The organism is Janthinobacterium sp. HH102 (genome assembly GCF_001758625.2).
GTDB lineage: Bacteria > Pseudomonadota > Gammaproteobacteria > Burkholderiales > Burkholderiaceae_D > Janthinobacterium.
Map to the genome: position 1 here is coordinate 5593205 of NZ_CP062062.1, position 57455 is coordinate 5650659.

The following is a 57455-nucleotide window of genomic DNA, read 5'->3' on the forward strand; positions in this document are numbered from 1 at the left end:
GTGGAGAACTTGTAGCCGCGGCGGTACTCGAACTTGTCAACGGCCTTCATCAGGCCGATATTGCCTTCCTGGATCAGGTCGAGGAATTGCAGGCCCCGGTTCGTGTATTTCTTGGCGATCGAAATGACCAGGCGCAAGTTGGCCTCCGTCATTTCGCGCTTGGCCTTGCGCGCCTTCATTTCACCGGCCGCCATCTGGCGGTTGATATTGCGCAAGTCCGGCAGCGGCAGTACGACACGCGCCTGCAGGTCGATCAGGCGCTGCTGCAATTCCTTGACGGTCGGAATGTTGCGGCCCAGGATGGCGCTGTACGCGTGTCCTGCGTTGACTTCGCCATCGACCCAGTCGAGGTTGGTTTCATTGCCCGGGAAGACCTTGATGAAGTGGGCGCGCGGCATGCCGCAGCGGTTCACGGCCACGTCGAGGATCTGTTTCTCGATATGGCGCACTTCGTCGACCTGGCCGCGCAGGGTGTCGCACAGCTTTTCCACCACCTTGGCCGTGAAGCGGATGCCCAGCAACTCTTGCGAAATGGCTTCCTGCGCCTTGGCGTAGGGCTTGGAGTTGTAGCCTTCCTTTTCGAAGGCGCGGCGCATCTTGTCGAATTGCTGAGAAATGACGGCAAATTTTTCCAGCGCCGTGCGTTTCAGGGTTTCCAGCTGTTCGGCCGAGAAGCCGGCGGCGCCCGAAGCGCTCGCTTCTTCCTCTTCTTCCTCTTCCTCTTCTTCCGCTTCGCCTTCTTCCTCGTCTTCTTCGACGGGAGCGGACACGACAGGGGCGGCGGCGACCGGTTCGTTTTCATCGACGAGGCCGTCGACGATTTCATCGATCTTGATCTCTTCGTTGGCGATGCGGTCGGCGGCGGCGATGATTTCGGCGATCGTCACGGGACAGGCGGAAATTGCCTGGATCATGTCTTTCAAGCCATCTTCGATGCGCTTGGCAATCTCGATCTCGCCTTCGCGCGTCAGCAGCTCGACCGAACCCATTTCGCGCATGTACATGCGCACGGGGTCGGTGGTGCGGCCAAAGTCGGAATCGACGGTCGACAAGGCGGCCTCGGCCGCCGCTTCCGCCTCGTCGTCGCTGGTGACGACGGCAACGTTATCAGACAGCAACAACGTTTCCGCATCGGGCGCGTGCTCGTAGACGGCGATGCCCATGTCATTGAAGGTACCGATGATGCCTTCGATGGCTTCCGGATCGACGATGTTTTCGGGCAAGTGATCGTTGATTTCCGCATACGTCAGGAAACCGCGTTCCTTGCCGAACTTGATCAGGGTCTTGAGTTTCTGGCGCCGGCGCTCGAGTTCTTCTTCGCTCGCTTCCGTGTCGGACGAGAACGCGTCCTTCAGCAGCGCGCGCTCTTTCGCCTTGCGGTCCTTGGCCTTGGCCTTGTCGACGGCCTTCAGTTCGGCCCGCTCGACGGCGTTCAGGGCGGCGACTTCATCATTTTCTGGCTGGAATTCTTTTGGCTTGCGGCCGCGGCGGCCTGGCACTTTTACCGACGGCAAGACATAACCGGACGTATCGATGGCCGCCAGGGTAGCGGCGTCGGTGGTCTGGCTGACCACGGGCGCGCTGGTCACGCGCGCTTCTGGCCGGTCGAGCGCCTTTTCGGCTTTCGTGGTAACTTTAGTGGGCTTTACAGCCGCTTTGGATTCGGGTTTCTTGATTGGCACAGGCGCTTTCGATTACACAACGACTTGCTTTACGGTGGATTAGGATAAAGTTTGCTGCCAGTTCCCTGTCTACCTGCGGGAACCACCATCTTCGAACCTGCCGACTACGCAAATTCGACACTGTTACGTTACTTACACCTCATCGGCCACGATCCGCGGGAAGCGCAGCAATTCCTGTCCACCGGCTGTTGCCAGCCGTCTCGGCAAAAATTCCTGCATCGACCGCGTTGGGAGCGAGAGCCTGGCGCGGCTTGCCAGCGTCTGCGAGCCTTGCCCGCAACGCCGAAAGCGCCAGTTGGCCCTGGCTGCCGACACGATCCACCGCGCCGATCAAGAGCCTAACTTACTGAAAACAAATACTATTTACGAAACAGAACTAGCTTGCCAAAGCACACAATACTTAGCATTTAATTATAGCACGCGAAAAATGTTTTTCCAGTGCGCGACATACCCTCATGGCAAGGTTAGCGATTCACCAACTCGGCATCGCGTTCGCGTTCCAGCTCGCCTTGCTCCTGCATGATTTCGCGGTAGCGTACACCAATTTTCTCGGATGGCAAACCCGACGCAAACAATTGCTGCAATTCAGCCTTCAAGGCATTCAATTTGATCTCGCGGATGGTGCTCACCAGCCACGACAATTCGCTGTCGTAATCGGATTCCGTGCCGGCCGCGATCTCGCCGATGATCTCGTCGTATTCGCTGCCCAGCTCCTTCAATTGCTGCGCCAAGGCGGCGAAACTGCCGTGCTCGCCCAGCGCCTGGCCCACGGCCACCAGCTGCCCCAGGCTGTGCGCCGCATCCGGCCCCAGGTGCTGGAAGGCGGTCAGGGCCGCCTCGTCGATGCGCAGGGTCAAGGGCGGATGCGCCACCAGCATGCGCATGATCTTCAATTCAAGACCCACGGGCACGGGACGGCCCGATTTCGGCGGCGCGCGGTGCGCCACGGCAACGGGTTTCGCCAGCTCGAACAGGGCTTCGATCTCGGCCGGCGTGGACTGCGTCAGCTGCGCCAGGCCGCGCACGATCTGCAGGCGCAGCGACGACGGCGCCATCAATTGCAGCAGGGGCTTGGCGTCGAACTGCACGCGGGCGCGCCCTTCCGGTTCCGACAAATCATGCTCGCCCGACACTTCTTTCAGCAAGAACTGCGACAGCGGCATCGCTTCATGCACCTGCTGCTCAAAACCTTCGGCGCCGAATTCGCGGATATAGCTGTCCGGATCGTGTTCCGACGGCAAGAACAGGAATTTGATCGTTTTATTGTCCGTCACGTGGGCCAGGCTCGCTTCGAGCGCGCGGCGGGCGGCGCGGCGGCCGGCCTTGTCGCCGTCGAAGCTGAAAATCACGTTATCGGTCTGGCGCAGCAGTTTCTGCACGTGGGTGGGCGTACACGCCGTACCCAGGGTAGCCACTGCCTGCGGGAAACCCATCTGCGCCAGCGCCACCACGTCCATATACCCCTCCGTCACCAGCACATAGCCGGCGTCGCGGATGGCCTGGCGCGCCTCGAACAGCCCATATAGTTCGAAACCCTTGGAAAACAAGGGGGTTTCCGGGGAATTCAGATATTTCGGCTCGCCATGGTCGAGCACGCGGCCGCCAAAGGCGATGACCTGGCCCTTGGTATTGCGGATCGGGAACATGATGCGCTCGCGGAAACGGTCGTAGCGTTTGCGGTTGTTGCCCTCTTCATCGACCTTGTCGATCACGAGACCGGCCTCGGCCAGGGCTACCACGTCGTAATCGGGGAAGACGGAACGCAGGTTATCCCAACCGCCGGGCGCGAAACCCATGCCGAAGCGAGCGGCCACTTCGCCCGTCAAGCCCCGGTTTTTGAGGTAGGCGATGGCTTCCGGCGCGTGGCGCAATTGCCCGCGGTAATAATCGCACGCCTGCGTCATGGCGTCGGACAGGGCCAGGCTTTGCGCCTGGATCTGCGCGCGCTGGGCCGGCGGGATCTTGTCGTCCGCTTCCGGCACGACCATGCCCACGTTTTGCGCCAGGTCTTTGACGGCATCGACAAAGCCCATGCCCGAATACTCGATCAGGAAACCGATCGAGGTGCCATGCGCGCCGCAGCCGAAGCAGTGGTAGAACTGCTTGGTGGGGCTGACGGTAAAGCTGGGCGACTTTTCACTGTGGAACGGGCACAAGCCCATGAAATTGGCGCCGCCTTTTTTCAGCTGCACATAGCGGCCCACGACATCGACGATATCGACGCGGTTGAGCAAATCGGAAATGAAGGATTGAGGTATCACTGGCTAGGGCGGGTCTTGTTATAGGTCAGACTATACTACCGCACGTGGCATGAGGTTGAGCCAGGTCAACGTGTGGGCTGTTTAACAGGCTGCCAGCGCGACGGCTGGCAGCCCTTGCTACTATTGTTGCTTACGCGGCCGGCGTCAAGGCTTTCTTGACCAGCGCGGAGACCACGGTCATGTCGGCGCGGCCGGCCAGCTTCGGCTTGACGATGGCCATGACCTTGCCCATGTCTTGCGGACCGGCGGCGCCCGAGGCGGCCACGGCGGCAGCCACTTCGGCCGCCACTTCTTCATCCGACAGACCGGCAGGCATGTAGCCGATCAGGTGCACCAGCTCGGCTTTTTCGATGTCGGCCAGGTCGGCACGGCCACCGGCTTCGAACTGGGTGATCGAATCCTTGCGCTGCTTGATCATTTTTTCCACGATGGCCGTCACGTGGGCATCCGTCAATTCGATGCGCTCGTCGACTTCCTTGCGCTTGATTTCCGCCAGCAACAGGCGAATCGTGCCCAGCTTGCCCGTTTCCTTGGCGCGCATGGCGTTTTTCATGTCTTCGGTAATTTGTTCTTTCAAGCTCATGGCAATCCTCGTTGGTCAGTATGGGAACGGTGCTCGTGCGCGGCCAGAAACAAGTACGGGCCACAAAAGCGAAAACCCGCTGCGGCGAACCGGAGCGGGTATGCGACTCATCTGAAGTATCACTCCAGGCGAATCAAAACAAAACCCGTGGCGAACAATGCGCCGAACTACCCGGGTTGGTTCTGACTGAACAGTCTTAGAATAATTTTTTCGGCAGTTGTTGGCTGCGGATGCGTTTGTAATGACGCTTGACAGCAGCTGCCAGCTTGCGCTTGCGCTCAGCTGTTGGCTTTTCGTAGAATTCGCGAGCGCGCAATTCGGTCAGCAGACCCGTTTTTTCGATGGTGCGTTTGAAGCGACGCATTGCGACTTCGAACGGCTCGTTTTCTTTAAGGCGAATAGTGGTCATGTAAAATTCAAACCGTTGAGGTGGTGTATAGGAAGAGATAGATAGTAGCAGCTTTTATTCGGAAAGGGAAGCCCCTCCCCCACTTGCGTGCGGCATGCAGCCTGCGGTCGCTGCCGGAATGTGGCGTAAACCACGCACCGGGATCGGCGCACCGGGCGCCAAAACCCCATATTACAGAGTAGCTTACTGCAAGGCAATACCTGCCGCCACTCCGGAAGCCCAGGCCCACTGGAAGTTGTAGCCGCCCAGCCAGCCCGTCACGTCGACCGACTCGCCGATGAAATACAGGCCCGGCACCTTATTGGCCATCATGGTCTGCTGCGACAGTTCGCGCGTGTCGATGCCGCCGCGGGTCACTTCCGCCTTGCGGTAGCCTTCGGAACCGTTCGGCACGATGGACCAGGCATTGATGGCCTGCCCCAGCTTGCGCAACTGCGCGTCGGGCATGTCGGCGATGCGCGCGTCCGGCGCCAGGCCGTTCGTGGCCAGCAGGCAGTCGGCCAGGCGCTGCGGCAGCCATTGGGCGACGATATTGCCCAACTGCTTCTTCAGGGTCCCCTTGCCTTCGATCAAGGTTTGCGCGACGTCCACTTCCGGCAGCAGGTTGATGACGATGGGCTCGCCCGGCAGCCAGTAGCTGGAAATCTGCAAAATCGCCGGACCGGACAGGCCGCGATGCGTGAACAGCAAATCTTCGCGAAAACGCGCGCCCGTGGCCTTGCGGCCCTTCAGGCTGCCCGTTTCCACATCCACTTCCAGCGCGATGCCGGACAGTTCCGCGAACGGCGCCCAGCTGACCGGGTCGAATGTCAGCGGCACCAGGGCCGGACGCGGCTCGACCATCGCCAGACCGAATTGTTTGGCGATGCGGTAGGCAAAGTCGGTGGCGCCGATCTTCGGAATCGACAGGCCGCCCGTGGCGATAACGATGCTGGCCGTCTCGATGTCGCCGCTGTCCGTCTGCAGCACGAAGCCGCCGTCCGCTTGCTGAACAACATTGTCGATCTTGCACAGCATGCGCCAGTGCACGCCGCCAGCGGCGCACTCGTCCTTGAGCATGTCGATGATCTGTTCGGCCGATTCATTGCAGAATTGCTGGCCCTTGTGCTTTTCGTGGTAACCGATCCGGTATTTTTTCACCAGCGCGAGGAAATCCTGCGGCGTGTAGCGCGACAGCGCGCTCTTGCAGAAATGCGGGTTTTCCGAAAGGAAATTTTGCGGGGTGGCGTTAATATTGGTGAAGTTGCAACGCCCGCCACCCGAGATGCGGATCTTTTCGGCAAGCTTGGCCGCGTGATCGATCAACACCACGCGCTTGCCTTGCTGGGCGGCAACAGCCGCACACATCATGCCGGCCGCGCCCGCGCCGATCACTGCCACATCAAATTGTTTTGCCATAAGAATTCCGGTCACCGCTGATTACAAAGACGCCATTGTAAACTGCGGCGGCGCGGCTAGCGCGGCCGTGCTGCAATCTGCCGCGATGTCGTCAAGCATTGCTCCACCTGCCCGGCGATCGACGGCGGCACGGGCACCTCGCCGCGCAGCACGGCCGCGATCCAGGCCGCCGTGGTGGCCGCGTCGCGCTCGGCCGGCAAATGCGGCAATTCTTCGACCAGCAGCTGCTTTTCCACCAATACCGTGCGTTCGCCGTCGTGGAACCAGTCGATCTGCTGCGCCTTGTTGGCGTTGGCCACCGTTTCGCCTTCCGTGCCGCGCATCAGAAAGGCGTCGCCGCGCGCGGGATCAGAAGCAGTCAGGAAATATTCACCGAGCATTTCCAGATATTCGGGATGCGTGTACGACACCAGGCGCAGGGCGGGGCCGGCGAACGGCTGCATGATTTTCACCAGCGTGTGCGTGGAATTGCGCACGCCCAGCACGCGCCGCAGCGACAGCATGTGCGCCAGGCGCGGCGCCAGCGCCTCGATCGGCAGGAAGGCCGCTTCGCCGCGCGCCATGGCGGCCTCGGCTTGCGCATGGTCCGGCGAGGCGGGCACACCCAGCGCGGCCAGCACCTCGGCCGTCGTGATGCGGCCCGGGTCGCTGGTGACGCCATGCACGAGCACGGGTGCGCCCGCGCGCGCCAGCAGCAGCGCCAGCAAGGCCGTCAGGTTCGCCATCTTGCGCGCGCCGTTGTAGCTGGGAATGATGATGGGCGCGAACTCGCCGGCCGGCGCGGCCAGCGGGACGAACGAGGCTTCGGCAGCGTCGAGGAAGCCGGCGATCTCGTCCACGGACTCGCCCTTGATGCGCATCGACAACAAAATGCCGCCCAGTTCCAGGTCCGACACGCGGCCCTCGAGCATGGCGCGGTACAGGGCGCGAGCATCGTCGCGCGTCATGCTGCGCGCGCCGTTCTTGCCGCGTCCTATTTCTTTGATGAAACGTGCTGCAGGGAATGGCTCGCCGGCCACATCGGTATGGGGGATGGAAACAGTCGTCATGGCGCCAGCTTACACGGATTTTTCCCCGTGCAGACGGGCTGAAGGATGCCATAGGCGCCGATGCAACAGTCTTTCCAGCTATTTTTTTGATGAATGTGCTTCGCGCCTGCATCCAAACGCGCCGCCGCTGCGTATAAGACTGCACAGGGGGAACTCATCATGGAACACGCGATCAAACAGGAAACGGCCTTCGTCGGCATCGAAACGGGCAAACTGCTGCTGAAAGCCGTGCTGCGCTCGGGCGGCGATGTGCTGTGCAAGGTGCTGGAAAACGACATGGCCGGCTACCGCTGGCTGCGCAGCTGGCTGCAAAGGAACGACGTGCCCGTCATGGGCTTGCGCGTCTGCATGCGCCTCGACGCCCCGTACAGCGAGACGCCAGCACGCATGCTGGCCGACATGGGCATGCTGGTCTGCGATGCCCAGCCCGCGCAGCTGGCAGACTATCTGCGCGGCCAAGGCTTGCCCGAGGACGCGGCGCACGGCGCCGTGGTGCTGGCCAATTACTGCGAGGACAAACGCCCCGCTGGCTGGACGCCGCCCTCGCCCGCCTACGTGGAACTGCGCTTGTGGCTGCGCCGCCTGCACGCCATCGCAGGCGTGCGCAAGCAGGAGTCGGCGCGCCTCGACGCCCATCTGCAGGCTGGCCAGCATGCGCTGCACGCCCTGTTGTGCCAGCAAATCGCTTGTCTGGACGCACAGATACGCCAGCATGAAACGGCCATCCTCGCGCACGTGCGGCGCCATCCCGGCCTGCCCCGGCCGCCCGAGCTGCCCGGCAACTACCAGCGCATCGCCCGCTACAGCGTTGGCGCCAGCGTGACCGGCGGCCATTGAGCGTCCGGGAGCATGGGGCCGGCGGCGTGCCGGCCCTGCCATAAAAACAACTCATGCATTCCCGTTTTGGCCCCATCCCCGCCGCCAGGCCGCATTTCCGCTACACTATTGCCTCTTAAAGAACGCAATAGCGAAAGCCGAGCCAGAATCATGAATACGCCAGACATCGAAAATATCAACGTCACCTCTTTCGCGCCCATGCCGACACCGGCCGAACTGCACGCCAAGCTGCCCTTGTCGGAAAGCGCCTTCGACACCGTCAGCCGCGGCCGCGAAGCGCTGCGCAACATCATCGACCGCAAGGACCAGCGCCTGTTCGTCGTCGTCGGTCCGTGCTCGATCCACGACCCCGTCGCCGGCCTCGATTACGCGCGCCGCCTGAAAGCGCTGCAAGAGGAAGTCAAGGATACGATGCTGCTGGTGATGCGCGTGTATTTCGAGAAACCGCGTACCACCACGGGCTGGAAGGGCTATATCAACGACCCGTACATGGACGATTCGTTCAAGGTCAACGAAGGCATGGAAAAGGCGCGCCAGTTCCTGCTCGACGTGTGCGAACTGGGCCTGCCCACCGCCACCGAAGCGCTGGACCCGATCTCGCCGCAATACCTGGGCGACTTGATCGCCTGGACGGCCATCGGCGCGCGCACGACCGAATCGCAGACGCACCGCGAAATGTCGTCGGGCCTGTCGACACCGGTCGGCTTCAAGAACGGCACCGATGGCGACATCAGCATCGCGGTGAACGCGATCCTGTCGTCGGCGCACCCGCACTCCTTCCTGGGCATTAACGCCGAAGGCAACGTCGCCATCGTGCGCACGCGCGGCAACGCGTATGGCCACGTGGTGCTGCGCGGCGGCGACGGCCGCCCGAACTACGATTCGGTCTCGATCGCCATCGCCGAACAGGCGCTGGCCAAGGCCAAGCTGCCGGCCAACCTGGTGGTCGACTGCTCGCACGCGAACAGCTATAAAAAGCCGGAGCTGCAGCCGCTGGTGATGGGCGACGTGGTCAACCAGATCCGCCAGGGCAACCGCTCGCTGGTGGGCGTGATGATCGAATCGAACATCGTCGGCGGCAACCAGAAGATCCCGCAAGACCTGTCGCAACTGACCTACGGCTGCTCCGTCACGGACGGCTGCATCGACTGGGACACGACGGCCACCATGCTGCGCGATGCGCATGCGCACCTACTCAATCGCCCTGCGTAAAATATACCGCCAACGATGTTGTCGGATTACGGCCCTGTGGGCCTAATCCGACCTACCCGGCCGGCCGCGTCAATACGTAGGTCGGCTTAGCGCGTAGCGCGTAAGCCGACACATCACTGCAGACAAAGAACGGCGCCCTGTGCGCCGTTCTTGCTTTTCCCTTCATCACGCCATCTGCACATGCGGCAGCACGGCGAACGATCCCGCCAGCGCCTGCTCCGCCTTGCTGGCCGGGATATTGAGCTCATTGATGTCCAGGTAGACGCGCCCGTCGAGGATGCGCACGGCGTACATGCGCGCCATGCCCTGCACGGGCGCCACCAGGCGGCCCGAATCGAGCTCGATGATCCAGCCGTTCTTCGGCCCCATCAGGTTTTTCTCCATCAGCACCCCCTGCGCCAGCGGGCCCCCCAGGCACGGCACCGTGTCGAGCAGCGCGTAGACCGTATCGTCCACCGCGCGAAACAGCGCCACGCCGGGCAAATCCTGCCACGCCAGCCCCCGCTGCACCATGCGCGCGCCCGCCAGCGGCATGTCCTTCAGGCGGCAAATCATTTTCCATTGTTCCGGCATCGCAAGCTCCCTTGAAAAAGGCACACGCCTGTCTAAGCAAGAGCGGTGCCAGTGCCGTTCCAGGCGCAAAGCAGCCGGAATCGCGGGCAAAACCGGCCCGCGGCGCACTGCGCAAGTGCACACTGCCGCCGAAATGGTGCGCCGGCCGCACGGTGGACTGCCCGGCTTTCCTTTACAATGGCGGATTACTCCTCCCTATTCAGTACCTTCATGATTGTTCTTGGCGTCGAATCCTCCTGTGACGAAACCGGCCTGGCCTTGTACGACACGCAACGCGGCCTGCTGTCGCACGCCCTCTATTCGCAAGTCGCCATGCACGAGCAGTACGGCGGCGTGGTGCCGGAACTGGCGTCGCGCGACCATATCCGCCGCGCCATCCCGCTGCTCGAAGAGACCCTGACGAAGGCCGGCATCGGCCTGTCCGAAATCGATGCCATCGCCTACACGCAGGGTCCGGGACTGGCCGGCGCGCTGCTGGTGGGATCGTCCGTCGCCTGCAGCCTGGGCCTGGCCATCAACAGGCCGGTGCTGGGCATCCACCACCTGGAAGGCCATTTGCTGTCGCCGCTGCTGGCGTCCGAGCCGCCGGAATTCCCCTTCATCGCCCTGCTGGTGTCGGGCGGCCACACGCAGCTGATGCGCGTCGATGGCGTGGGTCAGTACACGATGCTGGGCGAAACCCTCGATGATGCGGCCGGCGAGGCGTTCGACAAGTCGGCCAAGCTGCTGGGACTCGGTTACCCGGGCGGCCCCGCCATTTCGCGCCTGGCCGAATTCGGCGACCCGCTGGCATATAAACTGCCGCGCCCCATGCTGCACTCGAAGGATTTCAACTTCAGCTTTTCCGGCCTGAAGACGGCCGTGCTGACGGTGGTGAAAAACCATGAAGAAAAAGTCATCGCCAATATCTGCGAACAGGACAAGGCGAACATCGCACGGGGCTTCGTCGACGCCATCGTCGACGTGCTGACGGCCAAGTGCGTATCGGCCCTCAAGCACACGGGCTTGAAGCGCCTGGTGATCGCCGGCGGCGTGGGTGCCAACGCGCAGCTGCGCGCCTCGCTCAATGCGGCCGCCGCCAAGAAGCGTTTTAAAGTGTATTACCCGGAGCTGGAATTCTGTACGGACAACGGCGCCATGATCGCCTTTGCCGGCGCCATGCGCCTGCAGATCAACCCCGACGCCGCCAAGCACGATTACTCGTTCAACGTGCGCCCGCGCTGGCCGCTCGACGAAATCCGCGAAGTCTGATCACGCCAGCAGGAAATTGCGCGCGCCCGCCAGGGCCGCGCCCTCTTCCACCGTTTCATCCTTCAAGTCCACGCCCGACAACTGCCGGCTGAACGCCTGCGACAGCAAATAGTGCAGCCGGTACGCGGCTGGCGCATACGCCAGCCCCTCGGGGCGCACGTTCGAGATGCAGTTGCGGCGCTCGTCCAGCAAACCTGCCTTGGGCGCCCACGTCAGGTACAGGCCCAGGCTGTCCGGGGAACTCAAGCCAGGCCGCTCGCCGATCAGCACCAGCACGGCCCGCGCTTTTATCAATTCCCCTACCTCGTCGCCGACGGCCACCCGCCCCTGCGCCACAATGTGCACGGGCGACAGCGTCCACGCTTCCAGCGCCAGCCGTTCGCGCAAAGCGGCCAGGAACGGCGCCGCGTGGCGCTGCACGGCCAGCGCCGACAGGCCATCGGCCGCCGCCAGCGCCAGGTCCACTCCCGTCGTACCAGCGGCCAGGCGCGCCCGTGAAGCATCGTCGAGCCGGCGCCCCAGGTCGGGGCGTTGCAGATAGTCGGCACGCGTGGCGGCGGCGCTGTGCAGATGCACGCTGGCTTGCCCCTGCGCGGCCAGGGTGCTTGCCAGGGCTTCGCCATCGAGCGCCAGGTGCACGGCGTCGCGCGCCTGCGCGTGGGCCAGCTGAAACGCCAGTTGCGCGCGGGTCGGCACGCTCACGCCGCGGCGCCCCAGCGCGATGCGCGCCGCCGTATGCGCGCGCAGCGCCTGCCACAGATGGTTTTCGTCCATGCATATCCCCTAGGCATCCAGGCGCAGCAGGGCTGCCTGGAAGGCCGGCGCCAGCGCCGTGTTCAGATTTCCCTGCGCATCCGTGATCTGCATGCGCGCCAGCCAGGCCGCGAATTCGGGCGCGGGACGCAGGCCCAGCACGCGACGCGCATACAGGGCGTCGTGGAACGAGGTGCTCTGGTAGCCGAGCATGATGTCGTCCGCGCCCGGCACGCCCATGATGAAATTGCAGCCGGCCACACCCAGCATGGTCAGCAAGGCGTCCATGTCGTCCTGGTCCGCTTCCGCGTGGTTGGTGTAGCACACGTCGCAGCCCATGGGCAAGCCCAGCAGCTTGGCGCAGAAATGGTCTTCCAGCCCCGCGCGCATGATCTGCTTGCCGTCGTACAGGTATTCGGGGCCGATGAAGCCCACCACGGAATTGACCAGCAGCGGCCGATACGCGCGCGCCACCGCATACGCGCGCGCTTCGCACGTCTGCTGGTCCATGCCGTGATGGGCGCCGGCCGACAGGGCGCTGCCCTGCCCCGTCTCGAAATACATGACGTTGCTGCCCACCGTGCCGCGCCCCAGCGACAGGGCCGCCGCCTGCCCCTCGGCCAGCAGCGCCAGGTCGATGCCGAAGCTGCGGTTGGCCGCCTGCGTGCCCGCCACCGACTGGAACACCAGGTCAACGGGCGCGCCGCGGCGTATCGCTTCGAGCGTATTGGTGATGTGCGTGAGCACGCACGACTGCGTGGGAATCTGATATTGAGCTATGACGGCGTCGAGCAGCTGCAGCAGCGAGACCACCTGCGCCACATTGTCGGTGGCGGGATTGATGCCGATCACGGCGTCGCCGCTGCCCAGCAGCAGGCCGTCGAGCATCGACGCGGCAATCCCCGTGGCGTCGTCCGTCGGATGATTCGGCTGCAAGCGCGTGGACAGGCGCCCTTCCAGGCCCAGGGTATTGCGGAAAGCCGTGACGACACGGCACTTGCGGGCCACCAGCACCAGGTCCTGCAGGCGCATGATTTTTGACACGGCGGCCGCCATTTCCGGCGTGATGCCGGCGGCCACCCGGACCAGCGTGGCCGTGTCCGTCGCATCGTCGAGCAGCCAGTCGCGAAAGTCGCCCACGCACAGGTGGGCAATCGGCGCAAACGCGGCGCGTTGGTGGGTATCGATGATCAGGCGCGTGACTTCATCGTCTTCGTACGGCACCAGCGCCTCATTGAGAAAGGCCGACAGCGGCACCTCGGCCAGCGCCAGCTGCGCCGCCACCCGCTCGCGCGCGCTGGCGGCCGCCACGCCGGCCAGCACGTCGCCCGAACGGGGCGGCGTGGCCTTGGCCAGCAGCTCCTTCAGGCTGGCAAACTGGTAAACATGGCTGTCTATCGTATGGCTGAAGCGGGGCATGGACTTCTCCTGTGGGGTCAGACCCGCCGGGTCTGACCCCGGAGCATGCCTATTCTACGCCCGGAGCAACGCGATACCACCCCATGTCACAAACTGCGCAGCGCGCCTTCCAGCTGCGGATAGCGGAAGCTGAATCCGTCGGCCAGCAGGCGGCGCGGGGCGACCCGCTGACCTTCCACCAGCAAGTCGGCCTGCTCGCCCAGCAAGGCGCGCATGACGAAGGCCGGCGTGGGCACGATGCTGGGGCGGTGCAGCACGGCGCCCGCCACCTGGGCAAAGCGGCGCTGCTCGATCGCTTCCGGCGCGCAGAAGTTATACGCGCCGCTCACCGCGCCCTGTTCGCTGCGGCGCGCCACATGGGCGATGGCGCGGATGACGTCGCGCACGTGCACCCACGTGACCCACTGCTTGCCGCTGCCCAGCGGGCCCCCCACGCCGAAACGGACCGGCAGCAGCATCTGCGGCAGCGAACCCTGGTGGCCGAAGACGAGGCCAAAGCGCATGCAGCCCACCTGCACGCCATAGCGCTCCGCCTGGCGCGCGGCCGCTTCCCATTCCTGGCACAGCTGCGACATGAAGATGGCTTGCGGCGCGCTGTCCTCCGTCAATTCCGTCGCGTCGCCCTGCGGCTGCACGCCGTAGTAGCCGATGGCCGACGCCGACAGCAGTACCCTCGGCTTGTGCTGCGCGCGGGCGATCCACGCCACCAGGTCCTGCGTCAACGCCACGCGGCTGCGGCGCAGGGCCGCCTTGCGCGCCGGCGTCCAGCGCTTGCCGACGATGCGCGCGCCGGCCAGGTTGACCACCATGTCGATGCGCTGCGCATCCGACAATGCGTCCAGCGACCGGATGCAGCGCACCTGGCCGTCGAAGGTCCACGCGGCCTGCTTGGGCTGGCGCGTCAGCACCGTCACCGCATGGCCGTCGGCCAGCAAGGCGCTGACCAGTTGCTGGCCGATGAAACCCGTGGCGCCCGTCACCAGCACGGATTGCGGCGCGGCGGCAAAGCGCAGGCGCTCCTCTTGCTCCGCTGTCTCCTGCACCTTGCGCCGTCCCAGCTGCCACACGGCGTACGCGTCGCGCAGGCCGGACAGGCCCACGCCCACGCCGCACAGGGCGAGGAAGACGCTGAGCCAGCCGTATGGCTGCCATACGAGGGCCGTCGGCAAGGTCGCCCATTCGCTGCTGTTGAGGGCCAGCAGGGCGATGAAGGCGCCCGCGTTGATCGCCAGCACCGTGTGCGTGACCCGCTCCGTGGCGGGCAAGAGGCGGGTCTGGTCTTCGACGACGAAATCCCACAGGGTCAGCACGATTTCCACGCCAAACACGATCACCAGCACCCAGGCCCAGGCGCCATGCCATTCCCAGGCCGCCAGGCCCACGAACAGCAGGCTGTAGATCAGCGCGCGCGTGGCATGGATGGTCAGCTCCAGGCGCGCCGACGCCTTTTGCGGCAGCGCTTCCGTGATTTCATGGTGATAGATGGTGTCGAAGGCGCCCAGGCAGCCTTGCGCCGCCATCAGTTGCAGGGCCAGCAAATGCGTATTCATGGTGTCTCCTTCATTTCCGGTGCGGCGGATTCGCGGAACACGCCGACCTGGGTGAATGTGGTGCCAAACAGGGCGTGGCGGATCTCGATGCGGATGTTGAACTGCTGCGGCGTATCGTTGCGGTGGCACAGATAGGTCTTGCCGGGCGTGAGCACGCCGGGCAGCGGCAGGCGCCAGCCGAAAAGATCCCAAAAATAGCCGTCGCTGGTGAAATGCAGATTGCCATCTTCCACGTGCAGCACCAGCTTCATGCCCAGGCCCATGCCCACGTATTCGAGCACTTCGCCTGTTGCGCTTTCAGCCATGTAAGACGTGAAGCGGATCGGCGCGCGGCCATGCAGGCGGTAGGTGCGCTGCTTGAAGATGAAGGGGCAGCCGGGGCGCGAATAGACTTCGATATCGACGGGGAAGTCGTGGTCGTCATGCGGGATCAGGGCGCCGTCGATGAAGGGGCGCGTGAGCCAGCCCAGCACCTTGCCCAGGCGCGAGCTCGTGAGCTCACTGAGCTCGCCCCGGTAGTACAGGGGCTGGCCCGGCGCGGGATTTTTCTCGAAGCGGCGCCGGATATCCGGGTGCAGGGTGAGCCACCGCTCGCCCATGACCTTCTTGAACAGCTCTCCTTCGGAGGGGCCGCTCATGCTTTTCCCGGCTTGCCAGGCTTATCGTCCGGGCTGAGGAACTTGGCCACCTTGCCGCCCATCGACAGCATGCGCTGCAGGGTCGCCGGCGGCAGGTTCTTGTAGTCGCTGTAGGTGGCGCTGAGCATTTCCAGGAAAGCCAGCACTTCGCCCATGCGCGCCAGCGTCTCAGGCGGTATCGCCGCATCGTGTTCGCCCTCGATCGCGCATTCGCGCAGCACCGTCAGGGTGGGATCGATCTCGCGCCGCTTGCGCTCTTCCATGATGACGCGGAAGATTTCCCACACATCCTGCAGGGCGAGGAAGTGGTCGCGCCGGTCCCCCATCACGTGCGTGATGCGCACCAGGCCCCAGCTTTGCAATTCCTTCAGGCTGTTGCTGACGTTCGAGCGGGCCACGTTCAGGCTGGCCGCGATATCTTCCGCCGTCAGCGGTTCATTGGCCAGGAACAGCAGCGCGTGGATCTGCGCCACCGTGCGGTTGACGCCCCAGCGGGTGCCCATCTCCCCCCAGTGCAGAATATATTTCTGCGTAGTCGGACTCAATTCCATGGCTTTCTCTTATTTCTGTCGTTACAGAAATGTAAGATGAAACAGAAGCCCAGTCAAGCGCGATTCGTCAGGACTGGGCGGGCGGCTGGCCCATGGCGCGCAGAAATTGCTGCTGCGAGGCGTGCAGCTGGCCGTAACCGAGTTCGCGGTACACAAGGCCGTGGCGCGGCGCCAGTTCGGCCAGGATGCGCGCCAGCGCCGGGTAGTGGCGGTGGCTCCAGGTGGGGAACAAATGGTGCGTCAGGTGCAAATTCAATCCGCCGAGCCAGTAACAGAGCCAGCGCAGCGCGCGCGGCTTCGGCGTCCAGTCGCAGGCCGTGTAAAACGTGTGCTGGTACCAGTCGTGCGGCAGGGTGCCGTCCTGCCCCGGCTGGAAGAATTCCACTTCAGCCCAGTGCGTGCCGAGGATCAGCGCCACCAGCGCGCACGAGGCGAGCATCTGGCCCACGAAATACGCGCCCAGTACCACGCCCCAGCCGATGCCGTGCTGCTGCAGCACCCACATGGGCAGGGCCAGCACCAGCGCCACGTGGCCGAGCTTCCAGCCCAGGAACGACAGCCAGCCGCGCCAGCCCTGCAAGCGGCTGTGCGCGGCCACGGGCGTCTTGCCGAAGCGGTCGAGCCAGTCGCCATACCAGTTCAGATACGGCAGCGACAGGGCCGCCACCACGGGCCAATACAGGTATTGATAGCGGTACTGGGGCGACCAGCGTTGGAACGGCGTCTGGCGCAGGAAGGGGTTCGGCTCCGTGTCGAGGTCATAGCCTTCCACGTTCGCATACGTGTGATGGAAATGCACGTGGCGGATGGTCCAGAAATCCGTGTCCACGCCTACGGGCAAGCCCACGATGCGGATCAGGATGCGATTCAGGCGTCCCTGTCGGAAGACGGCGCTGTGGGCCGCGTCGTGCAGGGTATTCATGGCCAGCGCCATGGCCGCGACCAGGCAGGCGACATAGCTGGCGACAAACGGCCAGGTGCTGCCGGCGCTCAAGGCCAGCGCATACAGCCCCGCCGCCAGCGCGGCCAGGAAGACGGTTTTCGCATGCAGGCGCCAGTCGCCGAAGCGGTGCTTTCCCTCGCTGGCGAGGTAGGCGTCGGCGCGCGCGCGCAGTTCGCGGCGGAAGGCGGAATCACGGGCGGGCTGGAAGCGCAGCGGAGGAAGCTGGCTCACGCGCGCGTCCCCGCCGCGGCCGGCCACCACAGGCGGCGCGCGCCGTCGAGGCCATGCGCCAGCAGCGCGGCCAGGAACACCATGCCCCACACGTCGCGCGCCCCATACCAGCCCAGATACAGGGCCGGCATGGCCACGGCGATGAGCACCCAGGCGATGGCGCCCCAGCGGCGCGCATCCGACAGGCCGCCCAGCGCCAAGGTGCCGCCAAAAATCAGCGCGAACAGGATCGCTTGCTGCGCGCCGGCCAGCACCGCTTCGTGGTTGACGTAATAGATCACGAGGCCAAACAGGATCACGCCGCCGATGCCGATGAACAGTTCGGGCACCTCGAAAGTGCCGCGCGACTGCCAGTGGGGAAAGCGCGCGCGCAGCCATTTGAACAGCTTGCCGTTGCTGGCCAGGAGCGGATTATGCGTTTGCGTCATGCCCTTCACGCCATAGCGCATTTCCACGCCCTCGAGTTCGGGCTGGAAGCTGCCGAACAGCCTGTCCCACAGCAGCAGGGTACCGCCGAAATTGCGGTTGATGTAGCGTTTATCGGTGCCGTGGTGCACGCGGTGGTGCGAGGGCGTGACCATGAAGCTATCGAGAATGCCAGACTTGTTCACCAGCGCATTGTGGTTATAGAACTGCACCGTGTAATGCAGGGACGAGACTACAAGGAAGATTTCCAGCGGCACGCCCAGCACGGCCAGGATGGCAATAAACGGGAAATTCGTCAGCGACGAATACCAGGAATTGCGCACGCCCAGCGACAGGTTGAAGTGCTCGCCCTGGTGGTGCACCACGTGCACGGCCCACAGCAAGGGGATCTTATGGTGCAGCCGGTGCATCCAGTAAAAGCACAAATCCCAGGCAAAGAATGCGAACACCCACTGCGCGGCCACGGGCCACTGGTCGACGATGTGCAGATTCACATGGCGCAGCAGCAGGGCGAACGCCGCCACTTCCACGCCGCGGAACACCCACATCAATATGTGGCCGGAATTGAGGTTGAAGATCACGTCCTTCCACGGCACGGGGGTCTTGCGTACCCATTTGAGGATCAGCAATTCGGCCAGCACGAAGGCCAGCATGACAAGGAAAGAGAGGGCAAAGGGGTTCATCATGATGCGGTTTCAGTAGAAATGACGCGGTGAGCCGTCCAGAATACCTGCATTTTCGCCAGCATGCCGCCAGCGATGCCGACCAACAGGCCGGCGGCCAGGTCGATGCTCACGTGCCGGCGCAGCGCGATGATGGCGTAGCAAATGGCCACGCCCAGCACCACGGCCAGCGCGGAGCGGACCAGGTGGCGCTTGTCGCACAGGGCCCACACGCACAACAATGTCAGGGCGCCATGCAGCGAGGGCAGGCAATTTTGCGCGGAATCCGCCGCCTGCAGCATGCGCAGCGCCTGCGTGCTCCAGGCACTGCCCTCGCCCACGGGCGGATACGCGAGCGTCGTCGGATACAGCAGGAAGACCACGCCGCACATGACGGCGGAAAGCGCCATGGCGCGCGCCAGCCAGCGCACCCTCGCCGCATCGGCCGCCAGGTAGGCGTAGGGGATCAGGATGAAAAACGACAGATACAACCAGATGGCAGAGTCGCTGTAGGGAATGGCGCGGTCCAGCGCCGTTTCCGGCAAGAGTATCCCCTGCCCTTGCAGCACATCGCTGGAAAAATACACGAGGCCGACGCTGCCCCAGCCGGCCAGCAAATGCAGCAGGCGGCAGCGTACGGTCATGGAAGAAGGATTCATGCGGTCGCAAGGCGCCGGATGCGGCGCCGTTTCATGGTGGGGTCAAAGGGAGGCAGTTCGCCGCTCGTCGTCCAGGCCAGGCTGTCGACGGCCACGGCCAGGCCGCGCAGCACCGTTGCCAGGTGATCGCGCAGGGCAGCCAGGCCAGCGTCGTCGAGGGCCGCGTGCAGCTGCAAGGCGCTGTCGCCCGATTGCAGCAGGCGGTAGTCGGCGTCCGCCGGCAAGGCTTGCGCGAACGCGCGCGTCAAGACGTCGGCAAACACGGCGACGGCGGCGCCGCCGCGTGCAGACGGAAGCAGCAGCATGTCGTCGCAGCGCCCTTCGATGCCGTCGATGGCGCGCGTGGCGCGGCCGCACGGGCATGGCGTGGCGCGCGCGACCAGGATATCGTCCAGGCGATAGCGCACGATGGGCTGCGTGATGCGCGTGAAATCCGTAATCACGGGCACAAAACGACGCTGTTCCGCATCGAGCCATTGCGGCTCGATGTGCACATATTCCTCGTTCAGGTGCAGCACGCCGTGTTCGCAGCTGCTGGCGAGGAAACCCTCGGTCGCCTGATAGATTTCATGCACGGCGCCGAACGCCTGCACGATCAGCGCGCGGTCCTGCGCTTCCAGCACTTCAGCCACCGAGATGACTTTTTTCGGCGCCAGCACCAGGCTGCCGTCGATGACGCGCAGCGCCAGCTGGCGCAGCACCTGGGCCGGCGCGACGATGACGGACGGTTGATAGCGCGCCAGCTGCGCGCACAGGCTGTCGAACGGTGCGAACAGGTCGTAAAAGGCAAACGTGAGCCACGGCGAGCGCACGGCCGTGTACAGATTGCTGTTCGCGCGCAGGAACAGCGCCACCTTTTCGCCGGAAAACAGGCCGTCGGGCAGCGCCTTGGCCAGCATCACGCCCGCCCATTGGGCCTTTTCGCGGGGGCTGACGGTAAACACGGCGCGCCGCGACGAGGTGCCCGACGACAGGCCCACCGTGATGTCGCCCACCGCGGGCGTAAAGTCGCGGCTATGCTCGGCCGCCATGGCCGCCTCCATCGCCTGCGCCAACGTGATTCCCTCGGTATTCATGGCATCGAAATGCTCGAGCATCAGCGCCTTGTTCATCGTCGGCCACTGCGCCAGCGGCAGATCGCGGAACGGGGCGAAGTAAGCGCTGCGCGCGCACAGCACGTCGATGAAGTGCGCCATCTGCTTGTGCTGGTAGGCGTCGAGCTGCGCGCGGCTTGCGAAACGCAGGCGGCGCGTGCGCCAGTACGACAGCAACAGCCAGAAAATTCGCTTCACGGGCGGCCCGCCACTGGCAAATAATCGTTGGTATCTTCATGCGTGATGCGGATCTGCGCCTGGCCCGACTGGTGCAGCTGGTGCAGGCGCTTCAACGTCTCATAATACGGTGCGCGCTTGTGCTGGATGAGGAACGACAGTTCGGACGGTCCGCGCAGCTGCTGGAAACTTTCCGGCACCCAGGCCGCGTCCGACGCCAGCAGGGTCCAGCCGCCGTCCTGCAGCACGAAGGCGCCCAGGTGGCCGATGGCGTGGCCGGGCAAGTCGACGATGTAGATCTCGCCCGTGCCGCTGACGTCGCGCCCGTGCGTGAATGGCAGCAAGGCCGCCGGCAAGGCCGTCTCGGGCACGCTTTCGACAAACGCCAGGCGGTCAGAGATATCGGGCGGCAGCAGTTCGGGCACGAAGGCCTGGCGCACGGCGGCCACGCCGGACAAGCCGCGCACGGCGTCCCAGCCCGTTTTGGAGGCCATCAGCCGCGCGCCGGGAAAGTCGCGCAGGCCGGCGATATGATCGGCGTGGAAGTGCGACAGCAGCAAGGTGTGGATGTCGCCGGGCGATACGCCATGCGCGCGCAGCTGGCCGTGCAGCGACTCATTCTCGTCGAACGAGATGGGCGTCACCCACGCGTACATGCGGTACACGCCTTTCGACGTGGCGGCGCGGAAATGCTCGGCATACCCCGTGTCCCACAGGTACAGGCCCGCGCGCGTTTCGATCAGGTAGGCGCGCGAAGGGAAGCAGCGGCTGGCCAGCCCGCTGCCTTTCAAGACCATGCACGACGGATGGGTGCAGTGGCCGACGCGAAATGCGGTGATGCTAGCCATTGCGCTCCTTGCCCACCTTGTGCGCCGCCGCTTCCTGGCGCATCCACTGCGCCGTGCGGACGATGCCGTCCTGCAGGCTGACGACGGGACGGTAGCCGAGCACCTTGCGCGCCTTGGCGTTATCGAGCGTCATGTCAAAACTGAGCGCGCCGATGCTGTAGGGCGTCAATGAGGGCTCGCGGCGCGTGAAGCGCGAGGCGAACTGCATCAGGCGCGCCGCCAGCGCCAGCACGCGATAAGGCACGCTGACGATTTCGAACGGCTGCTGCAGATGGTCGCAGAACAGGCTGCGCAAGATGTCGCACAGGCGCGCCGGCTCGCCATTTGTGATGTTGAAGGCGGCGCCCGAAGCGATGGTCTTGTGCACGGTGGCCAGCCACATCGCATGCACGACGTTATCCACATAGGTGACGTCGATGGTGGCCGCGCCGCCATTGGGCAGCGGCAGCTTGCCGCCGCGCTCCTGCAGCACCCGCGCCAGGCGCGGGATCAGCACCTGGTCGTGCGGGCCGAAGATGGCGCGCGGGCGCAGGATCACGCACGTCATGCCGCGGTGGCGGTCGACGCACTCCTGCACCAGTTTTTCCGCCATCGCTTTCGAACGCGCGTACGCGTTGACGAAAGCGTCGGGGCGGAAGGTTTCCGGCACCTCGTAGCGGTTGCGGTAGTCGAAATAGATGGCCGGGGTCGAGATGTGCACGAAGCGCGCCACGTGCAGGCCGGCAGCCGCGCGCAGCAGCTGGGCCGTGGCCGTGACGTTGGCGGCGATAAAGTCGCGCTCCGCGCCCCACGGCGAGGACAGCGCGGCGCAGTGCCAGACGGCGTCCATGCCGCGTACCAGCTCGTCGACCTGGCGCGGCGTCGCTTGCGCCAGGTCGAGCGCCACGAATTGCGCGCCCATGCGTTCGAGCTCGCGGCCCACGGCCGCGTTGCGGCCCGTGGCGCGCACTTCCACGCCCTGCGCCAGCAGGGTGCGCACGGCATTGCGCCCCAAGCCGCCCGTCGCTCCCGTGACCAGTATCCGCCTCATCGCACCACCTTCACAGGTCAAGAATCATGCCGCCGATGGTCAGGCCCGCGGCCGTACCCATCATCAGCAAACGCTGGCCTGCCACTGCCCGCCCCGTCATCACCGCCTCGTGCAGGGCGGTGGGCAGGGACGCGGCCACCTGGTTGCCATGCGTTTCAAAGATCTTGATGATTTTAGCATCGGGAACGTCGAGGATGCGCGCCGCATGCGCGAGGCCCAGCGGGCTGGCCTGGTGCGGCACGACCACGTCGATTTTATCCAGTCCCGCGCCCGATTCCTGCATGAGTTCCGTCAGGAAATCCGGCATCACCTTGACGGCCAGGCGGAACACGGCCTTGCCATCCATGCGGAACAGGTAGTCGCCCGGTTCGCAGCCGTTGCGGGGGTTGCGCTCGGTACCGCCGCCGCGGATTTCGCAGTAGCGCCGCCCTTCCGGATACGTGCCCATCTTGTAGGCGCGGATGCCGGCGCTGCCGTCGCCCCGCTCGACGATGACGGCGGCGGCGCCGTCGCCAAAGATCATCGACGCTTCCGGTTCGCTCCAGTCGACCCCGCGCGAGGCCAGGTCGGACGAGACGATGGCGATGCGGCGGTAGGCGCCGCCGGCCAGCATGGAGGCGGCCACGCGGAAAGCCGCCATGAAACTGAGGCAGCTGGCGTTGACGTCGAAGCTTTGCGTGCCTGGCGGCAAGCCCGCATGTTCGGCCACGAAGCAGGCCGTGTTCGGCAACGCTTGCTCGGGCACGCCGCAGGCGCAGATCAGCAAGTCGATGTCGGCCGGACGCAGGCTGGCATTCTTCAGCGCGTCGACCAGGGCGGCGGCGCCCAGCTGGCTTTGCGATTCATCGGGCGCGGCGACAAAGCGCGACAGCACGCCGCTCTTGCGCAGGGTATAGCCAGCCGGATGACCCAATTTCAGGTCCAGACTGGCGGAAGTCACACTATGCGACGGCAAGGCTTTGCCCGTCGCGATCAGGCGAACTGGAATCATGTTGGCCTTAACAAAGTAAAGTAAATAGGGTTATGAATTAATCACGTGCCAGCGGCGGCAATGCAACCCCGCAGTTCTTGCAGAAATTGGCATCGTCATCGAGCCCTTCTTTCAGACACGTGGGGCAGGTACGCGTGGTGACCAGCTTGGAGCTGCGCTGCACCGTCATTTCGGCACTGATAATGCCGGTAGGCACGGCCAGGATGCCCCAGCCGAGCAGCATCATCAGCGAAGCGATGGTGCGCCCGATGTCGGTGCGCGGCGTGATATCGCCGAAACCGACCGTGGTCATGGTGCTGATGGCCCAATAAATCGACGTGGGAATACTGCTGACACCGTTATCGGGCCCTTCCACGACATACATCACAGTACCCAGCAGAAAGACCACCATCATGACAAAAGACAAGAAAATGAGGATCTTGCGCCGGCTGGCCAGCAAGGCCCGCCCCAGCACCGTGTATTCATGCACATACGAGGTGAGCTTGAGGATACGGAACATGCGCAGCAGCCGCAAAATGCGCACGTCGATCAGCACGTGCGCACCCGGCAGCAGCAAGCCGATATAGGTCGGCACGATGGCCAGCAAGTCGATAATGCCGAAAAAACTCTTGGCGTAGCGCACCGGATGCTGCAGGCACGACAGGCGGGCGAAATATTCGATGGTAAATAAAATGGTAAAAAACCATTCGAGCGCCGTCAGCCAGGTGCCATAGCGCTCGGCCACGGAGGCGACACTGCTGAGCACGACCACCGTCACGCTGATCAGGATGGCGGCGATCAGCAGCAGGTCGAAAGCGCGGCCCGTGCGCGTTTCCGCCTCGAAAATGACGGTGTACACCCGCTCGCGCCAGCCCCGCTCGGGCTTGCCGTATTTCTGTTGCGTTTCCTGCGCCGCCAGTTGCTGCGGCGTCAGGGGTGCCGCGCCGCTCTTCGTCGCGGCTTTCATGTGGGTAGTGTGCTCATATACTATTATTGTATAGATAATTGACAAAGCACGGCGATACGCACGTTTGCACTAAGGCTTGCCCTACGACAATTTTTTCGCCAGCAGCACGGCATTGCGCCGGTCGCGCTCCGCCTGCACGATGTCCGTCGTGCGCGCTTCCGACAGGCCCACCGTGTGCAGCACGGTGGCCGTCAGCTGCAGCGCCGATTCCAGCGCCTCGGGCACGACCAGGGTGGCGCCCGCCTGGATCAGGGCCACCGCATGCGCCTCGTCGCGGGCGCGCGCATACACGGGCAGCAGCGGATATTCGCGGCGGATCGATTTGACGGCATGCAGCACGGAGGCCGCATGGTCCATCGTCAGCACGACGGCGGCGGCGCGGTCGGCATTGACCTTTTGCAGCAGTTCCGCGCGCGACGCATCGCCGAAATACACGGGAAAGCCGCGCGGATGCAGGGTCGTCACCAGCCGCGCATCGTTTTCAATCGCCACATACGCGATATCCTGCTCCGTCAGCACCTTGGCCAGCAACTGCCCCACCCGGCCGAAACCGGCGATGATGACGGTGCTGCCCTGCGGCGGCAGCGCGCCGCGCGCCAGGTCGGCCAGCTGGTGGTGGTGGCGCTGTTCCCACCAGTTGCCGAAGGCGCGCGCCGCCTTGGCCAGCGCCGGCGTGGCGAACAGGCTCAGGCCCACCACCAGCATGACGAACTGCGCCACCTGCGGGCCGATCAGCTTGGTACCGAGCGCATACGCGACGACGATGAAGGCGAATTCGCCGCCCTGCCCCAGCAGCACGCCCGTTTCCACGGCGCGTCCCCAGTGAAAGCCGCCGATGCGGAAAATCACGCTGATGACGAGGGTTTTCAAGGCAAACAGGCTCAGCACGACCAGGGGAATCAGAATGGGCGACTTGAGGATTTCGCGCACGTCGATCTGCATGCCGACAGACATGAAGAACAGGCCCATCAGCAAACCCTTGAAGGGCTCGATCGTCACTTCCACTTCATGGCGAAATTCCGTTTCCGCCAGCAGCAGGCCGGCCAGCAAGGCGCCCAGCGCCATCGACAGGCCCGCCAGATACGTCAGGCCCGCGATACCGAGGGTGCTGAGCAGGGTCAAGGCCATGAACACGTCGGGCTGGCGTTTCTTGACGAAAAACTGGAACAGCGGGCGAATCACGCGGCGTCCCAGCAGATAGATCAGCAGGATGGCACCCGCCGATTTCACGGCGGCAAAGCTGAGCAGGTACGCCAGGTCGTCGCTGCGCCCGCTGGCGAACACGTCGATCAGGATGAACAGCGGCACCACCATCAGATCCTGGAACATCAGAATGGAAAAGCCCGCCTGGCCGGCCGGCGTCTGCAGGGAGCGCTGGTCCGTGAGCAGCTGCATCACCACGGCCGTCGACGACAGCGACAGCACCAGTCCCAGCACGATGGACGCTTCCAGCGACAAGCCGAAGTAATACGCGACGCCGCCGATCAGGCAGGCGCTGACCGCCACCTGCCCCACGCCCGCACCGAACACCCAGCGCCGCAGCGCCCACAGCCGTTCCGTCGACAGTTCCAGGCCGATCATGAACATCAAAAACATCACGCCCAGCTCGGCCAGGCCGCTGACCTGCTCCGCACGCACGAAGGAAAAATACGTCAGCCATGGGAAGTCGCCGGCCCACAGGCCGAAGCCGAACGGGCCGAACAGGGCGCCCACGGCCAGGAAGCCGAGCACCTGGTTGACTTTCAGGCGTTGCAATAGCGGAATAAAAATCCCGGCCAGGGCGAGAAACAGCAGGGTTTCCCGCAGATACGGTAAGGCGTGTTGCTCTTCCAAGATAATCCTAACTCAATGACATCCATGCCGAATTGATAATTGTCGCATGCTGGGCGACAGAGAAGTATGTGCACACATGATATTTTCCCACAAGGCAACAAATCCGCTACGGGCGCGCCGCTTGCGGCGGCGCCAGCATGTCGGCGCGGGGGCGGTCCCAGCCCGGCACATAGGCGGGACATGGCCGGCCGCGGAACTGCTGCAGCTCGACGGTCGTGAAATTGGGCAACATGCCGGGGTTGAAGCGCACGTCCGTCAGCTTGTCCGCATTCAACCGGGGCATGCGGGCAAAGCGGAACCAGGCGTCGACATAGCAATTTTCTTCCTGCAGCGCACGCAAGGCGGCCAAGCTGCCCGCCGCCTGGGCGGAGACGGCGATGCCGGGCGCCAGTTGCCGTCCTTGCTTGCTGTTTTCCGCCAGCCCGGCCGGGCAGGCGGCGGGCGCCAGCGATGCGGGCAGCAGGCTCAGGGTGCCGCGCCGCAGGGTGTACACGTCCGTCTTGCTGTCGAGCGAGACATAGATCCAGCATAGCGGATTGCTGGGAAACGCCGTCATCGCCACGTCCCACACGCGCGTGCCCGGATCGAGCTGCTGCACGGCCGCCTCGATGCGCGTACGGCCGATGGCCGACGCCACGCCCTGCGTGCCAATAAACGTGGCGGCCAGCGCGAAGGCCAGCAGCAGCGGTCCCCGCCCCCGCTCGCCGGCCCGCCCTTGCAGCACGGCCAGCACCGCGCCCAGCGCCAGCAAGACGGCCAGCGCGGCGGGCGCCAGATACGTTTTATAGGTAAAGAAGCACAAGGCCGCCGCCAGCCCCGCCAGCAGCACGCTTTTGACGATGCCGTAGCGCAAGGACATGATCACGGGCACGCCCAGCAACACCCAGAACATGGGTTCGACGATGAAGACCATGTCGCCATACAGCCAGCGGCTGTCGAACGGATAAAACGGGTGCAAGCCATAGGAATTGAGGAAATCCATGCCCATGTGCAAGCAAAATCCCAGCAGCAGACAAGCCGCCAGACCGATGCGGGCGGGCACGCTCTCCTTGAGCAAGCGCCGCGCGCCGGGCCACAACAGCCACAGCAGGGCCAGCAACAGCAGCGCCTGCGGCAAGGCCAGCAGCAAGGTATGCGTGTGGCCACGGTGGTGCAGCATGTAGCCGAACGGACGCGGCAGCAGCCTGGTCAGCACCAGATCCAGGTCGGGCGCGTTGCTGGCAAACCAGGCCGTAAACAGAAACAGCGCACGCCGGGTGCGCTGTGCGGGGGCTTGCGGCTCGGGCGGCAGGCTGCGGTGTACCAGTTCGCCGACCCCGAGGCCGATGACCGAATGCGTAATATTATCCATCGGGCAATTTTACAGGATGCAGCCCCCCCCAGGAGCAAAGACTGTGGTTGTACCCTCAGGGTACGCCCCCCGGATTCTGCCATGGGGTTTGTTCAATCAAGCGGCTACAGCGCCTGTAAATCTTCCCCGCGCATGCCCACCAGCAAGGCGCGGCCATCGGGCAGCACGCGGAACTCGCCGTAACGGGCCTTTTCCCAGCGCGCCGCCTCGCCTTCCTTGAAGAACCAGGCATCGCTGACCAGCACCCAGTTGCCATCCTTCGGCGTCAGCTCGAGCAAAAATTCGCCGGGCGCCAGCGCCTCCCTCGTGTACGGGCGCAGCAGTTCGGCCACGCCGCGCGCATCGCGCCGGGCCACCACGAAGGGACGGCCCGGCGCCCGCTCCACGCTGGCCAACGTGGAGAGGACGCCCAGGTTGACGAAATTGAGGCGCATGTAGTCGCCCTGCATCAGCGAGCGGGGATCGACGGGTTCCAGCGCCACGAAGATGGCCTCGCCCTTGGCGATCAGCTGCTCCTTCTGCCAGATGCCGATGTTGGCCACCAGCAGCACCAGCAGCAAGCCGCCCAGCGCACCCAGGCGCAAGAAGCGGCGCTCGACCGCCACGTCCGCCGGTTTGCTTTCCACCAGGTGCAGCACGGCGCCGCGCGTGGCCAGCCACGACAGGGCGCACAGCACGGCGCCGGCCACGGCCAGCAGCGCCGCCTTGCTGGCCAGCGGCCAGGCCAGCCGGTAATAAAAACTGCCGATAATCCACGCCGCCGCCAGCGCGGCCGCGACGGCCACGCGTGTACGCCCGCTCGTCACGCAATACGCGAGGATCAGCAGCACGGGCCCCAGCGCCGGCATGAACCACGCCAGCACGATCAGCACCAGCGCCACGCCGATGGCGGGCAACTGACGCAGCGCCGGCCAGCGCCAGCCCGTCCAGGCGGCCGCCGCCGTGGCCAGGACGAGCGAGACGCCGTTCAACGCTTGCGCATACCAGGCGCCGGCATGGTGCCTGCTCACTTCGCGCGCCACTTCGCCCGTGAAGCCGCCGCCCAGGGCACCGCCCAGCATGAAGGTCATGCCGGACCAGAAGACCAGCCCCAGCAAGATGGCCAGGACCCACCCCGTCGACAGCGATTCCAGGAAGGCGGCAATGGGCGCGCCGCGGCCATCGTTGAAGGCTTGCTTCTGCAGCCAGTGGGCGGCCAGCCAGAGTGCCAGGGCCAGCATCCAGGCCAGATACAGTTGCGTCGGATCATTGTCGAAGATCCAGTCGCGCGTGCTGTCGACGATGCCCAGCCCCAGCAAGCCGCAGGCGACCAGCCCCAGCAGCACGCGCAGCCAGTCGCGCGGCAAGGCGGCGGCCACCACCAGGGTTGCCAGGCACAGCAGCAGCGACGCCGTCTGCGTGGAATAGTCGCGGTACAAGGCGTAGCCGAGCAAGCCGCCGCCCACCAGCAGACAGGGCACGGCCAGCTGCTCGACAAACAGCGCCACGCCGCGCGTGCGGATCAGCAGGACGGACACCACCAGCACGATGGCGGCCACGACATACGCGCCGGGACCGTGGCGCACGACGCTTTCCAGGCCCACGCCCAGCGCAATCATCAGGGGAATGGCGGCAAGCCAGGCACCGAAAGCCGTCATCAGCACCAGCGGCCACGGCCTTACATCCTGCACGGGGCGGCTGGCGTTGGGCGGCAACAGGCCGGCGCGCGTGGCATCGTCAATCAGGGTGCCGAGCGCATCGTCGCGCTGAGTGTTCATCTTGCTCATGCCGCCTCCTGGCGCGTGCGCCACAGAATGCCTTGCACGGTCAGCGCCAGCAGCACGGCTGCCAGCAAGCCCAGCGTGGCCAGCGCGCCGACGCCATCGCCATGACCGTTGAACAGCACGTGCGTCAGCCCTCCCACCAGCAAGGTATTGATACCGAGCGCGACGGCGCTCAGGCCGAACACGTCAAAGTAGCGGCGCGTGGCCAGCAGGGCAGCGGCGACGGCCAGCAAGCCGAGACCGGCCCAGTACGGCGATTCGATCTCATTGCCGAACAGGGCACTGACGGCCGTGCCCGTGATAAGGATGGTGGCGAGTACCAGACCCAGGCGCAAGGCCCAGACACCGGCGCCCGTCCAGCGCGCCAGCAGGGGCGAGACAAACGCACAGGCCAGCAGCACGGCCAGCCAGCCGCTGACGAAAATGGACAGGTCGGCCGAATCGATGCGCCAGCTGTGGCGCGCATGCGCCTGCATCCACAGGGCGGCGGCCGTGGCCAGCACCAGCATCCACGGCGTCCACAGCACGTCGCTGCGCGCGACTAAACACAGGGGCAAGGCCAGCACGGCCCACAGGGCGAACAGCTGCCACGGATCGGCGCCCGTCTGGTAGGTCTGGCCGAAATACGCGAACAGGCCGCCGATGGCCAGCAAGGCCATCAGCAGCAGCGGTATGCGCGCCTTGGGCACGGCGAAGGCGCCAACGCAGGCGGCGGCAAACACGCCTTGCAGCAGGGCAAAGCGGCCCATGCGGCCCAGGTCTTCCCAGTTGGCGGCGACCCAGCAGATCAGGCCCATGCCCAGCAGCGCGGCGCCCAGCACGGCCACGCCGCGCGGCAGCCAGTAGGCCAGGCGCGCCGGTTCGCGCTGGAAGCCGGCCGCTTCCTGCAACTGCCGGGTTTGTTGGGCATCGAGCGCATGGGCCGAGGCGAGTTGGTACACGGCGAGGCGTAAATCCATCGTCTGCTTTCTTTGTCAGGGCTTTGTCAGGAAATAGGGGGCGTCAGGTCAGCGCTCGACGCTCACGCCGCGCCAGAAGGCGACGTGGCCGGCAATTTGCTTGGCGGCATCCTTGGGCTGGGGGTAATACCAGGCGGCGTTGGCATTCGTCTGGCCATCGACGACGACATCGTAATAGCTGGCCGTGCCTTTCCACGGGCAGACGCTCGTGTGGCTGCTGGGACGCAAGTACTCCTGCGTCACCTTGGACAAAGGAAAATACACATTGTTTTCAACGACTTGCACCTGCGCATCGGTGGCTTGCGCGATGACGGCGCCATTCCAGCTGGCTGTTGGCATTTGACTATCCTCCTTCTTTGCCGAGTGTAGCCGAAAAAGCCCGCCTTGGCGCGCGCCATTGGCGCCCCGTTCAGGCGCCGCTGATGATCTGGCGCAAGGCTTGCTCAAACACTTCGGGCGGCTGGCCGCCGGAAATCAGGTGGCGCTCGTTGATGATGACGGCGGGCACGGAATTGATGCCGTTCTGCTGGTAGAAGCGCTCCTGCGCGCGCACCTCGTCCGCATAGGCATCGGACGCCAGCACTTCGGCCGCTTTCGCGGTATCAAGGCCCACGTCGCCCGCGACTTTCAGCAGCACCTCGTGCGAGGACGGATCCTGGCCCTGCGTGAAGTAGGCATCGAACAAGGCCATCTTGAGTTGCTTCTGGCGCCCTTCCAGAGCAGCCCAGTGCAGCAGCCGGTGCGCATCGAAGGTGTTGTAGATGCGCCCGCGCTTGTCCATGGCAAACGTAAAGCCCAGCTGTTCGCCGCGCGCGCGGATCGCTTCGCGCGACTGCGCCATCTGTTCCGGCGTGGAACCGTATTTGCGGGCGATGTGTTCGCCGATATCCTCGCCCTCGGGCGGCATATTCGCGTTCAGTTCGAAAGGCTGGAAGTGGATGTCGGCCTGGACGGTGCCGTCCAGCTTGGCCAGCGCCTGCTCCAGCGACTTCAGGCCCACCACGCACCAGGGGCAGGAAACGTCGGAAACGAAATCGATACGGATAGGGGTGGGTGTGGCGGAGGTGGTGGAAACGGTCATGGTGGGCAGCCTTTGCGCGAGTCGGTGGCGGCCGCACCGCGCGGCGCCGCAAGCACAGCATATGCGTGCGGGCCGCGGGAAATCAAGCGCTTACTTTTTCTGCACGGGCGCTTTGGCCCCATCCTTCTTGCCGCCGATCTTGCTTTCTTTACCAGAGAGCAAGTTCGCGATGTTCTGGCTGTGGCGGTAGGCCAGCAGCACGCTCATGACGATGACGGCCAGCAAGATGGGATCGACGCCGAACAGCAAGCCATAGTAAAACGGCGCGAACAGGGCCGCCACCAGCGCTGCCAGCGAGGAATAGCGAAACGCGTAGGCGATGATCAGCCAGGTGGTCAGGGTCGCCAGGCCCAGCCAGGGATTAATGCCCAGCAACACACCGAGGGCCGTGGCCACGCCCTTGCCGCCGACGAAGCGGAAGAACACGGGCCACAGATGGCCGAGGAAGACGGCGATGGCCACCAGGGCCACGGCCGTGTCGCCCACGCCCAGCGCGCTGGCAAAATGGTCGGCCAGGAACACGGCCAGCCAGCCCTTGGCGCCATCGCCCAGCAGGGTCATGATGGCCGCGCCCTTGTTGCCGCTGCGCAGCACGTTGGTGGCGCCCGGGTTTTTCGAGCCATAGGTGCGCGGATCGGCAATGCCGTAGACCTTGCTCATCACCACGGCAAACGATATCGAGCCGAGCAAGTAAGCGGCCACTGTCATCGCCACGGTTGTGATTACTGGATTCATTTCTTCCCTTTATTGTGTTTATTACACCAGCATCGAGGCTGGCGCAGCAGAATATACACCAGCGTCCAGTCCAGGGACAGGGCGGCGTCTGGTTTTCTTAATCTTGCAGCGCGCACTGCACCGGCTTGGCCTTGAGCAAGTCGAGCAAGACCTGCGGCGCCAGCGAGACGAGGAAACCGCGCCGCCCGCCATTGATGTAAATGCGCGGCAAGTCCAGGATCGATTGCTCCACGTACACGGGCATGGTCTTTTTGGTGCCGAAGGGCGAGGTGCCGCCGATCATGTAGCCGGAATGGCGCTGCGCCACTTCGGGCTTGCACGGCTCGACGGACTTGCAGCCGATGCCGCGCGCCAGGTTCTTGGTCGACACCTTGCAATCGCCATGCATGAGCACGATCATCGGCTTGGCCGCCTCGTCCTGCATCACCAGGGTCTTGATCACCGCGTGTTCCGGCACGCCCAATTCGCGCGCCGAGACGCTGGTGCCGCCGTGCTCCTCGTACGGATACGGGTGTTCTTCGAAGGAGACTTGATGCTTGCGCAGCAGCTGCGTCGCCTGGGTTTCGGAAATATGCTCTTTTTTAGCCATGCGTGATACGCTGATCGTTCAGTGAGGAGTGCTAATTATGCAGGAAGAAATCCGCTTTGCCACATTCAATGTCTGCAACCTCGCCCCCGCCGGGGCGAAATTGTATGACAACCTGGAACCGTTGAGCCCGGCGCAATACGAGGCCAAGGCGGAATGGACGGCGCGGCAGATCGACCTGCTCGACGCCGACGTGATCGGATTCCAGGAAATTTTCTCGCAGGCGGCCCTGCGCGACGTGCTGTCGCGCACGCGCCATTACCGCGAAGCCACGCTGGCCGGCTACGATGCGATGGATATTGCCGGACGCATGCTGCCCACGGTAGCGCTGGTGTCGCGCCTGCCGCTGGCCGGCACTGGTGTTGCCTGGGCGAATTTTCCCGCCGGCGTGACCGTGTCCGCCGACAGGCAGCCCGCCGACGACAACGCCTGCCGCTTCGCCCGCGCGCCCCTGCATGTCCAGGTCATCTTGCCGGGCGGACAACTCACGGACGTGGTCGTCGTGCATTTGAAATCGCGCCGGCCCGACTACCGCCATGGCGACGGCAACGATGCCATCGCCTACGCGCTGGCCAACCTGCGCTCGCTGCAGCGGCGCGGCGCGGAAGCCGTGGCGCTGCGCGTGCTGGCAAGCGAGCTGGGCCACACTGGCCGTCCCCGCATCGTGCTGGGCGACTTCAACGACATCGCCAATGCCGTCACGACGGCCATCGTCATGGGCGCCGGCGCGCCGTGCGAACCGGGCATGGAAATGCGCGCGCGCCTGTACGACGCCAACGCCATCCAGCTGCGCCAGGACGCCCTGCGCCACGCGGGCTACACGAATATTCACGACAGCACCTACATGACGATCGACCATATCCTCGTGTCCGAACATTTTCATCCCGCCTCGCCGCGCGCCATCGGCGTGCTGCAGGAAGTGACGTATCTCAACGACCATTTGCTGCTGGGCTTGCCGCATGCCTCCGACCATGGCCAGGTGCTGGCACGCATCAAGCTGCTGGGCAACATTGACTAATTCAATAACTTCGCCAGCGTGCTGCCCGCGACTTGCGCGCTGGCAAAGCGCCCCTGGTATTGCTGGCAGCCCTGCCCCCGCAGATACGCCAGCTGCTGCGCCGTTTCCACGCCTTCGGCGATCACCGTCAATTGCAGCTCGCGCGCCATGGCGATGATGGTGGCGGCGATGGCCGTGTCGGACTCGCCGACCGCGCCATCGGCCGCGGCCGGCAGGAACGACGGGTCGATCTTGAGTTGATCCACCGGGTAATGGCGCAGATTGGCCAGGCGCGAATAGCCGGTGCCGAAGTCGTCGATGGCCAGCCTGGCGCCCAGCGCGCGCAGCTGCGCCAGCACGCCGGCCAGGCGCGCGCCTCCTTTCATCAGCAAGGACTCCGTCACTTCCAGTTCCAGGCAGGCGGCGGGCAAGCCCGACACGGCCAGCGCCTCTTGCACGCTGAGCAATAAGTTATTGTGCAGGCACTGCGCCGGCGACAGATTCACGGCCACTCTCCAGGCATGGCCCGCATCGTGCCAGGCGCGCGCGCGGCGGCAGGCTTGCTGCAGCACCCAGTTACCGATCGACACCATCAAGCCGCATTCCTCGGCCACGGCAATGAAACGCTCGGGCGGCAGCACGCCCAGTTGCGGGTGGCGCCAGCGCAACAGCGCTTCGGCGCCGAGGATTTGCCCGCTGGCGACATCGAGCGCGGGCTGGAATTCGAGCACGAACTCGTCGCGCCCCAGCGCTTCGCGCAAGCCCTGCTCCAGGCTGGCCCGCTCGACGATTTGCGCATTCATCTCGGCATTGAAAAACTGGAAATTGTTGCGCCCGCTTTCCTTGGCGTGGTACATGGCGATGTCGGCGTTGTGCACGAGGCTATCGATGCTGTCGCCGTCGCTGGGAAAGATGGCCACGCCGATCGAGGTCGACACATGCAATTCGTACTCGCCCAGCTGATAGGGTTGCGTGACGGCATGCAGCAGGCTGGCCGCCACGTGGGCCACCTGGTCGATGCCGCCCACCTCGGCCAGGATGATGACGAACTCGTCGCCGCCATGCCGGCTGACGGTATCGACGCCGCGCACGCAGCGCACGAGGCGCCGCGCCACTTCCTTGAGCAGCAAGTCGCCCACGTGGTGCCCCATGCTGTCATTGATGTGCTTGAAATGGTCGAGGTCCAGGTACAGGATGGCCAGCATGCTCAGCTTGCGCCGCGCGGCCGCCAGCCCCAGCGACAGCCGGTCGAGCAGCAGCACGCGGTTCGGCAAGTCGGTCAGGAAATCGTGCTCGGCCAGGTGGCGCGTGTGCTCCTCGTTTTTCTTGCGCTCGCTGATGTCGCTGAGGATGGCCAGATAATTGCTCAATTGCCCCTGCGGGTCGCGGATGGCCGTCAGCGACAGCCAGGCCGGATAGCGCCCGCCCGCCTTGCGCTGGCCGACGATGTCGCCTTGCCAGTAACCGTTGGCATCGACTTCGTCCCACACGTGGTCGAAAAATGCGGGCACGTCCGGCTCGACGCCGTGCGGGACGAAGGGCTTGCCCAGCATGTCGTCGAGGCTGTAGCCGCTGATCTCGCTGTACGCGGGATTCATGCTGACGACGTGCTGCTGCGGGTCCATCACGACGATGGCCTCGCGCGCATGCTCGACCACCTGCGCCGACAGGTACAGGGCCCGCTCGGCCAGCTTGCGCGAGGAAATATCACGGATCACGGCGTAAAACAGATAGCTATGGTCGAGCGTGACGGACGTAAGCAGCACTTCGCCCCAGAACAGCTGGCCCGTGCACGTCTGGTAACGCCAGTCGTAGCGGCAGTTGCCGTCGGCATGGGCCTGCGCCGCCAGCTGCGTGCCGCGCAACGAGGACAATGCGCCATCGGGCTGGCGCAAGGGCGAAAAGTCGCTGAGGCGGCGCCCCAGCAGGCGTGTCCGGTCTTCGCATTGAAACAGGGCGATGGCGGCCGGATTCGCCTCGGCGATGTGCTCGTCGCGCAGCAGCACGATGGCGTCGGCCGACTTCTCGTACAGCTGGCGGAAATTGTCTCCCATCAGCAGCAGGGCGCCCTGCGCCGCGTCATCCTGGCCGCTGGGCGTGATGTCGGCATCGATGCAGACCACTTGCCGCACCCTTCCGGACTGCATGACCGGAAACACGGTGGAACAGATGCAGCGCGGCGCGGCCCCGTCGGCGTCCAGTTTCCACAGGCGCATGCCGCGCGCCTTGCCGCTCTCCCACACGGCCGCCAGTTCGCCGCTAACTTCCTCGGCCAGGGTGGCGGCACCGGGCAGCGAAGCGGCCACCCTGGCCCACGGCTGGCCCAGCGCCAGCTCGGCCGCCACGCCATACAGGCGCGCCGCACCCGCGCTCCAGTAGCGCACGATGCCGTCGCGGTCGATACCGCGCACGGCCAGGCCGGGCGCCTGTTCGACGGCGGCAACGATGATGGACAGCAAGTCGAGCGCCTTGCCGGCCGGCCCCGCCTGCGGTTCGGCCGCGGCCAGCAAACGGCCCGGCGAGGGGGCGGCTCCGGCAATCCGATCAGACATCAGCCCCCCCGTGGCGCGGCCGCGCTGCAACCGGCGGGCAAATGACCTGTCCGGTAGCGCAACCATCCCGACCATTCTTGCGCGCCGGCGAATCGGCTTCTTGAGAAGGCGCAAGCATCGTGACGTGGACGGCGCGCATGCTGGCGGTGGTCTTTGGTCGCCGTTTTTTGCATTCCAGCCCCGATTTTGTGCAATCTGTCGCACGGCGATGGCGGCCGGACTTGAATCTTCCTAAAGTGGCAACATGCGCATCGCCGTGAACGGCCGCAGCGGCAGGCGTGTCGTCTGCGGCCGCCACGGTGATGCGCTACCCGAATTCCCCCGGCCTGCCGCAGGCCGGCCGCACCGAGACCTGGCGCCGAAGCCCTGCGCCGCTCCTGAAAAAAAACCTATGAAAAACGAGACCCTGCCCCCCGCCTCTCCCCTTGCCGCCACGCGCCGCCGGCGCTGGCGCACGCCCCTCTTGATCCTCGTCGTGCTGGGCCTGGCCGGCGGCGGCTGGACGGTGATGCAATCGAAGCAGCAGGCCGCCAAGGCGGCCGAGCAGCAGGCGAGCAAGAAGAAGGAACAGGAAAAGACGCCCGTGCATGAACTGGCGCAGGGCGACGTGGCCGCCATCGATGCGCGCGCCCTCAGCATCAGCCTGCCCCTGTCCGGTTCGCTGGCCCCCGTGACCCAGGCCACCATCAAGGCCAAGGTTTCCGGCGTGATCCAGGAAACGACCTTGCAGGAAGGCCAGCAAGTAGCCAACGGGCAAGTCCTCGTGCGCCTGGACGCGGCCGACTTGCGCGCCCGCCTGACGCAGCAGCAAGCCATGCTGGACGAAGCGCAGGCGCGCCTGTCGATGGCGGCCAAGAATGAGGCGAACAGCCAGGCGCTGCTCAAGCAAAAATACATTTCGCAGACGGCCTACGACACGACGCAGAATTCCGTCGACCTGGCGCGCGCCAGCGTCAAGTCCGCCGCCGCCATGGTCGACATCGCCCGCATCGCGCTGGCCGACACGGTGATCCGCGCGCCGATGGCCGGCATCGTCAGCAAGCGCCACCTGCAGGCGGGCGAAAAAGTCGCGCCCGACATGCCCGTCTACACCATCGTCAACCTGGCCCAGCTGACCCTGGAAGCGCCCGTGCCCAGCGCGGAGATTCCCCGCATCAAGCTGGGCCAGGACGTGCGCTTCAAGGTCGACGGCTTCGGCGCGCGCGACTTCGCCGGCAAGGTCACGCGCATCAACCCCACCACCGAGAGCGGCTCGCGCGCCATGCTCGTCTACATCGCCGTCGACAATGGCGATGGCGCGCTGCGCGGCGGCATGTTCGCCAAGGGCAGCATCGTCACCGAGCGATCAATCGTCGCGCCGCTGGTACCGTTGACGGCCGTGCGCAACGAAAAGCAGGGCCCCGTCGTGTATGCGCTGGTGAATAACAAGGTGGTCGCGCAGCCCGTCACCCTGGGACTGCGCAACGAGGACGAAGGCTATGCCGAGGTCAAGTCGGGCCTGGTGCCGGGCGCGAAAGTCATCATCGCCAGGCTCGATGGCGTGAAACCGGGCCACAGCGTGACCTTCGCCGCGCCCGCCACCGGCCCCGCCCCCGCCGCGCCGGCGGCCGTGCTGGCACGGAAGGATTAAGCCATGTGGATGACCAAAGTCAGTATTCAAAACCCCGTCTTCGCCACCATGGTCATGGTGGCGCTGGTGGTGCTGGGCATCTTCTCCTACCGTGGCCTGGGCGTGGAGAGCATGCCCAGCGTGCAGTTCCCGTTCGCCGCCATTGAAGTGAACTACCCGGGCGCCTCGCCCGAAGCCGTGGAAAACGACATCACGCGCCCCATCGAGGACGCCGTCAACACCGTCAGCGGCATCAAGACCATCCGCGCCAATTCGTGGGAAGGACGCGCCGGCGTCTACCTGGAATTCGAGCTGTCGACCAATATGGACAAGGCCATGCAGGACTTGCGCGACAAGGTGGCCCTGGTGCGCCCGCGCTTCCCGAAGGAAGCCAAGGACCCGTTCATCGCGCGCGCCGAGGGCGACAACGAGCGCCCCATCGCCACCATCGTGCTGACCTCGACCGGGCATGACCTGCGCGCGCTGTCGACCATGACGGAGCAGATCATCAGCAAACGCTTCCAGGGCGTGGCCGGCGTGGGGCAAGTCAAGCTGCGCGGCCTGCGCGCGCGCCAGATCCTCATCAGCATGAAGCCGATCGAGCTCAATGCCCAGGGCATCGGCGTCGATGAAGTCATCCGCGCCATCCAGGCGACGAATACCAACCTGCCGGCCGGCTCGATCAGCCATGGCGCGGCAGAGCAGCTGGTGCGCGTGGAAGGCAAGATCAAGGATGCGCGCGAATTCGGCAAGATCATCGTGGCGCGCCGCGCCATCGGTCCCGTCTACCTGGACCAGGTGGCCACCGTCGTCGACGGCGAGCAGGAAGAACTGTCGATTTCGCGCATGAACGGCCAGCAAGCCGTGACCATGGAAATCACCAAGGTGCAGGACGCCAACGTGGTCGAAGTGGGTACCGGCATCCTGAAAGTGGCGGCGGACCTGCAAAAGAGCCTGCCGCCCGATATCACCCTGCGCGTGCTGGACGACGAATCGGAACGCGTGCAAAGCCAGCTCAATAACGTCAAGCGCACCATCATCGAAGGCGCCGTGCTGACCATGGTGATCGTCTTCCTGTTCCTGCACTCGTGGCGCTCGACCATCATCACGGGCTTGACCCTGCCGATCTCCGTGCTGGCCAGCTTCATCGCCATGAAGGCCTTCGGCTTCACGCTGAACTTTTTGACCCTGATGGCGCTGTCCCTGTGCATCGGCCTGCTGATCGACGACGCCATCGTCGTGCGCGAAAACATCGTGCGCCACCTGGGCATGGGCAAGAACCACTACAAGGCGGCCAACGACGGCACCAATGAAATCGGCCTGGCCGTAATGGCCACCACGTTCGCCATCGTCGCCGTGTTCGTGCCCGTCGCCTTCATGGACGGCATCATCGGCCGCTTCTTCCTGCAGTTCGGCATCACCGTGGCCGTCGCCGTGCTCGTTTCCCTGTTCGTCAGCTTCACGCTCGACCCCATGCTGTCGTCCGTCTGGCGCGATCCCGTCAAGGACCGCTTCAAGTACGCGCCGTGGCTGGGCCGCTTCATGGCCTGGATCGAGACGGGCATCGACCGCCTGCACGTCTGGTACAGCAAGGTGCTGGCAGTCGCTTTGCGCTGGCGCAAGACCACGCTGGCCACGGCCGTGGCGCTGTTCGTCGGCAGCCTGATGCTCGTGCCCATGATCGGCGGCGAGATGTTCCCCGAGACGGACCAGGGCTGGGTCAACCTGCGCTTCAAGACGCCCGTCGGCTCCAGCCTCGAATACACGGATTCCAAGGTGCGCCAGATCGAAACGGCCCTGAAGGAGTTTCCCGAGATCGACAGCCTGGTGGCCAATATCGGCACGCCCGATGGGCGCAACACGGCCGAGGTGAACCTCAAGCTGACGGACATCAAGACACACAAGCGCCGCTCGCAGCAGGAACTGGAAAAACTGATCCGCGAACGCCTGGCGCCGATCGCCGGCATCACCCTGTCCGTCGGCCAGCGTCCCATCTTCATCGCCATCCTCGGCACGGACGAAGGCAAGCTCGATGCCGTGGCGCACACCCTGATGGACAAGATGCGCAACATCAAGGGCCTGGCCGACATGGAATACAGCCAGGAAGGCGCCAATCCGTCGACCACCGTGAAGATCAACAACGAACTGGCCAGCGACCTGGGATTGTCGGTGCAGCAGATCGGCAATGCCTTGCGGCCGTTCGTGGCGGGCGACACGGTCAGCCACTGGCTGGCGTCCGACGGGCAAAACTACGACGTCAACGTGCAGCTGCCCAAATCGGGCCGGCAAAAGGTGGCCGACCTGGCCGACCTGGCGCTCGCGTCGAGCAAGCTTGACGCAAACGGCAAGCCCGTCATGATCCCGCTGCGCCAGGTGGTCGACTTCGTGCCGTCTTCGAGCCCGCAAGTACTGAAACGCCAGGCCTTGCAGCGCCGCGTCGCCATCTATGCGGGGGTGCAGGGCCGCCCTGCCGGCGACGTCGACGCCGACGTGCAGAAGGCCATCAAGTCCATCGACCTGCCGCCGGGCGTGCGCTTCGACGTGGCCGGCAATGCGCAGCAGATGGCTGAAACCATGGGCGGCGCGATGATGGCGCTGGGGATCGCCGTGATCTTCATCTACCTGGTGCTGGCCTCGCAGTTCGGCAGCTTCCTGCAGCCGATCGCCATCATGGTGTCCTTGCCGCTGTCCCTGATCGGCGTGCTGGCCGCGTTGCTGATCACGGGCAGCACCCTGAACATCTTCTCCGTGATCGGCTTCATCATGCTCATGGGCTTAGTGACGAAGAACGCGATTCTGCTGGTCGACTTCACCAACCAGCGCCAGCGCGAAGGCCTGGGTCAGTTAGAGGCGCTGATGGAAGCGGGGCAAGTGCGTCTGCGCCCCATCCTGATGACGACCCTGGCGATGGTCTTCGGCATGCTGCCGATGGCCATCGGCATGGGCGACGGCGGCGAATCGCAGGCCCCGATGGGCCGGGCCGTCATCGGCGGCGTGATCACCTCGACCCTGCTGACCCTGGTGGTGGTGCCCGTCGCCTACACCTATCTCGACAGCCTGGGCAAGCGCGCCGCGCGCTTTTTCGGCGGCGGCGAGCATGCCGAATCCGCCGATGATGGCAAAGCACACGCCCACTGATTGACCGGTCGCCTTCACCGTCCCCGCATTGGCGGGGACGACGCGGCGGCTGCCTGAAGAGAGCTTCAGTTGACCAAAGCGGCACCACTGGCTAGACTGTCCCCGTTATCAATGATATGGAGTGACTCGTGGGTGCTTGTTCCAGTGACAGTAGTCGATTGACCATCGGCGATCGGCCTTAGGCAAGACGCGCGCATTCCGCCCGCCCTGCCCTCGGCAAGGTGTGGCTCTTCCAGCGGCGAACTTCACTCGCCGCCACTTCCCTCCTCATCGTTCCACCGCCCGTCATCCCCGTCTGCTGCCCCCAATCCGGGCGGATGCTCTCCGCCTTGTGCACTCGCCTGTTCCTCCCCAGCCGGGAGAAACTGATGGTGGTATTTGACTTTGCGCTGCGCGTTGCCGCGGCATTGACCCTGGGCGCCATGATCGGCGCCGAACGCCAGCTGCGCCAGCGCATGGCGGGGCTGCGTACGAATGCGCTGGTGTCCGTCGGCGCCTCGCTGTTCGTGATGGTTTCCGTGCTCGAAGGCGATGCCTCCGGCCATATGCGCATCGCCGCGCAGGTGGTGTCGGGCATCGGCTTTCTCGGTGCCGGCGTCATCATGCGCGAGGGCATGACGGTGCGCGGCCTGAACACGGCCGCCACCCTGTGGTGCTCCGCCGCCATCGGCATCCTGTGCGGCCTGGGGTTTGCCCTGGAAGCGGCCATCGGCACGGGCTTCGTGCTGATCGCCAACCTGGTGCTGCGCCACCTGGCGCAACGGATCAACGCCCACGGCAGCGAAGCGGGCATCGAGACGGAAAGCATCTACCGCGTGACGGCCGTGTGCGAGGCGGAGCAGGAAGTCCAGGTGCGCAAGCTGATGCTGCGCTTGATCAGCGGCATGCCGGCGCTGATGCTGCAATCCTTGCACAGCGAAGACGCCGCGCAGGCCGGGCGCATCGAAGTGCGGGCCGACCTGCTCACGCCCTTGTCCAGCCTGGGATTGCTGGAGCAGATCGTCAGCCAGGTCAGCCTGGAAGGCAGCGTCTCGGCCGTGCGCTGGGCGCTCGTGAACAACGCGGAATTTGTCGCCGAACGGGGAGTGTGATGATGAAAAAATTTTTCCATTGGTTTGCCAGGCGCGGCCCCGTCGTGGCCACCTACCGCCTGACCGTCACCTGCCCCGCGGCACAAGCCGACCACGTCGCGCGCCTGCTGCTGGCCGAACTCAAAGGCGCGGGCCTGGCGCCGTCGCAGATGCTGCGCAGCTGGGACGAAGCCCGGCAGGTGGTGCGGCTGATCGCCACGGTGCTGTGCCAGGCCGTGCAGCGCGCCGTGCTGGTGCGCTTCGTCAACCGGGCGGGCGCCTGGCCGCAAGTGCGGCAGGTGCGCTGGGAAGGCGTGCCCCCCTCAGCTTGAAGCTGGCAGGCGCATGAGGAACAGCGCGCCGCCTTGCGGGCGGTTGCGCGCCTCGATACTGCCGCCATACGCATGCACGATCGCTTGCGACAGGGCCAGGCCCAGGCCGAAACCGGGCGCCTCGCCCGCGCGCGCCTGGGCGCCACGGTAAAAGCGCTCGAACAGATGCGGCAAGTCTTCCACGCCGATGCCCGGGCCCACGTCCGCCACGCCGACGAGTGCATGTTCGCCCTCGCGCGCCACGTGCACGGTGATGCTGCTTCCTGGCGGCGAAAACTTCACGGCGTTATCGAGCAGATTGGCCAGCACCAGGTTCACGGGGCCGGCCGCCACGCGCGCGTGCACGGCCACACTGTCATCGAAGACGATGCGGATGCCGCGCTGCGCTGCCGGCTTTTCCAGCCGCTGCGCGGCCGCCCGCACGAGCGGATTGAGCGCGATGGTTTCCACGGCATTGCGCTCCTGCCCCACGTCCAGGCGCGTGAGCATCAGGAGTTCTTCCACCAGGGTCGTCAGGCGCTGCACTTCATCGAGGCAGGACGCCAGCGCATCGACATACTCGGGCGTTTCGCGCGGACGGCGCAGCGTGATTTCGATTTCCGTGCGCAGGCGCGACAGGGGCGAGCGCAGTTCGTGCGAAGCATCGGCCGTGAAGCGGCGCTGCGCATCGTAGCCGTGTTCCAGGCGGTCCAGCATGGCGTTCAGGGTATCGACCAGGCGGCCGATCTCGTCCTGCGTGCCGGGATGGGGCAGGCGCTGGTGCAGGCTGGCCTCGCCGATCGAATGCGCCTGGTCGACCACGTCGTCGATGGCGCCCAGCACGCGGCGCGTGAGCATTTCGCCGGCCAGGCCCACGGCCGCCAGCAAGGCCAGCGCCATGGCGCCAAACAGCACGGTGGCCGCGGCCAGCACGTGATTCGTGTCGTCGAGCGAACCGGCCACTTGCACCGCCAGGCGCGCGCCGGACGAGGGCACGGGAATCGAGACCATGCGCAGCGGCTCCTCGCCGAACTTGGGCAAGGTTTCGAAGACGGTCTCGCCGGCCGCCAGGCGCGCCAGCAGGGCGGGCGGCGCCGGCAGTTGCGCCGCCTCCAGGTTGCGGCTGCGCGCCAGCACGCGGCCTTCGCCATCGATGATCTGCACCAGGCGGTCCAGCCGCGTCAACGACGGCGGCGCCAGGCCCGGCGCCACCTCGTGCACCTGCACGGGCTGGCGCGGCGCGGCCGGCAGCATGGCCATTTCCGTCTCGGCCAGCGCCAGCAGGGCCGCATCGAGCTGGCCATGCACGGCGCGCGACAAGCCCCAGTAGCCGGCCAGCGCCGTGGAGGCGACAATGGCGAGGATGACGGCCAGGTGCACCAGCAGCAATCGCTTGCGAAAGCTAGCCACCATGGTTTTCCGCCAGGCGGAAGCCGCGTCCGCGCACCGTGTGGATCAGGGGCGGCAAGCCCGGCGCATCGACCTTGCCCCGCAGGTTGCGCACGTGGACGTCGATCAGGTTGTCGATACCGATCAGGTCAGCCTGCCAGATCTGCTCGGCCAGGCGCGCGCGGCTGACCACCTCGCCCGCCTGGCGCAGCAGGATCAGCAGAATCGCGTATTCCTTGGGCGTGAGCACCAGCGGCGCGCCGGCCCGCGTCGCCTGGTGGCTGACGGGATCGAGCGTCAGGTCGGCCAGCGCCAGCACCAGCGGGCGGCTGATGTCGGAGCGGCGCAGCAAGGCGCGGATGCGCGCCAGCAGCTCCTCGAATTCGAACGGCTTGGTCAGGTAATCGTCGGCGCCCGTGTTCAGGCCAGCCACCCGGTCGGCCGTGGCGTCGCGCGCCGTGAGCATCAGCACGGGCGTGTGGATGCCGCGCGCGCGCAAATCGCGGCAAAAATCGATGCCCTGCTTGCCCGGCAACATCCAGTCCAGCACGATCGCGTCGTAGTCGACGGCGTAGCTTTCATCCTCGCCCTCTTCCGCGCTGTGCGCCACGTCGACGACAAAGCCTTCTTCCTGCAAGCCACGGGCCAGCAGGCGCGCCGCCTTGCGGTCGTCTTCCACCAGGAGGATTCTCATGCCTGCCTTTCCCATTGTGCTGTGTTTTCCCGCATTTTCCATCCTTGCATTTTACCGCGCCATACCGCGCGCGCACGCAACCTGAAGAATGATTCAGGCGTTCTTGGGCGCTTCTTCAGGAGCACATTGCTATGCTTTTCCGGCGCTGTCATATCGCTGCCCGCGCTCCCCTCTGACCGCCCGCCTGGGCACGGCATCCACGCATGCCCCATCACCATCAATAACAAGGAAACACGGGATGAACACGACCACCCGCAACGCCCTGGGCGCCAGCTGCGCCCTCGCTCTCGCCTGCTCGGCCCTGGCCGGCTGCGCCAAACCGACGGCGGCAGCCATGCCGCCCGTCCAATCGATGCATCTCGACGACGGCAGCATCGCCGTCGACAAGATGTCGCCGCTGCGCCAGCGCCTGCAGATCGCCGCCGTGCAGGAACAGGAGATCGCCACGCAGACGGAGGCGCCGGGCAGCATCGAAGCGATGCCGGAGAAACTGGTGAAGATCACGCCGCCCCTGGCCGGGCGCATCACGCGCTTGCAGCGCGCGCTGGGCGACAGCGTGAAGGCGGGCGACCCGCTGTTCACGCTCGACTCAGCGGAACTCAGTGCCGCCTACGCGGACGACAGCAAGGCGAAGTCCGCCCTGCTGCAGGCGCGCCAGGAACTGGAGCGCCAGAAAACCCTGTTCGAGGCGGAAATCGCCGCGCGCAAGGAGTACGAGGCGGCCCAGGCGGCCTTTGCGCAGGCGGGCAGCGACGCCCAGGCCAGCGCCGACAAGCTGGCCCAGTACGGCGCCGGCGCGCGCGGCACACGCGGCACCCGCCGCGACTACGTGCTGCGTTCGCCCATCGCCGGCACCGTGATCGCCATGGAAGGCGCCCAGGGCGGCTACTGGAACGATATCAACGCGCCCGTCATGACGGTGGCGGATCTCTCCACCGTGTGGCTGTCGGCCAACGTGGCCGAAAGGGACCTGGCGCAGGTGGCCGTAGGCCAGACGGCCCGCATCACCGTCGATGCCTGGCCCGGCAAGGCTTTCGAGGGCAAGGTCGCGTATGTGGGCGCCGTGCTCGATCCCGAGACGCGGACGGTAAAAGTGCGCGTGGCCATCGACAACCGCACCGGCACCTTCAAGCCGGGCATGTTTGCCCACGCGGGATTCGCCGGCGCCAGCCGCCGCGCCCTCCTCGTGCCCGCGGCGGCCGTGCTGCAAAGCGGGCCATCGACGCGCGTGATGGTCGAGCGCAGCCCGCTGGTATTTACGCCGCGCACGGTGGAAGTGGGCGCCAGCCATGGAGAACAGGTGGAAATCCTCGCCGGCCTGAAAGCGGGCGAACGCATCGTCGTCAAGGAAGGAGTGCTGCTCAATGATTGACCGTTTCATCGCCACCTGCTGCCAGCGGCGCGGCATCGTCTGGCTGGTGCTGCTGTTCGTCGCCGTCTACGGCGTCTATTGCTGGAAGCAGCTGCCCATCGAAGCCTATCCCGACATCGCCGACGTCACCTCGCAGATCGTCACGCAGGTGCCGGGCCTGGGCGCCGAGGAAATCGAACAGCAGATCACCATTCCGCTCGAGCGCGCCCTGCTGGGCACGCCAGGCATGCACGTGCTGCGCACGCGCAGCCTGTTCGCGCTGTCGCTGATCACGGTGGTGTTCGAGGATGGCAGCGACGGCTACTTCACGCGCGAACGGCTGCAGGAGCGCCTGGCCAGCGTGAACCTGCCGTACAACGCCAAGCCGGGACTCGATCCCTACACCTCGCCCACGGGCGAGATCTACCGCTACACGCTGGAATCGAAAACGCGCTCCCTGCGCGAACTGTCCGAGCTGCAGTTCTGGACCGTGATCCCGCGCCTGCAGCAGGTGCGCGGCGTGGCCGACGTCAGCAATTTCGGCGGCCTGACGACGCAATTCATGCTGGAACTCGACCCCGCAAAACTGGACAGCTACGGTTTCTCGCTGGCGCAGGTGAAGGACGCCATCAACGCCAATAACCTCAGCGGCGGCGGCAGCGTCATCGACCGCGGCCAGCAATCGTACGTGGTGCGCGGCGTGGGCCTGCTGCATTCGCTCGATGACATGGGTAACGTCGTCGTCAGCAGCAAGGACGGCGTGCCCGTGCTGGTGAAGGACCTGGGCAAGCTCGCTTACGGCAACGTGGAGCGGCGCGGCATCCTCGGCAAGGACGACAACCCCGACACCATCGAAGGCATCACCCTGCTGCTGAAGGATTTCAACCCGTCCGAAGCGCTGGCCGGCATCCATGCGGCCGTGGACGATTTGAATGCGAATGTGCTGCCGAAGGACGTCAAGGTCGTGCCCTATCTGGACCGCAGCTCGCTGATCGACGCCACCCTGCACACGGTCAGTTATACCCTGGGCGAAGGCATGCTGCTCGTCGCCCTCGTGCTGCTGCTGTATCTGGGCAGCCCGCGCGCGGCCGCCATCGTCGCGCTGACGATCCCGCTGGCCCTGCTGATCGCCTTTATCTTCATGCACCACTTTAAGATTCCCGCCAATTTGCTGTCGCTGGGGGCGATCGACTTCGGCATCCTCGTCGACGGTTCCGTGGTGGTGCTGGAAAACATGCTGCGCCGCCGCGAGCGGGAACAGGAGCGGCCCCTCACCCTGCAGGACGCCATCGACGCGACCCTGCAGGTGGCGCGGCCCATCATGTTCGGCATGGCCGTCATCATCGCCGCCTACCTGCCCCTGTTCGCCTTCCAGCGCATCGAGTACAAGCTGTTCTCGCCGATGGCCTATGCGGTGGGCGCGGCGCTCGTGGGCGCGCTGGTGGTGGCGCTGGTGCTGATCCCGGGCCTGGCCTGGCTGGCCTTGCGCAAGCCGCGCCGCACCTTCCATAACCGCGCGCTGGACAAGCTGGCGGGCGCGTACGGGCGCTTCCTCGAACGCATGGTGGGCAAGAAGCGTTGGGTGGCGATGGTGTGCGCGGGATCGCTCGCAGCGCTTGCCATCCTGGGCGGCAGCATCGGCCGCGATTTTTTACCCTACCTCGATGAGGGTTCGCTGTGGCTGCAGGTGCAGATGCCGCCCGGGATCACCCTGGACAAGGCGTCGGAGATGGCCAGCGAACTGCGCCGCGCCGCGCTGGAATTCCCGGAAGTGTCGACCATCGTCACGCAGACGGGACGCAACGACGACGGCACCGATTACTGGACGCCGTCGCACATCGAGGCAAGCGTGGGACTGCATCCCTATAAAAGCTGGAAGTCGGGCATGAGCAAGCAGCAGCTGATCGCGAAAATGAACGCACGCTTCGCGCGCATGCCCGGAGTCACAGTCGCCTTCATGCAGCCGATGATCGATGGCGTGCAGGACAAATTGTCGGGCGCGCACAGCGACCTGACGGTGAAAATCTTCGGCAACGACCTCGATGAGGTGCGCGCCATCGCCGGCAAGGTGGCCAATGTGCTGAAGACTGTCCACGGCGCCTCCGACGTGGCGGTGGACGTGGAGCCGCCGCTGCCCAACCTGAAGGTGGAACTGGACCGCGCGAAGGCGGCCCGCTACGGCATCAACGCGGCCGACGTGGCCGACCTGATTGCCACCGGCATCGGCGGCGCGCCCATCGGCCAGGTCTACGTGGGCGAGAAAAGCTACGACATCGCCGTGCGCTTCCCGCCCGCCACGCGTTCCAGCCCGGACGCCATCGCCAGCCTGAAGCTCACGGCCGCCAACGGCGCGAGGATACCGCTGGCGCAGGTGGCCACCATCAGCACCACCTCGGGCGAAAGCGTGATCGTGCGCGAAATGGGGCGGCGCCACATCATCGTGCGCCTCAATGCCCGCGGACGCGACCTGGCCGGTTTCCTCGACGAAGCGCGCCCGCTGGTGGCGCAAGCCGTGGCGGGCGAGCACCAGCGCATCAGCGTCGAATGGGGCGGCCAGTTTGAAAACCTGCAGCGCGCGCAAAGCCGCCTGGCCCTGATCCTGCCGATGACCCTGGGCGCCATGTTTTTGCTGCTGTTTGGCCAGTTCCGCAACCTGCGCCAGCCTGCGCTGGTCTTGCTGGCCGTGCCGCTGGCCATGCTGGGCGGCCTGGCCGCGCTGCACCTGCGCGGCATGACCTTGAACGTGTCGAGCGCCGTCGGCTTCATCGCCCTGTTCGGCGTGGCCGTGCTCAATGCCGTGCTGATGCTGGCGCAGATCAACCGCTTGCGCGCCGACGAAGGCAGGAGCTTGCGCGAGGCCGTGCTGGAAGGCGCGCGCGACCGCATGCGTCCCGTGCTGATGACGGCCACCGTGGCCGCCCTGGGCCTGACGCCGGCCATGCTGGCGACGGGCCTGGGCAGCGACGTGCAGCGCCCGCTGGCCACCGTCGTGGTGGGCGGGCTGGTGACGGCGACGGCACTGACCCTGCTGCTGTTGCCGGCCCTGTATTACCTGATCGAGGCGTATGTACAACAACGCCGGACCGATACAGAAGGAGTGAACCATGACACGTTTTAATGTATTGCTGGCGGCCTGGCTGATCGCCCCCTGCGCCAGCGCCGCCCCGTTGAGCTTCGAGACCTATTTGTCCGCCGTGGAAAGCCACAGCCTGGAACTGCAGGCGCAGCAGGAAGACATCGTCTCGGCCAAGGCCGGCATCGGCATCGCCGGCCTGCGTCCCGATCCCGAATTCACGCTGGGCGCCACGCGCGAAACCGTGCGCAGCGTCGAGCACCGTCCCGTCACGTGGAATCCGGCCATCAGCATGGCCATCGAAACGGGCGGCAAGCGCGCCGCGCGCTTGAAGGCGGCGCACAGCCATGTCGCGCTGGCCGAGGAAACGGTGGCTGGCTTCAAAAGCGAACTGTATGGCACGGCCGCCGCCGCGTTCACGGAAGCGTGCCGCACGCGCGAGGTCCTCGCGCGCAAGGAGCAGACCATGGCGGCCCTGTCGAAAGTCGTCGACGCGAATGCCGTGCGGCGCAAGGCGGGCGACGTGGGCGGCATCGAGCTGCTGCAGTCGCGCGTGGAACGCGACCAGTTCCAGGCCGAGTTGGCGCAGGCGCGCAGCGAGGCCGACAGCGCCATGTTGAATTTGTCGCCCCCCTTGGGCCGCCAGTTCGACAGCCTGTTTCCGGACGCACAGCTGGCCTGCGACTTCGCCGCGTATGCCGACCAGGATGCCAGCACCCTGGTGCCGCAGGCGCTCGAGGCGCGCAGCGACGTGCGCATCGCCCGCGCCACCGTGGACAATCTGCGCGACGGCGCGGCGCTCGTGCGCGCCAACCGCTCGGTCGACCCGACCGTCACCGTGGGCCTGGCCGCCGCGCGCGGCTACCATGACGGCGTTGACGCCAGCGGCAATCCCGTCGACGGGTCGCCACGCTCGCGCGCCTTGAGCGTATCGCTGGCCATCCCCATCCCCCTGTCGCGGCGCGACAAGGGCGACGTGGTGCAGGCGGAAGCGGGCGTGACGCAAGCGATGCTGGCCCTGCGCCAGGCGGAACTGGCGGCGGAAACGCAGGTGCGCACGGCGCAGCGGCAGCTGCGTGCGGCGCAGGACAGGCTGGCGCGCTACCGCGACGGCGTGCTGGTCGATGCGCAAAAGGTGGTCGACGGCATGCGCCTGTCCTACTTCAGTGGCAATGCCTCGCTGCTGGAATGGCTGGCGGCGCAGCGTTCGGCCGATGAGGCGTATCAGGGTTATGTGCAGGCGCGCGCCGATGCGGCCATCGCCAGCACGCAGCTGCAACTGGCGATCGGCCAGCGGCCGCGCTTGTAGCGGGGGAAAGAAAAACGCGGGGAGACCGGCGCGGCCATGCCGCACCGGTCGTCAGAAACAGGGGAATTACTGCGGCTGGGCAGGAGCGTCGCCAGCGGCGGCTGGATCAGCGTCGACGTCTGCGTCGTCCGCTTCCGGCTCATCGCCCTCGCTGCCATCGGCCGGCTTCGGATTGTTTTTCGCTTCCAGCTTGCGCCTGGCTTTTTCCTCGGCTTTCTTCTTCTTTTCCAGCTCTTTTTGCCGTTTTTCGTATTGGAAATTTGTCTTGGCCATTTACTACCTCTTTAGTTTTTAGATGTTACAGATAAGCATATAAGGCACATTATGACGTAGTTGGAGCAAACTCCAAATGTTTAGCCTCGCGGATGATGCTGCGCATGCAGCAGTTTCAGCCGTTCACGGGCCACATGCGTGTAAATCTGCGTGGTGGAAATATCGGAGTGCCCCAGTAACAATTGCACAACACGCAAGTCCGCACCGTGGTTCAGCAAATGCGTGGCGAACGCGTGGCGCAAGGTATGCGGCGACAGCGGCGCCGTGATGCCCGCGTTCAGCGCGTGTTTCTTGATGATGACCCAGAACATTTGCCGCGTCATGGCGCCGCCGCGCCGCGTGACGAACAGCGCGTCGTCCATCTGCCCGTCGAGAATCACGCCGCGCGCCTCCTTCAGGTAGCGCTCGATCCACAGTCGCGCCTGTTCGCCGAACGGCACCAGCCGCGTCTTGCTGCCCTTGCCCGTGATGCGCAGCACGCCATCGTTCAGGCTCAGTTCCACCGATTGCAAGTCCACCAGTTCCGACACGCGCAAGCCGCTGGCATACATGAGTTCGAGCATCGTGCGCTCGCGCAAGCCCAGCGGCGTGCTCACGTCGGGCGCCGCCAGCAACGCTTCCACCTGCGCTTCGCTCAGGGTATGCACGAAGCGCGCCGGCTGCTTGGCCGACACCATCTTCAGGCACGGGTCGGCCGCGATATGCTTGTGCCGCAAGGCCAGCTGGTAAAACCGCTTGAGCACAGAGAGGCGCCGGTTCGACGACGTCGCCTTGCTTTCGTCGTGGCGGGCGGCAAAATACGCCTCGATGTCGGCCGTGGATACCTCATACAGGCCCTCGCGCCCGGGCCGCGCCACTTCCAGCCAGCGGGCGAACAGCCGCATGTCGCGCCGGTAGGCATCGAGCGAGTTTTTCGACAGGCCGTCTTCCAGCCACAGGCTGTCGCAGAATTCATCGATCAGGGTGGCGTTGTCGGGCGCCAGCAGACTGTTCATCATCGGTAAGCTTCCACGCCTTCATGCGCCAGCAGCCAGCGCTTGACGCCCAGGTGGAAGCCGGTCGCATCGTCATGGTGGGCAAAGCCGCCCAGACCGCCGGCGGCCGTCACGCGGTGGCAAGGGATCACCACGGGAAACCAGTTGGCGCCGCAGGCCTGGCCCACGGCGCGCGGCGCCGAACCGATCAGGCGCGCCACGTCGCCATACGTGCGCACCTGGCCGCGCGGGATACCGGCGATCGCCGCCCATACGCGTTGCTGGTAAGCGCTGCCCAGGCCCGCCAGCGGCAGGTCGAACGGCGCATCGGGGTCGCGGAAATAGCGCGCCAGTTGTTCGCACGCCCGCTCGGAGACGGCATCCTGCGGATCTTTCTCGGCAAAGTGCGGCGGCAAATACACGAGTTCGCGCAACTGGCCGTCCTGCGCGCGCACGCCCATGGCGCCGAACGGCGCGGCCACGATGGCGCTGAACAGTTCACTGCCCTGTTGTTTTTTCATCTGCTGATCATTATTCAAGTGTGGCATATATGCAACTTGCCGGCGCCGGAAACCGCGCCACGGGAATTATGCACCGACTTTGGGCGTGCCGGCGGACGTTTCCTGCGCACGAAAAAAAAGCGCACCAGCCGGTGCGCTTCAAATATTGCTTCACGTTCCCGGTCGTTTGGGTCCGCCGGTGCCGGCTTGTGGCCGCAGACAGCTATGACTCAACAACTTCTGTGAAACGTGTGTCTCCTCAATATATCCCCGGTATCAATACCGTTTTTATAGACCACTCCCCCACTAACCTTGTTGCCAATTCTGTATTTCAGCCTTGCTACCGGGGCGCATATGCATATACGTGTTTCCCCTTAAGGCTGCCCATCATAGCGCATTTGTTCGGCAGGATCGACTTTTTTTGCACCATGAAGGGGACAACTGTTTTAGTTGTAAATTAAATTTGGCAACCACAGCGAGATTTGTGGTACGTAGGTAATCAAGCCCAGGAAGGCCAGCATCGTCAGCAGCCATGGCATCACGGCCACGGTCAGCTCCGAGATGCCCATCTTGGTGATGCCGGACGCCACGTACAGGTTCAAGCCCACGGGCGGATGGCACATGCCCACTTCCATGTTGACCACGATCAGGATGCCGAAGTGCACGGGATCGATGCCCAGCTTCATGGCGACGGGGAACAAGATCGGCGCCATGATCAGCACGATGGACGACGGCTCCATGACGTTACCAGCCAACAACAACAGTACGTTGACCACCAGCAAGAAGCTGATCACGCCCAGGCCCTTGCCCGTGATCCATTCGGCCATCGCTTGCGGGATGTTCTCGCTGGTCATCAGGAACGAGAACAGCACGGCATTCGTGATGATGTACAACAGCATCGCCGACATGGCGGCCGAGTCGAGCAAGACCTTGCCCACTTGCTTGATCTTCAAGTCCTTGTAGACGAAGACGGCAATGATGAAGGCGTACACGGCAGCCATGGCGGCCGCTTCCGTGGGCGTAAACGCGCCCGAATAGATGCCGCCCATGACGATGACGATCAACAGCAGGCCCCAGGCGCTCTTCTTGAACGTGACGAAGCGTTCGCCCCAGCTGGCCTTCTGCATGCGCGGATAATTGTGCTTGCGCGCCAAAAACCACGTGGTCAGGCCCAGCAGCATGGCCAGCATCATGCCGGGAATCACGCCCGCCATGAACAGCTTGCCCACGGACGTGTTCGTGCTGACGGAATACATCACCATCACGATCGAGGGCGGGATCAGGATGCCCAGCGCGCCCGAAGTCGTGATGACGCCGGCGCCGAAACCGCGCGGATAGCCCTGCTTGACCATGGCCGGCAGGATGATGGAGCCGATCGCCACCACGGTGGCGGGGCTGGAGCCGGAAACGGCGGCAAACAGCGCGCACGCCATCACGCCGGCCAGCGCCAGGCCGCCGTGCCAGTGGCCGACCATGGAGCTGGCGAAGTTGATCATGCGCCGCGCCACCCCGCCATGCGTGAGGAAGTTACCCGCCAAAATGAAGAACGGGATGGCCATGATTTCGAATTTCTCGATGCCCGTGAAGATCTTCAGGGCCACCGATTCGATGGGCACGCTGGTCATGGTGAACAGGAACGTCAATACCGTCAGGCCCAGCGAGATGGAGATCGGCATGCCGGTCAGCATCAGTGCCAGCAGCAGCACAAAAATAATCAGCGCGTTCATGCCTTGGCTCCTTTTTCTTCCGCCGTCAGTTCATCTTCCAGGCCCTCGACGTGCGAGTGGTCGTGTTTCGGCAAGGCGCCCGTCTTGATGAAATGCACCATCACCTGCAGGAAACGGAAGCACATCAGGTAGGAACCGAGCGGCACGGCCAGGTAGACCAGCCACATCGGTATTTCCATGTCGGCCGAAGTCTGGTCCGTGTGGCCGATCGACCACACGAAGCTGGCGCCCAGGGTCCCGACGATGCCCGTAAACAGGGCGCCGGCGCCCAGGCCGAAGACGATGAAACGGTCGCGCCAGCGCGGGTTCATGCGGTTGATCAGCACGTCAACGCCCACGTGGATGCCCGTGCGCACGCCATACGCGGCGCCGAACTTGGCCATCCAGACGAACATGTAGATGCACAGTTCCTGGGCCCAGCTGGTGTTGATTTGAATCAGGAAGTCTTGCAGGCCCGGAATCGGCAAGCCTGCCAGGTAGCGGTGCACGACCGCGACGAAGATGATGAAGGTGGCCGCGCCCATCAGGGTCGCGATCAGCCACTCTTCCAGGTGATCCAGAAATTTCATGGTGGACTTTCAAAGAATGCGGGTGCACGCACTCCCGCGCAGGACGCGCGGGAGTCGTTCAAACGGACCGGCAGGGATGCCCTGCCTGCCGCGCCAGGCGGCGCGGCCAGCGCGGCTTACTTCGCGCTTTCCTTGTTGATGGCCGAGATCAGATCCTTGCCGATGCGCCCTTCCATGGCCTTCTGCACGGGTGCCAGCGCCTTGCGCCATTCGGCCTGTTCCTGCACCGTCAGCGTATAGATCTGCGTCTTGCCCGCTTTCTTGATGGCGTCGAGGGCCTGATCGTTGTCGCGCTGGGCGATGGCTTTTTCAAACGTGGTCGCCTCGCGCATGGCTTTTTCCAGCTGCGTGCGGATATCGGGCGGCAAGCCATCCCAGAATTTCTTGTTGACGATGACGGCATAGCCCAGGTAGCCGTGGTTCGACACGGTCACGTGCTTTTGCACTTCATGCATCTTTTGCGTGTACATATTCGATGGCGGATTTTCCGTGCCGTCGACCACGCCCGTCTGCAGCGCCTGATACACTTCCGAGAAGGCCAGCACCTGCGGGTTGGCGCCCAGCGCGCGCATTTGCGCGTCAAGCACCTTCGACGACTGGATGCGCATTTTCAGGCCCTTGAAGTCGGCCGGGGTATGCAGCGGCTTGTTGGCCGACATCACCTTGAAGCCATTGTCCCAGTAGGCCAGGCCCGTGATACCCTTGGGCTCGAGCTTTTTCAGCAGGCTCTTGCCGATTTCGCCTTCGGTGACGTTGTACAACGCCGTCTTGGTGGGGAAGATGTAGGGCAGGTCGAACGCTTCGAATTCCTTCACGCCCAGCGGGCCGAACTTGGCCAGCGATGGCGCCAGCATCTGCACGGCGCCCAGCTGCAGCGCTTCGAGTTCTTCCTTGTCCTTGTACAGCTGGCTGTTCGGGTACAGTTCGACCTTGACCTTGCCATTCGTGGCTTTTTCGGCCAGCTGCTTGAAGCGCTCGGCGGCCTGGCCTTTCGGCGTGTCCGTGGCGACGACGTGGCTGAACTTGATGACGATGGGGGCTTGCGCGTAAGCGTGGACGCCGGCGGTGGCGCCGATGGCCGCGCACAGCGCGACGAACATGGTTTTCATCTGCATTTTTGTCTCCTGAATGGTGTTTAGAAAAACTTTATTATTTGTCTACTTGAATATTGTGCCAAAGAAACTGCCTCGGCTATTGTGGTTAACCACAATAGCCGGTTCCCGATAAGCCGCTACCCTGCCAGCCATGCCGACTCCCCCCACCCTTGCGCGCCGCTTCAAGCTATCGAGTCCGATGCGCTGGCTGCTGCCCGTCATCCTGCTGCTGCTGTTCCTCTCCATCCTGTTCTGGCTACCCTGGCAGGCACGCCAGATGGAAAGCAACGAGCGCCAGGAGCAGCTGATCGCCGATACGCTGTGGGTGGAGCAGACCATCCGCTTCCAGCTGGCGCGCAACGAGGAAAGCCTGTTCAACCTGGGCGTGGACATCGCCAGCGGCTCCCTGTCGGCGGAAAAAGTGCACGAACGGCTGCAGCAGATGCTGCGCAATGGCCGCGAATTGCAGCGCGTGCTGTGGCTCGACACGAGCGGCAAGGTGCTGGCCACCAGCGACAACAATCTGCCGCACGCCCTGTCGTTTGCGCCGGCCTCGCTGACGGCGGCCGACAATGCGCGCCGCCTGCACCGGGGCCAATACGCCCAGCCTTCGCAGCAGACGGGCTTTCCCGATACGCCGCCGGGCGCCATGCTGATGGATTACCACCAGCCCCTGTTCGATGGTCAGCGCTATGTCGGCAGCCTGGTGGCCACCTATCAGATCAGCAGCCTGCTCGATGAAATGGTGCCGTGGTGGTTTGCGCAGGATAACCAGATTTCGCTGATCGACCGCGACGACAAGGTGCTGGCGCGGCGCGCCGCCGCCGGTCCCGGCCACGGCGTGTACACGCACAAGCGCGCGCTCGACGTGCCCGGCGCCACCATCACCCTGTTTACCGACAGCGTGAAAAGCCAGCCCAAGCTGCTGCCCAATCTGCTGGTCGGCTCCGTCATCGCCCTGTCGCTGGGGTTATTATGGAGCTTGCTGGCCCTGTGGCGGCATATTTCGCGCCGCCTGGTGGCCGAGGGCGCGCTGCGCCAGCAGATGCTGTTCCGCACGGCGATGGAAAACTCTTTGGTGACGGGCATGCGCGCGCGCGACCTGGAAGGAAGGGTCACCTACGTGAATCCCGCGTTTTGCCAGATCGTCGGCTATCCGCCCGAGGAAATCCTGGGCCGTCTGCCGCCCATGCCCTACTGGGTGCCCGAAGCGCTGGAGGAATACCAGCAGCGCTTCGTCAAGGCCCTGGCCGGCAATCCCACGCCGCAGTTCGAAACCTATTTCCAGCGCCCGGACGGCACGCGCGTGCCCGTGCTGATCTTCGAAGCGCCGCTGGTGGACAAGAACGGCCAGCAGACGGGCTGGATGGGTTCCGTGCTCGACATCTCGGACCGCAAGCGCGTCGAGGAACTCAATCGCCAGCAGCAAGAAAAGCTGCAAACGAGCTCGCGCCTGGCCACCATGGGCGAGCTGGCGTCGATGCTGGCGCATGAACTGAACCAGCCGCTGGCGGCCATTTCCAGCTACACGACAGGGGCCTTGAATTTGATCCGCCGCGCCATCGAGCATGACGCCCCCGTCGATCCGGGCACCCTGAAGCCGGCGCTGGAACAGGCCAGCGCGCAGGCGCAGCGGGCCGGCCAGATCATCCGCAGCGTGCACGATTTCGTGCGCAAGAGCGAACCGCAGCGCCAGGATATCGCCCTGCGCACCCTGATCGACGGCATCCGCGCGCTGATCGACCTGCAGGCGCGCAAATACTATGTCACCATCCAGGAAGAGCTGCCGCCGGACCTGCCGCTGCTGCGCGCCGACCCCGTGATGATCGAGCAAGTGCTGCTGAACCTGACGCGCAACGCCATCGAGGCGATGCAGGATGCGGCACCCGGACGGCGTATCATGCGTCTGCGGGCCAGCCACGACGCGCAGCAAGGCATGGTGACGGTGGACGTGATCGACCATGGCCACGGCATCCCGGTGGACGTGGCCGAGCGGCTGTTTTCGCCGTTTTTCTCGACCAAGTCCGAAGGCATGGGCATGGGCCTGAACATCTGCCGCACCGCCATCGAATTTCACGGCGGCGCGCTGACCTTCGGCGCCAACCCCGCTGGCGGTACCATCTTTACCTTCAGCGTGCCGGCCGCGCCGCGCGCCGCACCAGGTAATAACGAATAACGAATAACCGACAAGCCGGAGACACCATGCTACACATCATCGACGACGAAGAAGTCGTGCGCGACTCCCTCTCCTGGCTGGCCGCCTCGCGCAGCATCGAGGCGCGCAGCTACGCCAGCGCCCAGCAATTTCTCGATAGCCTGGACGGCGGCTTCGACGCCGCCGGCG

General features: G+C 64.9%; 50 protein-coding genes (2 of these 50 running past the window's edge). 13 read left to right on the plus strand and 37 right to left on the minus strand.

All coding sequences use genetic code 11. The features are described from left to right. From rpoD to ybiB, 6 genes are all read right to left on the minus strand, one after another. Positions 1-1682, minus strand: the 5' portion of a protein-coding gene (gene rpoD, locus JAB4_RS25475; RefSeq protein WP_070223123.1) for an RNA polymerase sigma factor RpoD. It extends 559 nt beyond the left edge of the window; only the first 1682 of its 2241 coding nucleotides appear in the window; it begins with the start codon at positions 1680-1682; its stop codon lies off the left edge, out of view. Between the two features lie 464 nt (positions 1683-2146). Next, positions 2147-3943 (minus strand): DNA primase, encoded by a 1797-nt coding sequence (gene dnaG, locus JAB4_RS25480; protein WP_070223121.1) that lies wholly within the window; start codon positions 3941-3943, stop codon positions 2147-2149. Positions 3944-4073: 130 nt separating this feature from the next. Beyond that, positions 4074-4526 (minus strand): GatB/YqeY domain-containing protein, encoded by a 453-nt coding sequence (locus JAB4_RS25485; RefSeq protein ID WP_070223119.1) that lies wholly within the window; start codon positions 4524-4526, stop codon positions 4074-4076. Between the two features lie 196 nt (positions 4527-4722). Beyond that, positions 4723-4935 carry a 30S ribosomal protein S21 gene (gene rpsU, locus JAB4_RS25490; protein ID WP_008451879.1) on the minus strand — a complete coding sequence of 71 codons (213 nt, stop codon included), beginning with the start codon at positions 4933-4935 and terminating at the stop codon, positions 4723-4725. Positions 4936-5118: 183 nt separating this feature from the next. Beyond that, positions 5119-6333 carry an NAD(P)/FAD-dependent oxidoreductase gene (locus JAB4_RS25495; RefSeq protein WP_070223117.1) on the minus strand — a complete coding sequence of 405 codons (1215 nt, stop codon included), beginning with the start codon at positions 6331-6333 and terminating at the stop codon, positions 5119-5121. Positions 6334-6389: 56 nt separating this feature from the next. After that, complete coding sequence (gene ybiB, locus JAB4_RS25500) at positions 6390-7382, minus strand: DNA-binding protein YbiB (RefSeq protein WP_070223116.1); 993 nt, start codon at positions 7380-7382, stop codon at positions 6390-6392. A 159-nt stretch (positions 7383-7541) separates the two neighbouring features. Between ybiB and JAB4_RS25505 the strand changes: the two genes are divergently transcribed. Both JAB4_RS25505 and JAB4_RS25510 read left to right on the plus strand, forming a co-directional pair. Continuing rightward, a complete protein-coding gene (locus JAB4_RS25505) occupies positions 7542-8219 on the plus strand; it encodes a hypothetical protein (protein WP_139143760.1) in 678 nt (225 codons plus the stop codon). 150 nt (positions 8220-8369) lie between these two features. Beyond that, entirely contained in the window at positions 8370-9431 is a 1062-nt protein-coding gene (locus JAB4_RS25510) for a 3-deoxy-7-phosphoheptulonate synthase (protein WP_070223112.1), read from the plus strand. A 165-nt stretch (positions 9432-9596) separates the two neighbouring features. On the opposite strand, the gene JAB4_RS25515 is transcribed toward JAB4_RS25510, so the two are convergent. Continuing rightward, on the minus strand, positions 9597-10004 hold the full coding sequence (locus JAB4_RS25515) for a nitrite reductase (NAD(P)H) small subunit (protein WP_070223110.1): 408 nt from the start codon (positions 10002-10004) through the stop codon (positions 9597-9599). A gap of 210 nt (positions 10005-10214) precedes the next feature. On the opposite strand from JAB4_RS25515, the gene tsaD reads away from it, so the two are divergent. Beyond that, the gene (tsaD, locus tag JAB4_RS25520; protein WP_070223106.1) at positions 10215-11255 is read left to right on the plus strand and encodes a tRNA (adenosine(37)-N6)-threonylcarbamoyltransferase complex transferase subunit TsaD; all 1041 of its coding nucleotides are present in this window, start codon (positions 10215-10217) and stop codon (positions 11253-11255) included. Here the strand turns inward: tsaD and eutC are convergent, their stop codons facing one another. From eutC to ybaK, 21 genes are all read right to left on the minus strand, one after another. After that, positions 11256-12029 (minus strand): ethanolamine ammonia-lyase subunit EutC, encoded by a 774-nt coding sequence (gene eutC / locus JAB4_RS25525; protein WP_070223104.1) that lies wholly within the window; start codon positions 12027-12029, stop codon positions 11256-11258. Positions 12030-12038: 9 nt separating this feature from the next. After that, on the minus strand, positions 12039-13427 hold the full coding sequence (locus JAB4_RS25530; RefSeq protein ID WP_070223103.1) for an ethanolamine ammonia-lyase subunit EutB: 1389 nt from the start codon (positions 13425-13427) through the stop codon (positions 12039-12041). A gap of 86 nt (positions 13428-13513) precedes the next feature. After that, a complete protein-coding gene (locus JAB4_RS25535) occupies positions 13514-14977 on the minus strand; it encodes a TIGR01777 family oxidoreductase (protein WP_070223102.1) in 1464 nt (487 codons plus the stop codon). Beyond that, positions 14974-15615, minus strand: a complete 642-nt coding sequence (locus tag JAB4_RS25540) for a DUF4166 domain-containing protein (protein ID WP_070223101.1) — start codon at positions 15613-15615, stop codon at positions 14974-14976. Before JAB4_RS25540 ends, JAB4_RS25535 begins: the two co-directional genes overlap by 4 nt. Then, positions 15612-16166, minus strand: coding sequence for a GbsR/MarR family transcriptional regulator (locus tag JAB4_RS25545; RefSeq protein WP_070223100.1), 555 nt, complete (start codon positions 16164-16166; stop codon positions 15612-15614). Before JAB4_RS25545 ends, JAB4_RS25540 begins: the two co-directional genes overlap by 4 nt. Positions 16167-16233: 67 nt before the next feature. Then, the gene (locus tag JAB4_RS25550) at positions 16234-17340 is read right to left on the minus strand and encodes an acyl-CoA desaturase (RefSeq protein WP_070223143.1); all 1107 of its coding nucleotides are present in this window, start codon (positions 17338-17340) and stop codon (positions 16234-16236) included. Beyond that, complete coding sequence (locus tag JAB4_RS25555) at positions 17337-18452, minus strand: sterol desaturase family protein (RefSeq protein WP_083287334.1); 1116 nt, start codon at positions 18450-18452, stop codon at positions 17337-17339. Before JAB4_RS25555 ends, JAB4_RS25550 begins: the two co-directional genes overlap by 4 nt. Next, positions 18449-19087, minus strand: a complete 639-nt coding sequence (locus JAB4_RS25560; RefSeq protein WP_083287335.1) for a phosphatase PAP2 family protein — start codon at positions 19085-19087, stop codon at positions 18449-18451. The genes JAB4_RS25555 and JAB4_RS25560 overlap by 4 nt, the downstream gene beginning before the upstream one ends. Continuing rightward, entirely contained in the window at positions 19084-20379 is a 1296-nt protein-coding gene (locus JAB4_RS25565) for a F390 synthetase-related protein (RefSeq protein WP_070223099.1), read from the minus strand. The genes JAB4_RS25560 and JAB4_RS25565 overlap by 4 nt, the downstream gene beginning before the upstream one ends. Continuing rightward, positions 20376-21206 (minus strand): MBL fold metallo-hydrolase, encoded by an 831-nt coding sequence (locus tag JAB4_RS25570; RefSeq protein WP_070223098.1) that lies wholly within the window; start codon positions 21204-21206, stop codon positions 20376-20378. The genes JAB4_RS25565 and JAB4_RS25570 overlap by 4 nt, the downstream gene beginning before the upstream one ends. Next, the gene (locus JAB4_RS25575; protein ID WP_070223096.1) at positions 21199-22236 is read right to left on the minus strand and encodes an NAD(P)-dependent oxidoreductase; all 1038 of its coding nucleotides are present in this window, start codon (positions 22234-22236) and stop codon (positions 21199-21201) included. Before JAB4_RS25575 ends, JAB4_RS25570 begins: the two co-directional genes overlap by 8 nt. A 10-nt stretch (positions 22237-22246) precedes the next feature. Next, complete coding sequence (locus JAB4_RS25580; RefSeq protein ID WP_070223094.1) at positions 22247-23227, minus strand: 3-oxoacyl-[acyl-carrier-protein] synthase III C-terminal domain-containing protein; 981 nt, start codon at positions 23225-23227, stop codon at positions 22247-22249. 37 nt (positions 23228-23264) lie between these two features. Next, positions 23265-24173, minus strand: a complete 909-nt coding sequence (locus tag JAB4_RS25585; RefSeq protein ID WP_070223091.1) for an ion transporter — start codon at positions 24171-24173, stop codon at positions 23265-23267. A gap of 81 nt (positions 24174-24254) precedes the next feature. Beyond that, a complete protein-coding gene (locus tag JAB4_RS25590; protein ID WP_070223089.1) occupies positions 24255-26006 on the minus strand; it encodes a cation:proton antiporter in 1752 nt (583 codons plus the stop codon). Between the two features lie 106 nt (positions 26007-26112). Beyond that, on the minus strand, positions 26113-27357 hold the full coding sequence (locus JAB4_RS25595; RefSeq protein WP_070223087.1) for a metal-dependent hydrolase: 1245 nt from the start codon (positions 27355-27357) through the stop codon (positions 26113-26115). A 104-nt stretch (positions 27358-27461) separates the two neighbouring features. Beyond that, complete coding sequence (locus tag JAB4_RS25600; RefSeq protein WP_227742038.1) at positions 27462-29123, minus strand: GDYXXLXY domain-containing protein; 1662 nt, start codon at positions 29121-29123, stop codon at positions 27462-27464. Continuing rightward, the gene (locus JAB4_RS25605) at positions 29120-30079 is read right to left on the minus strand and encodes a DUF2157 domain-containing protein (RefSeq protein ID WP_070223085.1); all 960 of its coding nucleotides are present in this window, start codon (positions 30077-30079) and stop codon (positions 29120-29122) included. The genes JAB4_RS25600 and JAB4_RS25605 overlap by 4 nt, the downstream gene beginning before the upstream one ends. 48 nt (positions 30080-30127) lie before the next feature. Next, complete coding sequence (locus tag JAB4_RS25610; RefSeq protein WP_070223083.1) at positions 30128-30418, minus strand: DUF427 domain-containing protein; 291 nt, start codon at positions 30416-30418, stop codon at positions 30128-30130. 70 nt (positions 30419-30488) lie between these two features. Next, the gene (locus JAB4_RS25615; protein WP_070223081.1) at positions 30489-31160 is read right to left on the minus strand and encodes a DsbA family oxidoreductase; all 672 of its coding nucleotides are present in this window, start codon (positions 31158-31160) and stop codon (positions 30489-30491) included. Positions 31161-31250: 90 nt separating this feature from the next. After that, the gene (gene plsY, locus JAB4_RS25620) at positions 31251-31895 is read right to left on the minus strand and encodes a glycerol-3-phosphate 1-O-acyltransferase PlsY (RefSeq protein WP_227742039.1); all 645 of its coding nucleotides are present in this window, start codon (positions 31893-31895) and stop codon (positions 31251-31253) included. Positions 31896-31992: 97 nt separating this feature from the next. Then, entirely contained in the window at positions 31993-32484 is a 492-nt protein-coding gene (ybaK, locus tag JAB4_RS25625; protein ID WP_070223079.1) for a Cys-tRNA(Pro) deacylase, read from the minus strand. A gap of 37 nt (positions 32485-32521) precedes the next feature. Between ybaK and JAB4_RS25630 the strand changes: the two genes are divergently transcribed. Continuing rightward, positions 32522-33499, plus strand: coding sequence for an endonuclease/exonuclease/phosphatase family protein (locus JAB4_RS25630; protein WP_070223077.1), 978 nt, complete (start codon positions 32522-32524; stop codon positions 33497-33499). Here the strand turns inward: JAB4_RS25630 and JAB4_RS25635 are convergent. Next, positions 33496-36030 carry a bifunctional diguanylate cyclase/phosphodiesterase gene (locus JAB4_RS25635; RefSeq protein WP_071650242.1) on the minus strand — a complete coding sequence of 845 codons (2535 nt, stop codon included), beginning with the start codon at positions 36028-36030 and terminating at the stop codon, positions 33496-33498. The genes JAB4_RS25630 and JAB4_RS25635 overlap by 4 nt on opposite strands. A 391-nt stretch (positions 36031-36421) precedes the next feature. Between JAB4_RS25635 and JAB4_RS25640 the strand changes: the two genes are divergently transcribed. The 4 genes from JAB4_RS25640 (at position 36422) to JAB4_RS25655 (ending at position 42179) form a co-directional block, all read left to right on the plus strand. Beyond that, a complete protein-coding gene (locus JAB4_RS25640; protein WP_070223073.1) occupies positions 36422-37660 on the plus strand; it encodes an efflux RND transporter periplasmic adaptor subunit in 1239 nt (412 codons plus the stop codon). Between the two features lie 3 nt (positions 37661-37663). Further along, entirely contained in the window at positions 37664-40777 is a 3114-nt protein-coding gene (locus tag JAB4_RS25645; protein WP_070223071.1) for an efflux RND transporter permease subunit, read from the plus strand. A 368-nt stretch (positions 40778-41145) separates the two neighbouring features. Beyond that, complete coding sequence (locus JAB4_RS25650) at positions 41146-41868, plus strand: MgtC/SapB family protein (protein WP_070223069.1); 723 nt, start codon at positions 41146-41148, stop codon at positions 41866-41868. Next, positions 41868-42179 carry a hypothetical protein gene (locus tag JAB4_RS25655; RefSeq protein WP_175444796.1) on the plus strand — a complete coding sequence of 104 codons (312 nt, stop codon included), beginning with the start codon at positions 41868-41870 and terminating at the stop codon, positions 42177-42179. Before JAB4_RS25650 ends, JAB4_RS25655 begins: the two co-directional genes overlap by 1 nt. Here JAB4_RS25655 and JAB4_RS25660 read toward each other — a convergent pair. Further along, positions 42171-43568 carry an ATP-binding protein gene (locus JAB4_RS25660; protein ID WP_175444798.1) on the minus strand — a complete coding sequence of 466 codons (1398 nt, stop codon included), beginning with the start codon at positions 43566-43568 and terminating at the stop codon, positions 42171-42173. The genes JAB4_RS25655 and JAB4_RS25660 overlap by 9 nt on opposite strands. Next, entirely contained in the window at positions 43561-44241 is a 681-nt protein-coding gene (locus JAB4_RS25665) for a response regulator transcription factor (RefSeq protein WP_070223136.1), read from the minus strand. The genes JAB4_RS25660 and JAB4_RS25665 overlap by 8 nt, the downstream gene beginning before the upstream one ends. Positions 44242-44479: 238 nt before the next feature. On the opposite strand from JAB4_RS25665, the gene JAB4_RS25670 reads away from it, so the two are divergent. The 3 genes from JAB4_RS25670 to JAB4_RS25680 are packed head-to-tail and all read left to right on the plus strand — an operon-like array spanning position 44480 to position 49974. Then, positions 44480-45613: an efflux RND transporter periplasmic adaptor subunit gene (locus JAB4_RS25670; RefSeq protein ID WP_070223063.1), complete on the plus strand. Its 1134-nt coding sequence runs from the start codon at positions 44480-44482 to the stop codon at positions 45611-45613. Continuing rightward, positions 45606-48710 (plus strand): CusA/CzcA family heavy metal efflux RND transporter, encoded by a 3105-nt coding sequence (locus tag JAB4_RS25675; RefSeq protein WP_070223061.1) that lies wholly within the window; start codon positions 45606-45608, stop codon positions 48708-48710. Before JAB4_RS25670 ends, JAB4_RS25675 begins: the two co-directional genes overlap by 8 nt. After that, on the plus strand, positions 48697-49974 hold the full coding sequence (locus JAB4_RS25680; protein ID WP_070223059.1) for a TolC family protein: 1278 nt from the start codon (positions 48697-48699) through the stop codon (positions 49972-49974). The genes JAB4_RS25675 and JAB4_RS25680 overlap by 14 nt, the downstream gene beginning before the upstream one ends. A gap of 66 nt (positions 49975-50040) precedes the next feature. On the opposite strand, the gene JAB4_RS25685 is transcribed toward JAB4_RS25680, so the two are convergent. From JAB4_RS25685 to JAB4_RS25710, 6 genes are all read right to left on the minus strand, one after another. Then, positions 50041-50247 carry a hypothetical protein gene (locus JAB4_RS25685; protein ID WP_070223057.1) on the minus strand — a complete coding sequence of 69 codons (207 nt, stop codon included), beginning with the start codon at positions 50245-50247 and terminating at the stop codon, positions 50041-50043. An 80-nt stretch (positions 50248-50327) separates the two neighbouring features. Next, entirely contained in the window at positions 50328-51242 is a 915-nt protein-coding gene (gene xerD / locus JAB4_RS25690) for a site-specific tyrosine recombinase XerD (protein WP_175444799.1), read from the minus strand. Beyond that, positions 51242-51742 carry a methylated-DNA--[protein]-cysteine S-methyltransferase gene (locus tag JAB4_RS25695; protein ID WP_070223055.1) on the minus strand — a complete coding sequence of 167 codons (501 nt, stop codon included), beginning with the start codon at positions 51740-51742 and terminating at the stop codon, positions 51242-51244. The genes xerD and JAB4_RS25695 overlap by 1 nt, the downstream gene beginning before the upstream one ends. A gap of 425 nt (positions 51743-52167) precedes the next feature. Then, positions 52168-53448, minus strand: coding sequence for a TRAP transporter large permease subunit (locus JAB4_RS25700; protein WP_070223052.1), 1281 nt, complete (start codon positions 53446-53448; stop codon positions 52168-52170). Then, positions 53445-54017 (minus strand): TRAP transporter small permease, encoded by a 573-nt coding sequence (locus tag JAB4_RS25705; RefSeq protein WP_034746865.1) that lies wholly within the window; start codon positions 54015-54017, stop codon positions 53445-53447. The genes JAB4_RS25700 and JAB4_RS25705 overlap by 4 nt, the downstream gene beginning before the upstream one ends. Before the next feature lie 116 nt (positions 54018-54133). Next, the gene (locus JAB4_RS25710) at positions 54134-55132 is read right to left on the minus strand and encodes a TRAP transporter substrate-binding protein (RefSeq protein WP_070223050.1); all 999 of its coding nucleotides are present in this window, start codon (positions 55130-55132) and stop codon (positions 54134-54136) included. A gap of 130 nt (positions 55133-55262) precedes the next feature. On the opposite strand from JAB4_RS25710, the gene JAB4_RS25715 reads away from it, so the two are divergent. Further along, the gene (locus JAB4_RS25715) at positions 55263-57287 is read left to right on the plus strand and encodes a PAS domain S-box protein (protein WP_070223048.1); all 2025 of its coding nucleotides are present in this window, start codon (positions 55263-55265) and stop codon (positions 57285-57287) included. Between the two features lie 26 nt (positions 57288-57313). Further along, positions 57314-57455: the beginning of a response regulator gene (locus tag JAB4_RS25720; RefSeq protein WP_070223047.1), read on the plus strand. Its footprint extends 443 nt past the window's final position; 142 of the gene's 585 nt are visible here — the first part of the coding sequence; its start codon is at positions 57314-57316; the stop codon falls past the right edge of the window.

Bases quoted from the DNA above. Each gene is read 5' to 3' on its own strand.
- JAB4_RS25485 (WP_070223119.1), bottom strand. From the start codon at position 4,526: ATGAGCTTGAAAGAACAAATTACCGAAGACATGAAAAACGCCATGCGC.
- rpsU (WP_008451879.1), bottom strand. From the start codon at position 4,935: ATGACCACTATTCGCCTTAAAGAAAACGAGCCGTTCGAAGTCGCAATG.
- JAB4_RS25495 (WP_070223117.1), bottom strand. From the start codon at position 6,333: ATGGCAAAACAATTTGATGTGGCAGTGATCGGCGCGGGCGCGGCCGGC.
- ybiB (WP_070223116.1), bottom strand. From the start codon at position 7,382: ATGACGACTGTTTCCATCCCCCATACCGATGTGGCCGGCGAGCCATTC.
- JAB4_RS25505 (WP_139143760.1), top strand. From the start codon at position 7,542: ATGGAACACGCGATCAAACAGGAAACGGCCTTCGTCGGCATCGAAACG.
- JAB4_RS25510 (WP_070223112.1), top strand. From the start codon at position 8,370: ATGAATACGCCAGACATCGAAAATATCAACGTCACCTCTTTCGCGCCC.
- JAB4_RS25515 (WP_070223110.1), bottom strand. From the start codon at position 10,004: ATGCCGGAACAATGGAAAATGATTTGCCGCCTGAAGGACATGCCGCTG.
- tsaD (WP_070223106.1), top strand. From the start codon at position 10,215: ATGATTGTTCTTGGCGTCGAATCCTCCTGTGACGAAACCGGCCTGGCC.
- eutC (WP_070223104.1), bottom strand. From the start codon at position 12,029: ATGGACGAAAACCATCTGTGGCAGGCGCTGCGCGCGCATACGGCGGCG.
- JAB4_RS25530 (WP_070223103.1), bottom strand. From the start codon at position 13,427: ATGCCCCGCTTCAGCCATACGATAGACAGCCATGTTTACCAGTTTGCC.
- JAB4_RS25535 (WP_070223102.1), bottom strand. From the start codon at position 14,977: ATGAATACGCATTTGCTGGCCCTGCAACTGATGGCGGCGCAAGGCTGC.
- JAB4_RS25540 (WP_070223101.1), bottom strand. From the start codon at position 15,615: ATGAGCGGCCCCTCCGAAGGAGAGCTGTTCAAGAAGGTCATGGGCGAG.
- JAB4_RS25545 (WP_070223100.1), bottom strand. From the start codon at position 16,166: ATGGAATTGAGTCCGACTACGCAGAAATATATTCTGCACTGGGGGGAG.
- JAB4_RS25555 (WP_083287334.1), bottom strand. From the start codon at position 18,452: ATGATGAACCCCTTTGCCCTCTCTTTCCTTGTCATGCTGGCCTTCGTG.
- JAB4_RS25560 (WP_083287335.1), bottom strand. From the start codon at position 19,087: ATGAATCCTTCTTCCATGACCGTACGCTGCCGCCTGCTGCATTTGCTG.
- JAB4_RS25570 (WP_070223098.1), bottom strand. From the start codon at position 21,206: ATGGCTAGCATCACCGCATTTCGCGTCGGCCACTGCACCCATCCGTCG.
- JAB4_RS25575 (WP_070223096.1), bottom strand. From the start codon at position 22,236: ATGAGGCGGATACTGGTCACGGGAGCGACGGGCGGCTTGGGGCGCAAT.
- JAB4_RS25580 (WP_070223094.1), bottom strand. From the start codon at position 23,227: ATGATTCCAGTTCGCCTGATCGCGACGGGCAAAGCCTTGCCGTCGCAT.
- JAB4_RS25585 (WP_070223091.1), bottom strand. From the start codon at position 24,173: ATGAAAGCCGCGACGAAGAGCGGCGCGGCACCCCTGACGCCGCAGCAA.
- JAB4_RS25595 (WP_070223087.1), bottom strand. From the start codon at position 27,357: ATGGATAATATTACGCATTCGGTCATCGGCCTCGGGGTCGGCGAACTG.
- JAB4_RS25600 (WP_227742038.1), bottom strand. From the start codon at position 29,123: ATGAGCAAGATGAACACTCAGCGCGACGATGCGCTCGGCACCCTGATT.
- JAB4_RS25605 (WP_070223085.1), bottom strand. From the start codon at position 30,079: ATGGATTTACGCCTCGCCGTGTACCAACTCGCCTCGGCCCATGCGCTC.
- JAB4_RS25610 (WP_070223083.1), bottom strand. From the start codon at position 30,418: ATGCCAACAGCCAGCTGGAATGGCGCCGTCATCGCGCAAGCCACCGAT.
- JAB4_RS25615 (WP_070223081.1), bottom strand. From the start codon at position 31,160: ATGACCGTTTCCACCACCTCCGCCACACCCACCCCTATCCGTATCGAT.
- plsY (WP_227742039.1), bottom strand. From the start codon at position 31,895: ATGAATCCAGTAATCACAACCGTGGCGATGACAGTGGCCGCTTACTTG.
- ybaK (WP_070223079.1), bottom strand. From the start codon at position 32,484: ATGGCTAAAAAAGAGCATATTTCCGAAACCCAGGCGACGCAGCTGCTG.
- JAB4_RS25630 (WP_070223077.1), top strand. From the start codon at position 32,522: ATGCAGGAAGAAATCCGCTTTGCCACATTCAATGTCTGCAACCTCGCC.
- JAB4_RS25635 (WP_071650242.1), bottom strand. From the start codon at position 36,030: ATGTCTGATCGGATTGCCGGAGCCGCCCCCTCGCCGGGCCGTTTGCTG.
- JAB4_RS25640 (WP_070223073.1), top strand. From the start codon at position 36,422: ATGAAAAACGAGACCCTGCCCCCCGCCTCTCCCCTTGCCGCCACGCGC.
- JAB4_RS25645 (WP_070223071.1), top strand. From the start codon at position 37,664: ATGTGGATGACCAAAGTCAGTATTCAAAACCCCGTCTTCGCCACCATG.
- JAB4_RS25650 (WP_070223069.1), top strand. From the start codon at position 41,146: ATGGTGGTATTTGACTTTGCGCTGCGCGTTGCCGCGGCATTGACCCTG.
- JAB4_RS25655 (WP_175444796.1), top strand. From the start codon at position 41,868: ATGATGAAAAAATTTTTCCATTGGTTTGCCAGGCGCGGCCCCGTCGTG.
- JAB4_RS25665 (WP_070223136.1), bottom strand. From the start codon at position 44,241: ATGAGAATCCTCCTGGTGGAAGACGACCGCAAGGCGGCGCGCCTGCTG.
- JAB4_RS25670 (WP_070223063.1), top strand. From the start codon at position 44,480: ATGAACACGACCACCCGCAACGCCCTGGGCGCCAGCTGCGCCCTCGCT.
- JAB4_RS25675 (WP_070223061.1), top strand. From the start codon at position 45,606: ATGATTGACCGTTTCATCGCCACCTGCTGCCAGCGGCGCGGCATCGTC.
- JAB4_RS25680 (WP_070223059.1), top strand. From the start codon at position 48,697: ATGACACGTTTTAATGTATTGCTGGCGGCCTGGCTGATCGCCCCCTGC.
- JAB4_RS25685 (WP_070223057.1), bottom strand. From the start codon at position 50,247: ATGGCCAAGACAAATTTCCAATACGAAAAACGGCAAAAAGAGCTGGAA.
- xerD (WP_175444799.1), bottom strand. From the start codon at position 51,242: ATGAACAGTCTGCTGGCGCCCGACAACGCCACCCTGATCGATGAATTC.
- JAB4_RS25695 (WP_070223055.1), bottom strand. From the start codon at position 51,742: ATGAAAAAACAACAGGGCAGTGAACTGTTCAGCGCCATCGTGGCCGCG.
- JAB4_RS25700 (WP_070223052.1), bottom strand. From the start codon at position 53,448: ATGAACGCGCTGATTATTTTTGTGCTGCTGCTGGCACTGATGCTGACC.
- JAB4_RS25705 (WP_034746865.1), bottom strand. From the start codon at position 54,017: ATGAAATTTCTGGATCACCTGGAAGAGTGGCTGATCGCGACCCTGATG.
- JAB4_RS25710 (WP_070223050.1), bottom strand. From the start codon at position 55,132: ATGCAGATGAAAACCATGTTCGTCGCGCTGTGCGCGGCCATCGGCGCC.
- JAB4_RS25715 (WP_070223048.1), top strand. From the start codon at position 55,263: ATGCCGACTCCCCCCACCCTTGCGCGCCGCTTCAAGCTATCGAGTCCG.